Origin of the sequence: Candidatus Leptovillus gracilis (assembly GCA_016716065.1) — a bacterium.
GTDB classification, from domain to species: Bacteria; Chloroflexota; Anaerolineae; order Promineifilales; family Promineifilaceae; genus Leptovillus; species Leptovillus gracilis.
On the sequence record JADJXA010000016.1, the window covers coordinates 1 to 57,671 of the forward strand.

At 56.9% G+C, this 57,671-nt stretch carries 55 protein-coding genes and 2 pseudogenes (1 of these 57 running past the window's edge); 36 read left to right on the forward strand and 21 right to left on the reverse strand.

What is annotated here, in order from left to right:
• The 13 genes and pseudogenes from IPM39_24385 to IPM39_24445 form a co-directional block, all read left to right on the forward strand.
• Positions 1-1,228: hypothetical protein (locus IPM39_24385; protein ID MBK8989163.1), on the forward strand; the 1,228-nt coding region annotated here is incomplete at its 5' end.
• 103 nt (positions 1,229-1,331) lie between these two features.
• Positions 1,332-1,496: a hypothetical protein gene (locus IPM39_24390; protein ID MBK8989164.1), complete on the forward strand. Its 165-nt coding sequence runs from the start codon at positions 1,332-1,334 to the stop codon at positions 1,494-1,496.
• Entirely contained in the window at positions 1,496-1,786 is a 291-nt protein-coding gene (locus IPM39_24395) for a GIY-YIG nuclease family protein (protein ID MBK8989165.1), read from the forward strand. Before IPM39_24390 ends, IPM39_24395 begins: the two co-directional genes overlap by 1 nt.
• A gap of 339 nt (positions 1,787-2,125) precedes the next feature.
• Positions 2,126-5,188: pseudogene (locus tag IPM39_24400) on the forward strand (type I restriction endonuclease subunit R).
• Positions 5,189-5,372: 184 nt separating this feature from the next.
• Positions 5,373-5,951, forward strand: a complete 579-nt coding sequence (locus IPM39_24405) for an IS66 family transposase zinc-finger binding domain-containing protein (protein MBK8989166.1) — start codon at positions 5,373-5,375, stop codon at positions 5,949-5,951.
• Complete coding sequence (locus IPM39_24410) at positions 5,914-6,294, forward strand: transposase (protein MBK8989167.1); 381 nt, start codon at positions 5,914-5,916, stop codon at positions 6,292-6,294. The genes IPM39_24405 and IPM39_24410 overlap by 38 nt, the downstream gene beginning before the upstream one ends.
• Positions 6,180-6,815, forward strand: coding sequence for a transposase (locus IPM39_24415; GenBank protein MBK8989168.1), 636 nt, complete (start codon positions 6,180-6,182; stop codon positions 6,813-6,815). The genes IPM39_24410 and IPM39_24415 overlap by 115 nt, the downstream gene beginning before the upstream one ends.
• Before the next feature lie 31 nt (positions 6,816-6,846).
• The gene (locus IPM39_24420; protein ID MBK8989169.1) at positions 6,847-7,062 is read left to right on the forward strand and encodes a hypothetical protein; all 216 of its coding nucleotides are present in this window, start codon (positions 6,847-6,849) and stop codon (positions 7,060-7,062) included.
• Positions 7,052-7,471, forward strand: coding sequence for a PIN domain-containing protein (locus IPM39_24425; protein ID MBK8989170.1), 420 nt, complete (start codon positions 7,052-7,054; stop codon positions 7,469-7,471). The genes IPM39_24420 and IPM39_24425 overlap by 11 nt, the downstream gene beginning before the upstream one ends.
• Before the next feature lie 120 nt (positions 7,472-7,591).
• Positions 7,592-7,744: a hypothetical protein gene (locus IPM39_24430; protein ID MBK8989171.1), complete on the forward strand. Its 153-nt coding sequence runs from the start codon at positions 7,592-7,594 to the stop codon at positions 7,742-7,744.
• 31 nt (positions 7,745-7,775) lie between these two features.
• Positions 7,776-8,060 (forward strand): BrnT family toxin, encoded by a 285-nt coding sequence (locus IPM39_24435; protein MBK8989172.1) that lies wholly within the window; start codon positions 7,776-7,778, stop codon positions 8,058-8,060.
• A gap of 5 nt (positions 8,061-8,065) precedes the next feature.
• Positions 8,066-8,290 carry a BrnA antitoxin family protein gene (locus IPM39_24440; protein MBK8989173.1) on the forward strand — a complete coding sequence of 75 codons (225 nt, stop codon included), beginning with the start codon at positions 8,066-8,068 and terminating at the stop codon, positions 8,288-8,290.
• A 24-nt stretch (positions 8,291-8,314) separates the two neighbouring features.
• Positions 8,315-8,491, forward strand: coding sequence for a hypothetical protein (locus tag IPM39_24445; GenBank protein MBK8989174.1), 177 nt, complete (start codon positions 8,315-8,317; stop codon positions 8,489-8,491).
• 323 nt (positions 8,492-8,814) lie between these two features.
• Here the strand turns inward: IPM39_24445 and alaS are convergent, their stop codons facing one another.
• Positions 8,815-11,514, reverse strand: coding sequence for an alanine--tRNA ligase (alaS, locus tag IPM39_24450; protein MBK8989175.1), 2,700 nt, complete (start codon positions 11,512-11,514; stop codon positions 8,815-8,817).
• 783 nt (positions 11,515-12,297) lie between these two features.
• Here alaS and msrB point away from each other — a divergent pair.
• Positions 12,298-12,693 (forward strand): peptide-methionine (R)-S-oxide reductase MsrB, encoded by a 396-nt coding sequence (msrB, locus tag IPM39_24455; protein ID MBK8989176.1) that lies wholly within the window; start codon positions 12,298-12,300, stop codon positions 12,691-12,693.
• Positions 12,694-12,731: 38 nt separating this feature from the next.
• Here the strand turns inward: msrB and IPM39_24460 are convergent, their stop codons facing one another.
• The 12 genes from IPM39_24460 to IPM39_24515 form a co-directional block, all read right to left on the reverse strand.
• Positions 12,732-13,910 carry a glycosyltransferase family 4 protein gene (locus IPM39_24460; protein MBK8989177.1) on the reverse strand — a complete coding sequence of 393 codons (1,179 nt, stop codon included), beginning with the start codon at positions 13,908-13,910 and terminating at the stop codon, positions 12,732-12,734.
• A 63-nt stretch (positions 13,911-13,973) separates the two neighbouring features.
• Positions 13,974-14,330 (reverse strand): hypothetical protein, encoded by a 357-nt coding sequence (locus IPM39_24465; GenBank protein MBK8989178.1) that lies wholly within the window; start codon positions 14,328-14,330, stop codon positions 13,974-13,976.
• Positions 14,331-14,401: 71 nt separating this feature from the next.
• A complete protein-coding gene (locus tag IPM39_24470; protein MBK8989179.1) occupies positions 14,402-15,343 on the reverse strand; it encodes a glycosyltransferase family 2 protein in 942 nt (313 codons plus the stop codon).
• Positions 15,340-16,122, reverse strand: a complete 783-nt coding sequence (locus IPM39_24475; GenBank protein MBK8989180.1) for a TatD family hydrolase — start codon at positions 16,120-16,122, stop codon at positions 15,340-15,342. Before IPM39_24475 ends, IPM39_24470 begins: the two co-directional genes overlap by 4 nt.
• A gap of 2 nt (positions 16,123-16,124) precedes the next feature.
• Positions 16,125-16,622 (reverse strand): PaaI family thioesterase, encoded by a 498-nt coding sequence (locus IPM39_24480; GenBank protein MBK8989181.1) that lies wholly within the window; start codon positions 16,620-16,622, stop codon positions 16,125-16,127.
• 163 nt (positions 16,623-16,785) lie between these two features.
• Positions 16,786-18,210: a phosphoglucomutase/phosphomannomutase family protein gene (locus tag IPM39_24485; GenBank protein ID MBK8989182.1), complete on the reverse strand. Its 1,425-nt coding sequence runs from the start codon at positions 18,208-18,210 to the stop codon at positions 16,786-16,788.
• A gap of 87 nt (positions 18,211-18,297) precedes the next feature.
• Positions 18,298-19,272: a GDP-mannose 4,6-dehydratase gene (gene gmd, locus IPM39_24490; protein ID MBK8989183.1), complete on the reverse strand. Its 975-nt coding sequence runs from the start codon at positions 19,270-19,272 to the stop codon at positions 18,298-18,300.
• Between the two features lie 276 nt (positions 19,273-19,548).
• Complete coding sequence (gene murA / locus IPM39_24495; protein MBK8989184.1) at positions 19,549-20,841, reverse strand: UDP-N-acetylglucosamine 1-carboxyvinyltransferase; 1,293 nt, start codon at positions 20,839-20,841, stop codon at positions 19,549-19,551.
• A 2-nt stretch (positions 20,842-20,843) separates the two neighbouring features.
• Positions 20,844-21,026: a hypothetical protein gene (locus IPM39_24500; GenBank protein MBK8989185.1), complete on the reverse strand. Its 183-nt coding sequence runs from the start codon at positions 21,024-21,026 to the stop codon at positions 20,844-20,846.
• Between the two features lie 209 nt (positions 21,027-21,235).
• On the reverse strand, positions 21,236-23,464 hold the full coding sequence (locus tag IPM39_24505) for an excinuclease ABC subunit UvrA (GenBank protein ID MBK8989186.1): 2,229 nt from the start codon (positions 23,462-23,464) through the stop codon (positions 21,236-21,238).
• A gap of 11 nt (positions 23,465-23,475) precedes the next feature.
• Positions 23,476-23,931, reverse strand: a complete 456-nt coding sequence (locus tag IPM39_24510) for an SRPBCC domain-containing protein (GenBank protein MBK8989187.1) — start codon at positions 23,929-23,931, stop codon at positions 23,476-23,478.
• A 43-nt stretch (positions 23,932-23,974) separates the two neighbouring features.
• Positions 23,975-24,304, reverse strand: a complete 330-nt coding sequence (locus IPM39_24515) for a winged helix-turn-helix transcriptional regulator (protein ID MBK8989188.1) — start codon at positions 24,302-24,304, stop codon at positions 23,975-23,977.
• 174 nt (positions 24,305-24,478) lie between these two features.
• Between IPM39_24515 and IPM39_24520 the strand changes: the two genes are divergently transcribed.
• The 5 genes from IPM39_24520 (at position 24,479) to IPM39_24540 (ending at position 27,929) form a co-directional block, all read left to right on the forward strand.
• Complete coding sequence (locus tag IPM39_24520) at positions 24,479-24,925, forward strand: VOC family protein (protein MBK8989189.1); 447 nt, start codon at positions 24,479-24,481, stop codon at positions 24,923-24,925.
• Positions 24,926-24,991: 66 nt separating this feature from the next.
• Positions 24,992-25,564 (forward strand): dihydrofolate reductase family protein, encoded by a 573-nt coding sequence (locus tag IPM39_24525; protein ID MBK8989190.1) that lies wholly within the window; start codon positions 24,992-24,994, stop codon positions 25,562-25,564.
• Between the two features lie 138 nt (positions 25,565-25,702).
• Complete coding sequence (locus tag IPM39_24530) at positions 25,703-26,236, forward strand: DinB family protein (GenBank protein ID MBK8989191.1); 534 nt, start codon at positions 25,703-25,705, stop codon at positions 26,234-26,236.
• Positions 26,237-26,253: 17 nt separating this feature from the next.
• Positions 26,254-27,009 (forward strand): dihydrofolate reductase family protein, encoded by a 756-nt coding sequence (locus IPM39_24535; protein ID MBK8989192.1) that lies wholly within the window; start codon positions 26,254-26,256, stop codon positions 27,007-27,009.
• An 11-nt stretch (positions 27,010-27,020) separates the two neighbouring features.
• Positions 27,021-27,929 carry a VOC family protein gene (locus IPM39_24540; protein MBK8989193.1) on the forward strand — a complete coding sequence of 303 codons (909 nt, stop codon included), beginning with the start codon at positions 27,021-27,023 and terminating at the stop codon, positions 27,927-27,929.
• Positions 27,930-27,954: 25 nt separating this feature from the next.
• Here the strand turns inward: IPM39_24540 and IPM39_24545 are convergent, their stop codons facing one another.
• From IPM39_24545 to IPM39_24555, 3 genes are read right to left on the reverse strand one after another with little or no spacing between them, the layout of a single operon-like run.
• Positions 27,955-28,767, reverse strand: coding sequence for an HAD-IIB family hydrolase (locus IPM39_24545; GenBank protein MBK8989194.1), 813 nt, complete (start codon positions 28,765-28,767; stop codon positions 27,955-27,957).
• A gap of 24 nt (positions 28,768-28,791) precedes the next feature.
• A complete protein-coding gene (locus IPM39_24550) occupies positions 28,792-31,869 on the reverse strand; it encodes a hypothetical protein (protein MBK8989195.1) in 3,078 nt (1,025 codons plus the stop codon).
• A 56-nt stretch (positions 31,870-31,925) separates the two neighbouring features.
• The gene (locus tag IPM39_24555; protein ID MBK8989196.1) at positions 31,926-33,182 is read right to left on the reverse strand and encodes a mannosyl-3-phosphoglycerate synthase; all 1,257 of its coding nucleotides are present in this window, start codon (positions 33,180-33,182) and stop codon (positions 31,926-31,928) included.
• Between the two features lie 172 nt (positions 33,183-33,354).
• Between IPM39_24555 and IPM39_24560 the strand changes: the two genes are divergently transcribed.
• The 4 genes from IPM39_24560 (at position 33,355) to IPM39_24575 (ending at position 35,521) form a co-directional block, all read left to right on the forward strand.
• Positions 33,355-33,498: a hypothetical protein gene (locus IPM39_24560; GenBank protein ID MBK8989197.1), complete on the forward strand. Its 144-nt coding sequence runs from the start codon at positions 33,355-33,357 to the stop codon at positions 33,496-33,498.
• A gap of 191 nt (positions 33,499-33,689) precedes the next feature.
• Positions 33,690-33,845: a hypothetical protein gene (locus IPM39_24565; protein MBK8989198.1), complete on the forward strand. Its 156-nt coding sequence runs from the start codon at positions 33,690-33,692 to the stop codon at positions 33,843-33,845.
• Positions 33,846-33,923: 78 nt separating this feature from the next.
• On the forward strand, positions 33,924-35,120 hold the full coding sequence (locus IPM39_24570; GenBank protein ID MBK8989199.1) for a hypothetical protein: 1,197 nt from the start codon (positions 33,924-33,926) through the stop codon (positions 35,118-35,120).
• Entirely contained in the window at positions 35,075-35,521 is a 447-nt protein-coding gene (locus IPM39_24575) for a hypothetical protein (GenBank protein MBK8989200.1), read from the forward strand. Before IPM39_24570 ends, IPM39_24575 begins: the two co-directional genes overlap by 46 nt.
• Before the next feature lie 223 nt (positions 35,522-35,744).
• Here the strand turns inward: IPM39_24575 and IPM39_24580 are convergent, their stop codons facing one another.
• Both IPM39_24580 and IPM39_24585 read right to left on the reverse strand, forming a co-directional pair.
• Positions 35,745-40,703 (reverse strand): CSLREA domain-containing protein, encoded by a 4,959-nt coding sequence (locus IPM39_24580; protein ID MBK8989201.1) that lies wholly within the window; start codon positions 40,701-40,703, stop codon positions 35,745-35,747.
• Positions 40,700-40,888, reverse strand: coding sequence for a hypothetical protein (locus tag IPM39_24585; protein MBK8989202.1), 189 nt, complete (start codon positions 40,886-40,888; stop codon positions 40,700-40,702). The genes IPM39_24580 and IPM39_24585 overlap by 4 nt, the downstream gene beginning before the upstream one ends.
• Before the next feature lie 136 nt (positions 40,889-41,024).
• On the opposite strand from IPM39_24585, the gene IPM39_24590 reads away from it, so the two are divergent.
• The 5 genes from IPM39_24590 to IPM39_24610 all read left to right on the forward strand — a co-directional run bounded on the left by IPM39_24590 (position 41,025) and on the right by IPM39_24610 (position 47,246).
• Positions 41,025-41,252 (forward strand): hypothetical protein, encoded by a 228-nt coding sequence (locus IPM39_24590; protein ID MBK8989203.1) that lies wholly within the window; start codon positions 41,025-41,027, stop codon positions 41,250-41,252.
• Positions 41,219-41,569, forward strand: a complete 351-nt coding sequence (locus IPM39_24595; protein MBK8989204.1) for a type II toxin-antitoxin system PemK/MazF family toxin — start codon at positions 41,219-41,221, stop codon at positions 41,567-41,569. The genes IPM39_24590 and IPM39_24595 overlap by 34 nt, the downstream gene beginning before the upstream one ends.
• A gap of 22 nt (positions 41,570-41,591) precedes the next feature.
• Entirely contained in the window at positions 41,592-44,981 is a 3,390-nt protein-coding gene (locus IPM39_24600) for a tetratricopeptide repeat protein (protein MBK8989205.1), read from the forward strand.
• Between the two features lie 533 nt (positions 44,982-45,514).
• Entirely contained in the window at positions 45,515-46,423 is a 909-nt protein-coding gene (locus IPM39_24605) for an ABC transporter ATP-binding protein (protein MBK8989206.1), read from the forward strand.
• Positions 46,416-47,246: an ABC transporter permease subunit gene (locus IPM39_24610; GenBank protein MBK8989207.1), complete on the forward strand. Its 831-nt coding sequence runs from the start codon at positions 46,416-46,418 to the stop codon at positions 47,244-47,246. Before IPM39_24605 ends, IPM39_24610 begins: the two co-directional genes overlap by 8 nt.
• Positions 47,247-47,450: 204 nt before the next feature.
• Here IPM39_24610 and IPM39_24615 read toward each other — a convergent pair whose 3' ends face one another.
• Positions 47,451-49,430 carry a DUF389 domain-containing protein gene (locus IPM39_24615; protein ID MBK8989208.1) on the reverse strand — a complete coding sequence of 660 codons (1,980 nt, stop codon included), beginning with the start codon at positions 49,428-49,430 and terminating at the stop codon, positions 47,451-47,453.
• A gap of 169 nt (positions 49,431-49,599) precedes the next feature.
• Between IPM39_24615 and IPM39_24620 the strand changes: the two are divergent.
• From IPM39_24620 to IPM39_24655, 8 genes and pseudogenes are all read left to right on the forward strand, one after another.
• Positions 49,600-50,441: pseudogene (locus IPM39_24620) on the forward strand (1,4-dihydroxy-2-naphthoyl-CoA synthase).
• A 131-nt stretch (positions 50,442-50,572) separates the two neighbouring features.
• On the forward strand, positions 50,573-50,818 hold the full coding sequence (locus IPM39_24625) for a hypothetical protein (protein ID MBK8989209.1): 246 nt from the start codon (positions 50,573-50,575) through the stop codon (positions 50,816-50,818).
• Positions 50,819-50,835: 17 nt separating this feature from the next.
• The gene (locus IPM39_24630; protein MBK8989210.1) at positions 50,836-52,743 is read left to right on the forward strand and encodes an MBL fold metallo-hydrolase; all 1,908 of its coding nucleotides are present in this window, start codon (positions 50,836-50,838) and stop codon (positions 52,741-52,743) included.
• 80 nt (positions 52,744-52,823) lie between these two features.
• Positions 52,824-53,498: a GAP family protein gene (locus tag IPM39_24635; GenBank protein ID MBK8989211.1), complete on the forward strand. Its 675-nt coding sequence runs from the start codon at positions 52,824-52,826 to the stop codon at positions 53,496-53,498.
• Positions 53,495-54,148, forward strand: coding sequence for a hypothetical protein (locus IPM39_24640; protein MBK8989212.1), 654 nt, complete (start codon positions 53,495-53,497; stop codon positions 54,146-54,148). Before IPM39_24635 ends, IPM39_24640 begins: the two co-directional genes overlap by 4 nt.
• Before the next feature lie 33 nt (positions 54,149-54,181).
• Positions 54,182-54,550 carry a DUF1622 domain-containing protein gene (locus IPM39_24645; GenBank protein ID MBK8989213.1) on the forward strand — a complete coding sequence of 123 codons (369 nt, stop codon included), beginning with the start codon at positions 54,182-54,184 and terminating at the stop codon, positions 54,548-54,550.
• Positions 54,551-54,816: 266 nt separating this feature from the next.
• Positions 54,817-55,302: a DUF1269 domain-containing protein gene (locus tag IPM39_24650; GenBank protein MBK8989214.1), complete on the forward strand. Its 486-nt coding sequence runs from the start codon at positions 54,817-54,819 to the stop codon at positions 55,300-55,302.
• 105 nt (positions 55,303-55,407) lie between these two features.
• Positions 55,408-57,093, forward strand: a complete 1,686-nt coding sequence (locus IPM39_24655; GenBank protein ID MBK8989215.1) for a SulP family inorganic anion transporter — start codon at positions 55,408-55,410, stop codon at positions 57,091-57,093.
• Between the two features lie 95 nt (positions 57,094-57,188).
• On the opposite strand, the gene IPM39_24660 is transcribed toward IPM39_24655, so the two are convergent.
• The gene (locus tag IPM39_24660) at positions 57,189-57,530 is read right to left on the reverse strand and encodes a hypothetical protein (protein ID MBK8989216.1); all 342 of its coding nucleotides are present in this window, start codon (positions 57,528-57,530) and stop codon (positions 57,189-57,191) included.
• Positions 57,531-57,532: 2 nt separating this feature from the next.
• Positions 57,533-57,671 carry the 3' portion of a succinate dehydrogenase, cytochrome b556 subunit gene (gene sdhC, locus IPM39_24665; protein ID MBK8989217.1) on the reverse strand. It continues 212 nt past the right edge of the window, so only the last 139 of its 351 coding nucleotides appear in the window; its start codon lies off the right edge, out of view; the stop codon is at positions 57,533-57,535.

Here is a 57,671-nt window from a genome sequence, read left to right on the forward strand (position 1 = left end):
CATCGAAACCGTCACGGAAGTCTTCATTCGCATCAATTCACAAGGGGTGGTTCTCAGCCAGGCCGACTTTGTTATGTCCAAAATCGCCGCCAACGAAACCTACGGCGGTTCCACGCTGCGCAAAACCATTGACTACTTCTGCCATCTGGCTATCGCTCCGGAGTTTTACCAGCACATCGTAGACAACGAACCGGAATTTGCCCAGACCGGCTACTTCAGACAAATGGCCTGGCTGCGCGATCAAAACGACGATCTCTACGACCCGGACTACAACGACATGCTGCGCGTCGCCTTCATCACCGAATTCCAACGCGGCCGTCTGGCCGATCTGGTTAGCCTGCTCTCCGGCCGTAACTTTGAAACGCGCACCTTTGAAGAAACCATCGCCGAAGAATCCTTTGCCAAACTGGAAACCGGCATCGTGCGCTTCATGAACGAAAACGAGTTCAAACGCTTTGTGATGATCATCAAATCGGCTGGCTTTATTGACAGCAAAATGATCCGCTCGCAAAATGCGCTCAACTTTGCCTATGCCCTCTACCTGAAACTGCGCGCCGATAAGATGAATACGGCCGAAATCGAGAAAAATGTGCGCCGCTGGTTTGTGCTGACCCTTCTTACCAGCCGGTATTCCGGTTCAGCCGAGTCACAGCTTGATTTTGATATACGGCAGATAGCGGAACGGCCGTTTGCCGATTATCTGGCTGACACCGAAGCCGCCGAACTGTCCGATGGTTTCTGGGATGTCGGTCTGGGCCAAAGCCTTACCACGTCCAGCACCAACAGCCCGTTCATGCACCTATTCTGGGCGGCGCAGGTCAAGAAAAACGATCTCGGCTTCCTCTCCCGCGACATCAGCATCAACGACTTAATTACCCATCGCGGCGATATTCACCATATCTTCCCGCGTGGCTACCTCAAAGCCAAAGGGCTGACTCGCAGCCAGTACAACCAGGTTGCCAACTATGTGTACATGCAATCAGAAATTAACATCAAAATAGGTAACAAAGCTCCCGTTGCTTACTTCGAGGAATTGAAGCAGCAAACCAACGGCGGCGGCCTCAAATACGGCGGGATTGATAGTTCGGCAATGCTGCTCCACAATCTGGAAATGAACAGCATCCCCACCACCATCTTTGACATGGACATCAGTCACTACGACGAGTTTTTAGAACAACGCCGTCAACTCATGGCTCAAAGAATCCGGGATTATTATTATTCATTGTAACGGCCCATACACCACCCGTCATTCCCGCGCATTTCGTACCGTCATTCCGCGCTTAGACGTCATTCCCGCGCAGGCGGGTCCGGCCGCATGGGGGGACGAGAGCATGATGGAAAAACATGCGTTGAACAGCGTCATTCCCGCGCAGGCGGAGATCGCCATGCGCGAATACGGTAAAGGCATGATGGAAAACCTAGGTGCCATTTCAAACGTCATTCCCGCGCAGGCGGGAATCCATATGCGCGGGAATGACGGTACGAGAGAGGCCTGATGGAAAAACGGCCGTGTGTTTACATTCTAGCCAGCCAACGTAATGGCACCCTCTACACAGGCGTCACCAGTGATCTCGTCAAACGTGTGTGGCAGCATAAAAACGAAGTACATGAAGGGTTTACAAAGAAATACAACGTCCATATGCTCGTCTATTTTGAAGCACACGAAACCATGCCCGCCGCCATCACACGGGAAAAACAAATCAAGAAATGGAACCGCCAGTGGAAGATCAACTTAATCGAAAAAGAAAACCCCCAATGGCGTGATTTGTGGGATGATATTACATGACCACTTCCCTTATACGTATGCGTCATTCCCGCCTTCGCGGGAATCTATCGGCCATGACCGAACGATGTACGAGTCTTGCATCGTCATTCCCGCGAAGGCGGGAATCTATCCCTATTCATGGATTCCCGCCTTCGCGGGAATCTATCGGCCATGACCGAACGATGTACGAGTCTTGCATCGTCATTCCCGCGAAGGCGGGAATCTCTCTTTGGATTCCGCCTTCGCGGGAATGACGGAGCGCAGAAGGAAGGTAGCACGGAATGACGGATAGCGCGAAGACGAATGATTGGCGGAACTGACGGCTGCTGGGAAATTGGATGCGCAGCGAACAGGTGAAAAATGAGCATGAAACCAACAGCCGAACTCAACTTTGAAGAAGCCATCGAAGCCTACCTGCTCGAACATGCCGGTTACACCAAAGCCCCCAACAGCCAGTTTGACACCGCCTTGGGCTTCGACCCCCACACCCTGCTTGCCTTCCTCAAAGCCACCCAGCCCGGCACCTGGAACAAACTCGCCGCCAGTTACGGCCCCAGCGTCGACCACCGAGATCACAACGCGATCGCCAGCGGAATGATACACGGCCTGCTCGACGTGGTGCGCAAGCGGCATGCGCGACCGGGGACACGGCCTCAAGCCGGCCTACTTCCGCCCGCCCACCAGTCTCAGCCCTGAAACCGAAGCGCTGTAATACCAGCAAAACTCCCTCACCGTCTGCGCCAGGTCCGACACGGCCAGTAAAAAAACCATTGATATGCTGCTTTCGCTCAACGGCCTGCCCATCGCCACCGTTGAACTCAAAAACGCCTTCACCGGCCAGCGCAGCATCAACGCCATCCTGCAATACATCAAAGACCGTGTCCCCTCCAACAAAACGCCTCTCATCCAATACAAAAAACGCGCCCTCGTCCACTTCGCCGTAGACACCGATGAAGCGTTCATGACCACGCGCCTGGCTGGCGAACATACCTACTTTTTGCCCTTCAATACCGGCGACCACGGCGGCAAAGGCAACCCGGCCGACCACCTTTACGCCACCGGCTACAAAACCGGCTACTTGTGGGAACAGGTGTGGCAGCGAGATAGCTGGCTGGACGTCATCCACCGTTTCATCCACCTGCAAGTGGACGAAACCCACGACTACATCACCGGCAAAAAGCGCAAAAAAGAGACCCTCATCTTCCCCCGCTACCACCAACTCGACGCCGCCGCCTGTTGGCGGCTACCCTGGCCCACGGCGTCGGCGACAACCATCTCATCCAGCACAGCGCCGGTTCCGGCAAAACCAATACCATCTCCTGGACAGCCCACCAGCTTGCCAGCCTGCACGGAGCCGACAACAAACCCGTTTTCAACACCATCGTCGTTATCTCCGACCGGCGTAACCTGGACAAACAACTGCAAGACAGCATCTACCAGATCGAACACAAAACAGGCGTCGTCGCCAAAATAGACGAGGACAAACACGCCTCCGACCTGGCTAAAGAACTCAACGCCGGTACTAAAATCATCATCACCACCCTGCAAAAGTTCTCCTTCCTGATGGGACAGGTCAAAGATTTGTCCGCCAGAAACTTTGCCGTCATTGTAGACGAAGCCCACAGCAGCCAGGGCGGGCGCAGCGCGGGCAACGTGCGCAGCGTTCTCGGCGGGGCGATGGGCAACAAAGCCCTCAACGAAGCGCAAATTTTAGACGCCGCCGAATCAGAAGATGCCAAAATCCCTGAACCGCAGAGCATGGAAGACCTGATCATTGCCGAAGCCAAAAGTCGCGGCCGCCAGCCCAACATCAGCTTCTACGCCTTCACCGCCACCCCTAAACACAAAACCCTGGAAATGTTTGGCGTCACCGGCCTTGATGGCAAACCGCAGCCGTTCCATCTCTACTCCATGCGCCAGGCCATCGAAGAACGCTTCATCCTCGACGTACTCAAGCATTACACCACTTACAAAACCTACTATGAACTCTCCAAAGCGATAGAAGAAGACCCCGAAGTGGATGAGAAGAAAGCAAAAAGAGCCATCGCCCGCTTCATGAGCCTGCACCCGCACAACATCGCCCAAAAAGTAGAAATCATCGTCGAGCATTACCGCCGCTTCACCAGCCAAAAGATAAACGGCGAAGCCAAAGCAATGGTCGTCACCCGTTCCCGCCTGCACGTTGTCCGCTACAAACAAACCTTCGACGCCTACATCAAGGAAAAAGGGTACACCGACATCAAAGCATTAGTCGCCTTCTCCGGCACGGTTGTTGACCCGGACGTAGCCGACCTTAGCTACACCGAACCGGGCATGAATGGCATCAGTGAAAGAGAACTTCCTCAAGTATTCAACACTCCCGAATATCAACTGCTCCTCGTCGCCGAAAAATACCAGACCGGTTTTGACCAACCGCTGCTGCACACCATGTTCGTTGATAAACGCCTGGCCGACCTGCAAGCGGTACAAACGCTCTCGCGTCTCAACCGCACCACTGCCGGCAAAGAAGACACCTTCATCCTCGACTTTGCCAACGAAATAGACGAGATTCAAGAAGCGTTCAAGCCTTACTACGAACAAGCCGTCATCGATCAACCCACCGATCCCAACCAACTCTATACCCTTGATAACAAGCTGCGCAAAGCGCCAATCCTGCGTCCGCTGGAAATCGATGAATTCGCGGCTGTTTTTTTCAAGCCCCAGGCGCAGCAAAGCAAACGCGATCACGGCCAGCTCAACAAATGGATTGATCCGGCTGTCGCCCGTTTCAATCAGGTATATACCCATCCTCAAGACCCCTCTGCCATTACTGAAGAAGGCGAGGAATTCAAAAGCACGCTGCAAACTTATATCCGTCTCTACGCCTTTCTGAGCCAGGTCATTGATTGGCAAGATGTGGAACTGGAAAAGTTGTATGCCTACGGCCGTTATCTACTCACCAAACTCCCTTACCGCAGTGGCAGCGGCATGATGGTCATCGAAGACGAAGTCGAACTGACGGCGTACCGCAACGAAAAAACCTTCGAGGGCAGCGCCGCCCTAAATGTTGGCGAAACCAAGCCGGTTTACGGCCCCAGCGAAGTAGGAACACGCAGCAACGAAGACAAAAAGGCTCCCCTGTCAGCCATCATCGAGATCATTAACGAACGCTTCGGCACTGACTGGACGGAAGAGGACAGGCTCCTGTTTGAGCAAATTACCGGCGACATGGTGCAGGATGACAAACTCGTCGAGCAAGCTCGCGTCAATTCCAAAGAGCAGTTCCGCCAGGTTTTCACAAACGAGGTGATGCTGGCTTTTATTCGACGCCAGGGTCGCAATGAGAAAATCGTCAGCGAGTTCATGTCTAATGAGGAAGTGCGCACGCTGGTTATCAATGCGTTGTTGGATGACGTGTACGGCCGTGTGCAGGCGCACATTTAGTCATTAAGCCCTGGATAATATCAATGCTATCATGCGGGCGATGGGCTACCAACTCATGCCCCACCGCCTGGAGAACACGGCCGTCTGAGCGATTCATATCTTTGCCCAACATTCATAGGGTATAATGGGATCGAAACGGGTGGGTAACTATACAGGTCTAAAACCTGTGGTATAAATGATAAGCATGGACGAAGTACAACAACTGCGAGCAGAAAACAAGCAACTTAAGCGAGAAGTCCAAGAACTCCGCGAAAAGTTGACCGTTGCTGAGGCTCAAATCAAGCATTTAGCCGAGTTGCTTGGTCAAAATAGCCACAACTCCAGTTGGCCGTCCAGCCACGATAAAGGCCGACAAAGCCTAAGCGCCAAAAGTCTACGGCCACAAACAGAGCGCAAAGCTGGTGGACAGGAAGGACATGAAGGGCATACGCTTGAGTTCAATCCAAAACCAGATCTCATTGAATCGCACCGTCCAGCCCAATGTAGCCATTGCCAAGCCCCATTGCCCGAAGAAATTGCAGCCAGTAAAGTTACCAAACGGCAGGTCTTTGAATTACCGCCTCTGCGCTATGTGACCATCGAACACCAAGCCGAAACCCTCATATGTCCCTGTTGTGGTGAAGCAACAACAGGTGAATTTCCAGCGGATGTGAGCAATCCGGTGCAGTATGGTTCGCAAGTCAAGCGGTTGTCAGTTTATCTGCGCAATGAGCAGTTCATCCCGTATGAACGAGAGCGACAGATGTTGGCCGAACTTGTTTGAATTGCCCATTTCCACTGGTTCATTGCAAAACTTTTTAGAGACCGCCGCAGAAAATGTGAAGCCAGCGACAGAAGCCATTAAAGAAGCCGTCAAAAAGGCCGAAGTCGGTCATGCGGATGAGACAGGCTTCTATATCAATGGCAAACGGTGTTGGCTCCATACGGTCAGCACTTCAGAATTAACCTACTATGAACCGCATCAAAGTCGGGGCAAAAGGCTACTGACGCCATTGGCATTCTGCCTGAATTCACCGGCGCCCTTGTTCACGATAACTGGGCGACCTATTTCCAGTACCAATTGTTGCTTCATGCCTTGTGCAATGCGCATCATTTGCGCGAGTTGACGGCTCTGGTTGAGAATGACCAACAGCAATGGGCAGCCCTCATGATTGTCTGTTTGTTAGCGGCCAAACAATTGGTTGCCGAAGCCTATCAGGCAGGTGAAACCGAATTGTCAGTCGAGCAACTGCAACGAATCCACCAGGTGTATGACACCATTGTTGCCTTCGGTTTAGAGAAAAACCCGTTACCCGATGAACATCCGCCCCCTGTCAAACGAGGGCGGCGCAAAAAAACAAAGGCGCGTAATTTGGTGGAACGATTTGACAAGCAGCAGGAGGCTATCTTACGTTTTGTCCATGATTTTAAGGTGCCGTTTGATAACAACTTGGCTGAACGAGACATCAGAATGATGAAGGTGCAGCAGAAAATCTCAGGCTCTTTTCGCAGTTGGGAAGGCGCTGAACAATTCTGTTCGCTGCGCACCTATATTTCCACGATTCGTAAACAGGGTCTCAATGTATGGGAAGCTTTAGGGTCTCTGTTTGACGATGATGTTCTCATGCCTCAACTCACACCTGTATAGTTACACGGGTGGAACAAACCCTGGAGGAACTATGTATCAAATTTTGCAGGCTACTTATCGAGACGGCCGTCTCATCCTCAAGAAAAAGCTTAACGCCAGCATGGAAGGTAAGCTTCTCAACGTTGTCGTATTTGAAGCAAGTGAGACGGGCAGCCAGAAAGAGCAATTCCTACAGTTTATAGACCAGCATCCCATCCAATTAACGGAAACCTATACCTTTGACCGAGACGAACTCTATGACCGCTAAGGTGGTGCTGGACACCAATTTGTGGGTCTATCTTTACGCCCAAAACGTACCAGACAAACAAACGCCGGTAAAGGCGCCGGTATCTACGCACTTTGATTCCATTGTTTTGACCGCCCAAGTTCTTGGGGAACTTTACCACGTTCTCACCCGTAAGAAGCTGGTGACGACGGCCGTTGCCAGAGAAATCATTCTGGAAATGGTCAAGACATTCCCGGTATTAGAAGTTGACGCGGCTAAAGTTATCATGGCGTTAGACATACACGAGAGATACCATTATTCTTACTGGGACAGCCTGATTCTCGCCACCGCTGCGTTACACGACTGTGAAACAGTCTGCTCGAAAGATATGCAGCACGAACAACTTATCGAAGACAAAGTGCGGATTATCAATCCGTTTCTAATCGCCTAAAGCCTCCCCGCCACACGCGCACCTCAAGAAACCATTCAATCCACGTGGCGCGCCCCTTGCCCCCAACTTCTCTACTTTGCTATCCTGCCTACATAGAACACGCATTCTATGTAGGCAGCAATGACAACCAAATCCTCAACCCAACGGCCGTTTGAACTCGCCTGGATTCCCCCCGGCACGGCCGCGCCTAATCCCGACCAATACGTCGAACACCCCGAATATCAACTAAACGCCCTGCGTGGTATCCTCTACGGCCGTCAACGTCATCATTGACAATGCCCTACAATGTAACTACACTATCATGATGAAATCGTTGCGCTTCGACTGGGACCCGGCCAAAGCCGAAAGCAATTTACGCAAACACGACGTCTCTTTTGCCGAAGCACAAACTATTTTTTATGATGAAAACGCCATCGAATTTTATGATGACGAGCATTCAGAATGGGAAGACCGCTTTTTGCTGCTAGGAATCAGTTCCAGGCTGCGCCTGCTCATCGTCTGTCACTGCTACCGCGCCGATGATGGTGTGATCCGTCTCATTTCAGCGCGCAAAGCGACTCAGCAAGAAGCAGCCTACTACCAAAGGTGATCCTGATGGAAGAAGAACAAGAATGGGACTTGTCCAAAATGAAATCCCGGCCCAATCCTTACGCCAAACAGATCAAAAAGCAGCTGACGTTGCGCGTCAGCCCGGATGTCATCGCCTATTTCAAAGCAATGGCTGAAGAAACCGGCATCCCCTATCAAAGCCTCATCAATCTGTATTTACTGGACTGTGTTAACTCACAGCGCACCTTGCAATTGTCCTGGGAAGCATAAAGTCGCCGAAAAAGGCAAGCCGTCATGTCAAACATCCGCTTTGAAGATTGGGAAGCAGAACAATTGAACGACGCGGAATTCCGTGAAATCGCGGAATCGCTGGAACCCGGCCACCAGGCAGCCTGCTTACGCATCCAAAAAGGTCTTATCCAGGCGGAGTTGGCCGAACTGGAAATCAAAATCTCCTGCAGCGCGATGTAGCCCCTTGCCCCGCCCTCCCCCCATTTGCTATTCTATCTCCATAAAACATTCATTCTGCAGAGATACCCATGACCCCAACCCAACAACGGCCGTTTGAACTCGCCTGGATTCCCCCCGGCACGGCCGCACCCATTGAGACACTGGATTGTCATGCTGAGCGGAGTCTTCGGAGCGAAGCATCCCGCTCCACCAGAAGAAGGAGATGCTTCGGAGGATGCTTCGGCGGCCTCAGCACAGGCTCTCAGCATGACACGCTTTTTTGTTAAATTTGTAAAGCACATAGCGCCTGAATTGAACCATGCCGGCAATCCCCGGTTGGGCGCTTAACCCAGCGCTGCCTGCACCAACCCAGGCACAACGGCTAACGCTTCACCAATTTTGCTGGCGTCATGGCCGCCAGCCTGGGCCAGATTCGGCCGGCCGCCGCCACCGCCGCCGACCACTTTGGCCACTTCACGCACGATGTCGCCCGCCTTCAAACCCCGTTTGATCAAGTCGTCGGTAACGGTGGCGACAAAGATGGGTTTGTCGTTTTGCACGGCGGCAAAAACGGCCGTACCCGTCTTCACCTTATCCCGAAACCAATCAGCCATCTCCCGCAGCAAATCCACGTCGGCCACGTCTACCTGCGCAGTCAGCAAATTGCTGCCGGCCACCGTCTGCATCTGGCCGAGCAGTTCGCCAAACTGATAGCGGGCCAGTTTGCGCTGGGCCTGCTCCGTTGTCTTTTGCAGGTTTTTATAATCAGCCAGCAGCGACTCCAGGCGGCTTTCCAGTTCGCCGACAGGCGCATTTAGCAGGTGGGTCACGCGGTCCAACACGGCCAATCGTTCAGCAACAATCGCCTGCGCGCCGCGCCCCGTCACCGCCTCCACGCGCCGCACGCCGGCGGCCACCGCCCCCTCACTGACAAAACGAAACAGGCCAATATCATTGGTCTCAGAAACGTGCAGACCGCCGCACAACTCCATGCTGTACGGCTGCGCCTCGTCGCCCAGGGTGATGGTGCGCACTATGTCGCCATATTTTTCGCCAAACAGGGCCATCGCCCCCTGACCAATCGCTTCTTGCTGCCCCATGTAACGCACTCTCACCGGGTAGTTGGCTAAAACAGCCCGGTTGATGTCGGCCTCGATTTGCGCCAGGGTCTGGTCATCCACCGCCTTATCGTGCAAAAAGTCGAAGCGCAGCCGGTCCGGGGCGACGAGTGAGCCTTGCTGGGTGACGTGGCTGCCCAGGTGGGCGCGCAGCTCGCGGTGGAGGATGTGGGTGGCGGTGTGGTTGCGGCGAATGTCGGCGCGACGGCCGTCATCCACCACCAGCCGCGCTTCCTGCCCCAGGCCAATCTCACCCTTCACTACCTGTCCCACGTGAACCAACAGGCCGGAGACGGGCTTGATTACACTGTCTACACGAAATTCAGCGCCCGTTTCGGGAATGGTAATCGTGCCGGTGTCGCTGACCTCGCCGCCAGATTCGACATAAAAGGGGGTAACGGCCGTGACAATCTCCGCTGTGTCGCCCTGGACGATTTGCCGCACAATTTCGCCGTCGCGGATCAGGCCAAGCACATCGGAACGCATAACTGGGCTGCTGTAGGGGTCATGCTCCACACCGCCATCCAGCAAACCCGCTTCCTGCAAATCGGCCAGCAGGTCGCCGTAGACGCCGGTTCCGCGCTCATAAGCCTTAAACGCGCCGGAACCGCTGGCCCGCGCATGGGCGGCGCGGGCTTCGTTGTACCCCTTTTCATCAACGGCAATGTCCCGTTCCTTGATCAGGTCACGGGTAATCTCCAGCGGCAGGCCATAGGTAGCGTATAAATTAAAAGCCGTCTGTCCGTCAATCTCTTTCTCGCCCTTTTGGTGCATGTCGGCCAAAATGTCCAAGAGATGGCTCAGGGCGGCGTCTAGGGTGCGGGCAAAGCGGCGCTCTTCCTGGGTGAGGGTGTGGCGGATGTGGTCGGCGCGCTGGCGCAGTTCGGGGTAGGCGCTGCCCATCTGATCAATGAAGACCTGGGCCACATCGGCCAGGAAGGGCTGCTGGAAACCAATCTGGCGGCCAAAGCGGGCGGCGCGGCGGATGATCATGCGCAGGACGTAGCCAGCGCCGGCCGGACCAGGCCGCACCCCATCGGCAATCAGGAAAGTGGCCGCACGGCCGTGATCGGCAATCACCCGGTAGCCGACGTATTTTTCCTGGCGTTGTTCGTCTGTATCACCCAGCAGCGCCTGCACTTTGTCCATTGCGTTGACAAACAGGTCGTTGTCGTAGTTGGCCTGAGTCCCCTGGATGACGCTGGTGATGCGTTCTAACCCCATGCCGGTGTCTACGCCCGGTTTGGGCAGCGGCGTCCGCGTGCCATCTTCCGCCTGGTCATACTGCATGAAGACCAGGTTCCACACTTCCAACCAACGGCCGCAGTCGTTGTCCAGCAGCACGGAGCAGTTGGGCTGGCCGCAGGTGCAGGCTTCTGGTCCCCAATCGTAATGGAGTTCGCTGGTAGGGCCGCAGGGACCCACGTCGCCCATCATCCAGAAGTTGGTTTTGTCGCCCATGCGCAGGATGTGGTCGGCGGGCACGCCTATCTCCCTGGCCCAGATGTCGTAAGCCTGGTCGTCGCTGGTGTGGACGGTGAAATAGAGCTTGTCGGCCGGAATCTGGCACACTTTGGTCATGAAGTCGTAGGCATAGCGGATGGCCCCCTCTTTGAAATAATCGCCAAACGAGAAGTTGCCGAGCATTTCAAAAAAGGTGTGGTGGCGCGGCGACGGGCCGACGTTTTCCAGGTCGTTGTGCTTGCCTTGCACGCGCATACATTTTTGCGAGGTGGTGGCGCGGTTGTACGGCCGTTTCTCCTTGCCCAAAAACAGGTCCACAAACTGGTTCATCCCGGCGTTGGTGAACAACAGCGTGGGATTATCGCGCTGTGGCAGCGGCGCGCTGGCGACAATTTCATGGTTAAATTCGTTGAAAAACTCTAAAAATGCCTGTCGAATTTCGTTGCTGGTTGTTGGTTTCATCTTTTCCTCACTAGAGATTACAGACGGGAGAGCGGAGATTGTGATAAGATCAATCTCGTTTCTCGCAGTGGTAAAATTGTACCTTGACAATAAAAAACCGCCAGACTGATTACTCGGTCTGGCGGTCGTTGGGCCTGTTGGGTGAAACGGGGCGGAAATCAGGCAGCGCAACAATCCAGACCGTAGGTCTGGCCGGCAGCAGCAGCGGCGCTGACAGATGTTGGGTGCAGATTCGGGCGTTTCATGGCTGGCATAGTAACAAAGTCAGTCTGCTTTGTCAATGAACAGCAATTCTCAATTTGGGCATGGTTCATTTAAAGCTAATGGTGCTTTACAAATTTAACAAGAAGAGGTGTCATGCTGAGGTCCCCTGAAGCATCCCCTCCTCTGGCGGGAGCGGGATGCTTCGCTCCGAAGACTCCGCTCAGCATGACAATGCCGCGTAAATTTGTAAAGATGATATTTTGCTCGATGAACCATGCCCTAATTTGCAATCCAGCCGTAGGGGCGGGACAACATTCTTGCCAATCACCAATGCCTGGCCCCTCTTTGGGTCCCATTGGGCGAGACAGCGCGGGAAAATGGCGTTCGCTGCGGCTGCTACCCGTCCGCGCCGTCCCACCCCTACTCGCACACCCGGGTAAATTGAAAACCGCTGGTCAATAAACTGCGAGCATCGGGCCGGATCAGCATGAGTAAGCGCTTAATACATCGCTGATATTTATTAAAATCCAAGATTGGGCGCGTATTGTAGGCGGAAAATGTCATTTGGAGGTAAACAAAATGGAAAAGATTCAGAAGACAGATCAGGAGTGGCGGGCGCAGTTAACGCCAGAACAGTACCGTATTGTCCGGCAAAAGGGGACAGAGCGGGCGTTTACCGGGGCCTATTATCACAACAAGGAAGAAGGGGTTTATAAGTGCGTTGGCTGTGGCGCGGAACTGTTTAGCTCGGAGCATAAATATGATTCTGGTTCTGGCTGGCCCAGCTTCTGGCAGCCGCTGGATGAAGAATTGGTGGGCGAAGAGAAGGACCGCAGTCATTTTATGGTGCGGACGGAAGTGGTATGCCACCGCTGTGGCGCGCATTTGGGCCACGTTTTTGAGGATGGTCCGCAGCCGACCGGTCTGCGTTACTGCATTAATTCGGCGTCGCTGGATTTTGCCAAGAAGGAGTAGGGCATGGAGCGCGGGCGAGAAGCCCGCGCTCCAACGTGTTATAACCCGGCCAGGAAAACGGCCGTCTCCGCCGCAATCTTGTCCCAGGTAAACAGGCTGGCTGCCTGGGCTGCACCCTGACCCAACGTGGCGCGCAAGGCCGGGTTGGCAGCCAGGATACGCACGGCCGCTGCCAGACCGGCCACATCGTCCGGCGAGACCAACCACACGTTGGCCCCATGAACCAGCTCCGGCGTGAAGATGGGGGGCGTGGTGGTGAGTAACGGCCGTCCATGGGCCAACACGGCCATCAACGTCCCCCGCCGCAGCGACACACCATCCCGATAAGGCATCACCAGCAAATCGGCGGCGTGCAGAAAAGTGGACACCCGCTGGTCGGGCACAAAACCGGTCCAATGGACGCGCCTGTCCAGGCCCAATTCGCCAATCAACGCTTTGAGCTGCTCCAGAAAAGATTGGTTGTTGGTCGGGTCGCTGCTGCCGGTTTGCCCGCCGATGAATACCAGGTGGGCGTGTTGGTCCAGGGTGGCCAGGGCGTATAGCAGCGTGTCGGCCCCTTTGCTCTCGTTCAGAAAGCCAAAATAACCCAACAAAAAATCGCCGCCGCCTAGACCCAACAAGCTGCGGGCTTCTTCGATTTCGCTAGGATGGGGGGTGTAGGTGGTGATGTTACTGCCGATGGGGATTTGCCGCACGGGGGTGCGCGTGACGGCCGTCAGCGCGTCGTAATCGGCCTGGTTGGTGACGATGGCGCCGTGGGCCTGTTTTGCCATTGTCGTAACGGCCGTTTGCCGCAGCCGCCCCGCTTTGGGGAACAGGTAAGGGACACGCAAATCGTGGAAGGTAACGGCCGTTTTGGTCAGCCCTTTCAGCCGCCAGGGGAGCAGGCTGATGGCCGGACTGCGCATGTCGTAGGCGGCCGCCTGATACTGCACGTTCACCACGTCCAGGTCGTAGCGCAAGGCCACATCAGCTATTTGGGCTATGGCCGTCCAGCGCCATTTTTTTACGTTGGGATGCAGTTGGGCGAAACCCAGGTCCACCGGCTCCAGCAAATCTTGCCAACGGCGGTGGGCGGCAAACGGCCGTGCCCGCCGGTCGGTGATGATATGCACCGTATGGCCCAATTCAGCCAACGCCTGCGCCAGCGCCTGGGTGAAGGCCCCCACGCCCCCCTCCATTGGCGGATACTCGCCCGTGACCAGACCGATTTTCATGATCAGGTGGTTGGTTGAGCAGTTGATTCGTTTGTTGTGTCAACCATCCAACCCACTTCCCCATCAGGCAATGTATGAATCATATGCGCCGGGCACGGGGTGGCCGCGCCAACGCAGCAGAGACAGGGCATACGTGCGACGCAGCGTGACAAAATCCGCCTTCTGGTGGATCAGGTCTTGCTTTTGCGGTTCCGGCCAATGACCGTCGGCCACACGCATCAGGTCCATATCGCCCAGCCCGTTCAGGGCCAGCAGCTCGGCATGAAACGCCTCTGGCACTTTGCTCAGAGACGGCGGCAGGCCAGCTTTGACAGTTTGCAGCAAAACATCTTCCAGCGACCAGGTAGACGCCTGGGCAATCTGCCGCAAATCGTCATAGATACTTTCGGGGATTTCAACAGTGACTTTTTTTGACTTCATCCGACACCTCATCTCTTCTTTTGCCAGGCTCTGCGGTTTTGGAGACCGCAGAGGTTTCAATGATTCCTGAATCAATAACCAGCCGGGCGCAAACCGGAGCGGAGAACGGCCCAATAGGCCCTAACACGCTGGCGGCGTAACGGCCGTTTATGGCCCAACAATCCCTTCACCGCTTCCACGACAAGCTGCGCCAAATAATTTAACAATAAGAACGAGCGTAACAAACCGGCCGCCAGGCGGCTATGGTACTTTCGGAAATAGCGCAGTTTGGCCCGCTGAAAGTTGATGTGCCGGGCGACCACCGCCTGCTCGCTGCTTTTGCCTTCATAATGAATGATTTGCGCCGTTGGCAGATAAACCACCCGCCAACCGGCGTCCTTAAAACGGCGGCACCAGTCTAGCTCTTCCGAATACATGAAATAGGCTTCATCCAGACCGCCGATGGCCTCTACGGCCGTGCGCGGGGCCATCATGCACGCCCCTGTTACCCAATCCACGTCGGCCGTCTGGTCATCGGGCAGGTCGCGGACGTAGTAGCGCGCCAATAAACGCGGCGGAGCCAACGGCTGCAACCAGGTGCTTTCAAAAAAGGCGGTCGCCAGAGTTGGAAAACGCCGCCGCGACGACTGCACCGACCCATCGCCATTTAATAACTGCGCCCCAACAATGCCCACGTCGGGCTGGCCTTGCAGGTAAGTGAACAAAGTTGTCAGCGCATCATCCACAACGGCCGTATCAGGATTGAGAAGAAGTATATAACGGCCGTTCGCTTTGGCAATGCCCAAATTGTTGCCGCGTGGAAAACCGACGTTCTCGTCGCAGGCGATCAGCGTCACCCAGGGAAAATCGGCCGCCAGCATGGCCGCGCTGCCATCGGACGAGGCGCTGTCTACGACAATCACTTCCAGCGCCATGCCGCCGCGCCGGCTATCAATCGAATTCAGGCAGTCGCGCAGCAGCTCCCGCACATTCCAATTGACAATGATGATGGACAAATCGGGCGGTTGGTTCATGCGGGTGCAGGTAAGCGAAACAGGCGGCCGGCATTGGCGCTGGTCTGTTGGGCGATAACGGCCGTGTCCACCCCCTTCACCTCGGCAATGCGCGCCGCCACCAAAGCCACGTAAGCCGATTCATTGCGCTTACCCCGGTAAGGTTCTGGCGCTAAATAGGGCGCGTCGGTCTCGATGAGAATGCGCTCCAGCGGCGTTTGGCGCACAATCTCGCGCAGGTCGTCGGCCTTTTTAAACGTCACCGGGCCGGTAAAACCAAGATAAAAGCCCATGTCCAGCGCCGCCTGCGCCATCGCCCAATCGCCGGAAAAAGAGTGCAGCACGCCGGGATTTTCTCGTCCGGCCAACGGCGAAGCGGCCAGCAGACGCAGCACGTCGGCGCTGGCTTCGCGGTTGTGGATAATGACCGGCAGGTTCAACGCGGCGGCCAGGGCCAACTGCTGGGCGAAGGCTTCATGCTGCACCGGTTTGGGCGCATCGTCCCAATGATAATCCAGCCCAATTTCCCCGATGGCTACCACTTTGGGCAGCGCGGCGGCGGCGCGAACCGTTTCCAGCCAAACGGCCGTCCACCCGGCGCTGGAATTGGGATGGATGCCAACGGCGGCAAACAGGCTGTGATGGGTTTGAGCCAGGTCGGTAACGGCCGTCACATTCTGCCAATCAATCGCCGGCACAATGATGGCTGCCACCCCCGCGGCCGCCGCCCGTTGTAATACGGCCGTGCGGTCGCCATCAAACTGGCGCATATCCAGGTGGCAGTGAGTATCAATCAGCATAATCAATCGGCCGAGCCTGCGCTGCTCTGGCGATAAACTGTCAAAAACTCGGCCGGAACTTGCACGGCCACCACTTCGCCGCGGGCGCATTCCACGCCATCGGCGCTGAGGGTTGAGGTGACGATCACTTTGCGCCCTTTCACCTCTTTCACCCGGCCGCGAACTTCTAAAACGGCGTCCAGCGGCGTCGGTTTCAGGTAATCCACATGCAGCGATGCGGTGAGGAAACGCAGCGCCGGTTCGGAATCCATCGCCCGCCCTTCGGCGCGATAAGCGGCGGCAGCGGCCGTGCCGGTACCGTGGCAGTCAATTAGCGAAGCAATTAGACCGCCATAGACAAACCCGGGAATCGCCATGTGATACGGCCGTGGCCGGTACAGCGTCACCGACTCGTCCCCTTCCCAATAAGTCTTTATCTGCAACCCATCGGGATTCAACCGGCCGCACCCATAACAGTAGCTTAAATCATCCGGGTAAAAATCCTGAAACGCCTTTTCCATCCTTCTCCTCCTGAACAAAAGCTAGTACACCGATGCTTAAATCTTGATCGGATAAATCCCTCCCCTTAATCCTCTCCCACTGGGAGGGGAAACCCGCTCCCTCTCCCACTGGGAGAGGGCTGGGGAGAGGGAAAAATATGCTAAAGACTTACGTCAAGTTGTACTAGCTTTTTAATCCGGCCAGCCGCAGGCCATCTTGCAAAATATCCGGCACACGCTCCTGGTGGGTGGTCTCGCAGTAGACGCGCAGCACCGGTTCCGTGCCGCTAAAGCGCACCAGCAGCCAGCCGCCGTCTTCCATGATGAATTGGTGGCCGTCCACCGTCACAATATCCGTCACCTTTAGCCCGCCGATGGTCGCCGGGCGGGCGGCGTCTACGCGAGCCAGGATTTCTGCCCGACGCTCGGCGGCGAAGGTGCTGTCTATACGGTCGTAATAATGTGGCCCCACCAGACCAAACAGCGTGTCCAGCAGTTCAGACGGTTTTTTGCCCGTGCGCACCATCATGTCCAAGAAGTACAGCGCCGCCAGAATGCCATCACGCTCCGGCACGTGGCCGCGAAAGGCGTAGCCGCCGCTCTCCTCGCCGCCGATCATGGCGTCTACTTCGATCATTTTGGGGGCGATGTATTTGAAGCCGACGCCGGTTTCATGCACCGGCACGCCATAGAGATGGGCCAGTTTGTTCAGCATTTTGGTGGTGGAAATGGTTTTGACGATGGGGCCACGCTCACCGCGCAGTTCCAGGAAGTAATAGCCCATCAGCCCATAAACGCGCAGTTGGTCCATAAACGCGCCGTTTTCGTCGCCAAAGCCCACCCGGTCGGCGTCGCCGTCGTTGATGACGGTGACATCGGCGAGGATGTCGCGGGCGTAGGCCAGGCCGTGATCCACGTTAGGCGGGATGGGTTCGGGGCGGGTCATGTGGGGGTAGATGGGGTTGCGCTGGTTGTGAATTTCGTGGATTTGCGTGTCGCCGGGGGAAAGCAGGCGGGGCAGCCAGCCGGCGCCGTTGCCCCACATGGCGTCGTAGGCCACGTTGAAGCCAGCCCGTTTGATGGGTTCTACGTCTATCAGGCGGTGCAGTTGGGCCTCGTAGGCCAGACCGGCGTCGAACAGGGTGATGAGGCCATCACTGACCGCGTCGTCGAATTTTGGATTGGAAACGGCCGTACTCGGCGGTATCAGCCCCTCAATCTTCTTCAGGTCCGCCGGAGCAATCGCCCCACCTTGCGGGTCGCGCACCTTAAAGCCGCAGTCCCAAAACGGATTGTGGCTGGCGGTGATGTTCACCGCGCCACCCGCCTGTTTATCCACCACAGCGTAAGAGATGGCCGGGGTCGGCGTCGGCCCATCCGTCAGCCAGACATGAATGCCATTGGCGGCAATCACTTCGGCCGCCGCCTGAGCGAAATATTCCGCCTGAAACCGTTTGTCGTGGCCGATGACGATGCCCTGGGGGGCACGGCCGTTTTGCTGCAAAAAAGTGGCAAACCCCTGCGCGCAGCGGCGCACATTGGCAAATGTATAGTCATCACCAATACGCGCCCGCCAACCATCCGTGCCAAATTGAATCGTCATAAACACCCTCCTGAAATTGCGGATTGCGGATTACAGATTACAGAACCAGGAGCGATTTCCCTGTCTCCCTCTCTCCCTGTCTCCCTGTCTCCCCTACATCGCCGTCTGTCCATCACGAATCATGTCCAGGTCGGCCTTAACCATCATACGGACCAGCTCGGAGAAGGTCACGGTGGGTTCCCAACCCAACTTGCGCCCCGCCTTGTCTGGATCACCCACCAGCAAATCTACCTCGGCCGGCCGCATAAAACGCTCGTCTTGCACCACATACCTACGCCAATCCAGGTCCACATAACCAAAGGCTTCCTGCAAGAATTCTTCCACCGAGTGGGTTTCGCCGGTAGCCACCACATAATCATCTGGTTTGTCCTGCTGCAACATCAGCCACATCGCCTGCACATAATCGCCGGCGAAGCCCCAATCGCGGCGGGCATCCAGATTGCCCAGGCGCAGCTCATGGGCCAACCCCAATTTGATCTGGGCGACATGGTTGGTGATTTTGCGAGTGACAAATTCCAGGCCGCGGCGCGGCGATTCGTGGTTAAACAAAATGCCGGAGGTGGCGTGTAAATCATAACTTTCGCGGTAGTTGATGGTGATCCAGTGGCCGTACACCTTGGCCACGCCATATGGACTGCGCGGATAAAAGGGCGTCGTCTCGCGCTGCGGCACTTCAACGACTTTGCCGAACATTTCGCTGGAACTGGCCTGGTAAAAACGAATTTGGGGGTTCACGATGCGGATGGCGTCTAACACCCGCGTCACGCCCAGACCGGTCACATCACCGGTAAAGACGGGTTGGTTCCAGGAGGTCTGCACAAAAGATTGCGCCGCCAGGTTGTACACCTCGTCCGGCTTGTATTCTTCCAAAATGTGAATGAGGGAAATCTGGTCCCCCAGATCACCGGGGACCAGGGTGATTTTGTCCTGAATGTGCTGAACACGGTGGAAATTAACGGTGCTGGTACGGCGCACCATGCCGACGACGGTATAGCCTTTGTTTAATAATAATTCGGCCAGGTATGAACCATCCTGACCGGTAATGCCTGTGATGAGCGCTGTGGGCATCTTCTTTCTCCTTTCTAAGTAACTGCCAGGGTTGGCTGGTGGATTGGTCTAATCTCTAGACTGGGTCACGTATTCGGTAATCCGTATTCCGTATTCGGTAATCCGCAGGTGGGGTTTCTGGCAAATGCCAACGAGAAACGGCTTGCGGACTTCGGTTTACGGCTGTTAGATCAATCTTAAACTCCAGTTAGGGGATTATAGCCCAGGGAGGAGGATGGGTAAAACGGCCGTACCACAGCGTCAGCCAATGGCATAACAAACGTAGGCGTTCAGTGGCTACTCGACCCGCTGAATATGCGCGCCGAGCGTCTTCAATTTTTGCTCAATGCGCTCATAGCCGCGATCAATTTGGCCGATGTTGTGGATGACGCTGGTTCCTTCGGCGCACAAAGCGGCCAACACCAGCGCCATGCCGGCGCGAATGTCTGGGCTGGGCACACCTTGCGGGCTGGCGTGCAGTTGGCTTGGCCCCTCAATAATCACGCGATGCGGATCACAAATCACCACGCGCGCGCCCATAAAAGTCAGGTTATCCACAAAGAAGAAGCGGCTCTCATACATCCAATCGTGCAGCAGCACCGAACCCTGCGCCTGGGTAGCGATGACGACGGCGATACTCATCAGGTCGGCCGGGAAGCCAGGCCAGGGCAGTGGTTTAATCTGCAAAATACGCCCGCCCAGCGCCGAGGCGATGCGTAAAGGCTGGTCGGCGGGCACAAACACGTCTTGCCCGTCCACTTCCCAAACGACGCCCAGCTTTTCATACACCAGCCGGATCATGCCCAGGACCTGGGGGTCGGCGTTTTTGATGCGGATTTCGCCGCCGGTGACGGCCGCTGCGCCAATAAAACTGCCCACTTCCATAAAATCCGCGCCGATGGTGTATTCCGTGCCGCTTAAGCGTTCCACACCTTCAATGGTCAACCGGTTGGTGCCGATGCCTTCAATGTGCGCCCCCATCTGGTTAAGAAAGTGGCACAGGTCGCGCACGTGGGGTTCGCAAGCGGCGTTGTCTATGATGGTTTGGCCGGGGGAGACAACGGCCGTCATCACCGTATTCTCTGTCGCCGTCACGCTCGCTTCGGCTTGCAGGTAATAGCCGGCGCCGGCCAGCCTGTCCGCCTTCATACGAAAGATGCCCCGGTCTACCAGCTCCACCCGCGTGCCCAGCGCTTCCAGGCCACAAATCAGGGTGTCTAACGGCCGTCCGCCAATCACGTCCCCGCCCGGCAGCGGCAGCACCACCTCGCCCATACGCGCCACCATCGGCCCAGAAAACACAAACGACGCCCGTGTGCGGCCGGCCAGCAAACTGTCCAGTTCTGTCTTGTGGATGCGCTGCGCGTGAACCCGCCAGCTTCCCGGCGACAATTCTGTCACCTCCACGCCCAGGTCACGCAAGATCAGAATCGTATTGCGCACATCCTGAATATCCGGGATATTGTGCAGCACTACTGGCTCATCCGTTAAAATGCAAGCGGGCAGCAGCTTCAGCGCCGCGTTTTTATTGCCGCTAACGGTGATGGTTCCTTGCAGGGGAAATCCGCCCTCGATGACAAATTTGTTCATGATTATTTCCCAATTTTGGGGACCAGTTGCTCCACCGCCAACTCACCCATGTCCGGCGCGACGCACTCTTGGGAGTGAGTCACATCACTGCGCTGCCGGGCAGCAGCCAGGTCCAGGTTTTTAAGCTCGCCGACTACTGCTGGCGATTGTAACCAGCGGCGGCGCGCCGGGCAAACAATGAACACCCTACGCCAGCTTATTCTCCTTTGTGGCACATTGAAGACGCCCACGAGCAGGCAACAGCGACAAGGAAGCGTGGCTGGCGCAACCTGCGTTAAACGCCAGCAGATGGCTGCGACGAACATAGTCGTGCGGTTTCGTGGCGCGTTTAAGTCGTCCGGCAAAACGGTAGGAAAACGGCAGTTTCCCCCCCACTATCTCTCCCTCCCAATCATCATACATACTGGCTTGTGAGCGACTGTGTGGCCGTCTTCAAGTCAGTCGGCGTGCCTTCAAACATCACCTGTCCACCCTTGCTGCCGCCTTCCGGCCCCAGGTCAATGATCCAATCGGCATTGCGTACCACGTCCATGTTATGCTCAATCACAATCACCGTGTTGCCGTCGTCCACCAGCTTGTTCATGACCGCCAGCAAGTGGGCCGTGTCCGACTTGTGCAAGCCGGTAGTCGGCTCGTCCATCACGTAGATGCTGCCTTCCTTATGCAGTTGGCTGGCCAGCTTGATGCGCTGGCACTCGCCGCCGGAGAGTGTGTTGAGCGGCTGGCCGAGGGTCAGGTAGTCCAGGCCGACGTCGCTCATCGTTTGCAGCTTACGGATAATCTCCGGGATGGTGAAAAATTCCAGCGCCTGCCTGACGGTCATCTCCAACACATCAACGATAGATTTGCCGTCCAGCTTGTAATCCAGCACCTCGTCTTTGAAGCGCTTGCCGCCGCACACCTCGCAAGGGGATTTCACGCTTTCAAAGAAGGAGAGATCGGTGTACACCACGCCCAGGCCATTACAATTCTCGCACGCTCCCTTCGAGTTGAAACTGAACAAGCCGGCGTTCACCTTATTGGCCTGGGCGAAGGCCTGGCGCATATCGTCCATGATGCCGGTGTAAGTGGCCGGGTTGGAGCGTGGATTCGTACCTACCGCCGATTGGTCAACCACGATGGCATCGGGGAACTGCGCCACAAATGCCTCGCCAATCAGCGAACTCTTGCCGGAACCGGCGACGCCAGTCACCAGCGTCAGCACACCCACCGGGATGTTCACGCTCACGTTCTTCAGGTTGTTGATGCTCACCTGGCTCAACTGCAAATGCTCTTTGGCCTGGCGGCACGTATCCTTGATGGGCATCGCCTCTTTCATGGAATTGCCGGTCAGCGTATCGGCCTTCAGCAAACCGTCATAGCTGCCTTCATAGACGATCTCGCCGCCCCCCGCGCCGGCGTGCGGGCCGAGGTCTACAATGTGGTCGGCCACCTTGATCACATCCGGGTCGTGCTCGACAACCAACACCGTGTTGCCCATGTCACGCAGTTTTTGCAGCATTTCATTGAGTTGGTGGATGTCGCGCGGGTGCAAGCCCACGCTAGGCTCGTCGAAGATGTACATCACATCAATCAGGCTGCTGCCCAGGTGTTTGACCAACTTGACGCGCTGCCCTTCGCCGCCGGAGAGGGTATCGGTCTCGCGGTTGAGCGTCAAATAATCCAGGCCGATATCAATCAGGTTTTGCAGCCGGCGCACCAGGTCTTCCACAATCTCCTTGGCCCGTTCATCTTTGATCTCTTTGATCACCGCGATCAGATCACCCACTTCCATTGAAGAAAGCTCGGCGATGTTACGGCCGTTGATCTGGCAGCTCAGCACAGCCTTGTTTAGACGTGCGCCCTTGCAGGCAGGGCAAGGGCCTTCGGTGAGGTATTGCCTGATCTTCTCTTGCGTTTTCTCGGAGCGCGTTTTCAGGTCGCGCTCGATGTAGGCGCGGGTGAAATTGGCGATCACGCCGCGGTAGGTGCGGTTCATGCCGTCATAGTCGAACTTTTGCTCCCCGCCGTAGAGAAGCAGCGCCATTTCTTCCTCGGTGAACTCAGCCAGCTTCTTGTCGTTGTCGAAGAAGCCGCTGGTTGGGTATATGGTGTCGTCGAAGATCGGCCCCTGGAGCGCCCCTCCGTTTAACGATTTGGATGGATCGTAGAATTTTGCCACGATGGGTTGCAGCTTGCGGCCCAGTCCATTGCATTCCGGGCACATGCCGATGGGTTCGTTGAAAGAGAAGACATTGGCATAGCCGACGAAGGGGTCGCCCATCAGTGCGAACAACTGGCGCAGCAGGGTATAGGTATCGGTAATGGTACCCATGGTGGAATGCGAACCGCCGCCCAGTCGCTTTTGGTCCACGACGATGGCCATGCCCAGATTTCGGATCGAATCGGCGTCTGGCCGGGAGTAGCGAGGCAGGAAGGTGCGCACCATCATGCTGAAGTTCTCGTACAGCTGGCGCTGCGCTTCGGCAGCAATGGTGTCGAAGATGAGGGATGATTTGCCGGAGCCGGACACGCCGGTGAAGATGGTGATCTGGCGTTTGGGAATACGCAGCGTGACGTTTTTGAGATTGTTTTCGCGCGCGCCGCGGATCTCGATAAATTCTTGCTTTGGGTCTTCAGCCATTGTTGCCTCACTCATATCGTGGCCAGATAATCGGCGAGGGTTTCCAGGGCCTGCATGGCCCCGACAATGGCGCCGTACTTCACTGCCTGTTTGCGCTCAACGGCCGTTGCAAACAGCAGCTGCAAGGTGATTTTGGTTTTCCCATCCTCTTCCGCAAAGGTAATGGTGGTGCGCACAGGCTCAGGGACGTTGGCCCCGTCAGCGCCATACTCGTAGACAAGCCGCGTTGGCTTGTCTAGCTCGATGAACCTGACTTTGAAGGGCATTGAGGAGCCATTGTGAACAGGCTGGCTATAACGCCAGACGCCGCCGGGTTTCACATCCATCTCGTGTGTGGCAGCGCCTTTTGGCGCCCACCATTGTTCAATATGCTCTTGCTCCGTAAACGCCGCGAAGACGAGTTCGCGTGGGGCGTCAATCAGTCGCGTGACGACAATTTCCCGATCGGCCACTGTTTTTGATGTCATCTCATTTTCCTTTTGCGGTGAGAGTCACTTGCGGAAGTGACTCTCACCGCAGGTCTTCTTGAAGCTGGCGCAAATAAGCTTCCAGGCGGTCGAAGTTTTCTTCCCAATTCTCGCGATAATGCTCCAGCCATTCGGAAGCGTCTTTCAACGGCTTGGCTTTCAATTGGGCGGGCCGCCACTGGGCTTCACGCCCGCGTTCGATCAATCCGGCATGTTCCAGCACTTTCAGGTGTTTGGAGATGGCCGGCATACTGAGCGCAAACGGCTCGGCAAGCTCCTTCACTGTTGCCGGCCCCTGCGCAAGCCGCGCCAGCATAGCCCGGCGGGTTGGGTCTGCCAGAGCGGCAAAGGTCAGGCTAAGTGGATCGTTCACAGTCCGAACACCTCGTGATTAACTAATTAGCTAAATAGTAAATAAAATTTGACGAAATGTCAAGCCGAATTTTTGATAGGCTGGGCTGGCTTTTTGTTTTTTGACGCAAAGGGAGTTATAGTTTAGAACAAAAGTTCTTTCTTGGGCTGCAAGCGTGTCTTTTAGGAGGCAAAAATGGCTGTTATAGACCTGTATTTAAGTTTCTCCGGCAACTGTGAAGAGGCGTTTAATTTCTACAAAGCGGTATTTGGCGGCGGCTTTTCCGCGCTAAGCCGCTACAGCGACATGCCCGGGGGTGAAAACGGGACTGAGGATTCCAACCACGCCTTCGCCGCAACCGACGCCAACAAGATCATGCACATTCGTCTGCCCATTGGCCAGGGAGCTACCTTAATGGGCAGCGATAGACCGGCCGGAGCGGAAACGGCCGTTGTCGGTGACGTGTTCTCCATTTCCATCGCTCCCGCCAGCGAAGAAGAAGCGCTCAGGATATTCAACGAGTTATCAGCCGGCGGCGAAGTGACCATGCCCCTGGAAAAGACTTTTTGGAACGCCCTTTTTGGCACGCTGACCGACAAATTTGGCATCCAATGGATGGTCAATTACGAATATGGGCAATAGCCAGACGGCTTCAGCGCTGTAGATCAGCAATGAATAGACAAGTTCATAAGGAAGGCAAACAAAAGCATGAGAAAATTAAAACTTCAAGTACAAATGACCGCTGACGGCTACATTGGCGGCCCCAATGGTGAAATGGATTGGGTGACTTTACCCTGGACAGACGACATCAATAACCATGTTGACGCCATTTTAGAGTCTGTGGACACCATTGTGTTGGGCCGAAAGCTGGCCGAAGGCTTTATTCCTTATTGGGCAGACGTAGCCGCCGATCCCGGTAATCCCGAAGTTGAATCAGGCAAGAAATTTACCGATACGCCCAAAGTTGTTTTTTCCAAAACAGTTGAGCAGTCTAAGTGGGAAAACACGGCCGTAGCCAACGGCGACCTGGTTGAAGAAATCACCAGGCTGAAACAACAAGAGGGCCAGGACATCTGCGCCTTTGGCGGGGCGACTTTTGTTTCGGCTCTCATCAAACATGGGCTGATTGACGAGTATCATCTATTTGTAAACCCGGCGGCCATTGGCAATGGATTGCCCATTTTCCAGCAGCTTGACAGCAGGCAAAATCTGAAATTAGTAAAATCCGTGGCCTTTGACTGCGGAATTGTTGTCCTCAATTATGAGTTGAAACGCGATTAAAGGAGGCATAATCGTACAGCGGAAATCACCCCAGACAATCTCCCAAACTCCTCCGCAAATCCCCGTTAATTCGACTCATTGCAACTGCAAAATCTTTGACAACCCCTTTCAATTTCGGCTTATCCAAGCGAGGAAAAGATGCCCCACCCATTAGTAGTACAACTACGTTTCACTCGCGGCGAATTTCAACGCGCCCTGAAAAATGTTACCCCCGAGGAAGCCATACGCCGCTTTGAGCCAATCAACTGCATTAGTTGGATCATTGGTCATTTGGCCTGGCAGGAGCAGCTATACTGGCTCACCCATGCGCAAGGTATAACGCCGGCGCCCGAAGTGAACGCCTGCGCCAGCGGCCAACCGGCCAGCGCCCCGCCGCTGGATGAGATGTGGGCCGCCTGGCGGCTGGTGACACAAACGGCCGATACCTGGCTGGACACCCTCGACACGGCCCAATTGGAAACCCACACCCTCAAGCGCATCAAACCCTATGAACCTTATAAAGAGAGCATCGGCACGCGCCTACGCCGGACGACCTACCATTACTGGTATCACACAGGCGAATCCCAGGCCATTCGCCAACTGTTGGGTCACACCGGTCTGCCCTCTTTCGTAGGCGATATTGGCGGCAAAGCGCCCTACATTCCGGAAACAGAAGATGAGACCGATATTTAGAGTAGGAGAGGAATAAGATGGGTACACTGATTTACGCAATGATGGTATCGCTGGATGGTTTTATATCAGGACCGGATGGCGAATTGGATTGGCACGTTATTGACGAGGAATTACACCGGCACTTCAACGACCTGGAAAGCGAGATGGAGATGCTGCTGTACGGCCGTCACCTCTACGAGACTATGGCCGCTTACTGGCCTACAGTGGAGCAGAATCCATCAGCCTCGGATGCTGAGGTGGCATACGGCCGTATCTGGAACGCTAAACCCAAGATCGTGTTTTCCAAAACTCTGGATAAGGTCGAATGGAACAGCCAACTGAGCAGGGAAGTCGTTCCCCATGAAATCAGGCGGTTGAAAACCCAATCAAGACAAAACCTCTCCGTGGGCGGGGCAGAGCTGGCCGCCACTTTCCACCGGCTTGGCCTGATTGACGAGTATTGGCTGTACGTCAATCCGGTTGTGGCGGGCAGGGGCAAGCCGATGTTTTTAGGTGTGGATAGTGTGGCGCGTTTGCGGTTGGTGGAAACACGGCCGTTTCACAGCGGCGTCGTATTGCTGCGCTACGAAGCGGTCAATGAAGCGGAAAATGAACTGCCGACCGGCATAGGCAAACCGGCCGAACAAGCGCTGGCCGTCACTGGCTACAATCGGCTTGAGCAGCTCGCCCAGGTCAGCGAGACAGAAATTCTGAAGCTGCACGGCGTCGGTCCCAAAGCGGTCGGTCTGCTTCGTCAGGCTCTAGCCGCCAAAGGTTTATCATTTGCTAAATAATGGAGGAAAAAATGAACAATTATAAGCAAAAAATCACCCCTTATCTCTGGTTTGACAGTCAGGCTGAAGAAGCCATGAACCTGTACACCTCCCTCTTCAATGACGGCCGGATCGCGGCGATCAACCGTTACCCGGAAGGGTTTGCAGAAGGGCCACTGGCCGGCATGGAGGGCAAGGTAATTCACGCCGTTTTTGAGCTGGCCGGTTATCAGTTCATGGCTATTGACGGCGGCCCCCTATTCAAATTCACCCCGGCCATTTCTTTCTTCGTCAATTGTGATACCGAAACCGAAATTGATACCCTGTGGGGCGCTTTGTCGGCGGGCGGAACAGCGCTCATGCCCCTGCAAACTTATCCATTCAGCTCCAAGTTTGGCTGGGTCCAAGATAAATACGGCCTGTCGTGGCAGTTGAATCTGGGCCAAAGCGAACCCAAACTCACCCCATTTTTGCTATTTGTCGGCGAGCAGAACGGGCGGGCGGAAACGGCCGTTAACGACTACACCACTCTCTTTGAAAACGCCGGAATCAGCCATCTCGTCCGCTTTGAGGCTGGCGAACCGGGCAGCGTCGAAGGCGCTGTCAAGCAAGCCGCCTTTACCCTGCACAGCCAACCCTTCCTGGCCATGGACGGCGGCCAGGCTCACCCGTTTACCTTCAACGAGGCCATATCCTTTTACGTGGATTGCGACACGCAAGAAGAGGTTGACCATTTCTGGTACGCCCTCTCCGCCCATCCCGAAGCCGAACAATGCGGCTGGCTTAAAGACAAGTATGGCGTCTCCTGGCAAATTGTCCCCGCCGCCCTGGGTGAATTGATGAACGACCCCGATCCGGAAAAATCACGCCGGGTTATGGAAGCCATGCTGCAAATGAAAAAAATAGAGATCGAAGGATTACAACGGGCATATGAGGGGTAAACACGTTATACACCAATACGGCCGTTTACCTGAACGCCTGCCCGCTGCCCTCAACGACCAGCCGCCAACCCCGTGGCCCTACGGCCGTTACCCGCTCCAATCCCGGCACATCCATCTCTTGCCATAAGCCGCCCGGTTTTTGCACCAGGTAGGGTCGGTCTACGGCCGTTAACAATGGCCGGTCGTTGGCGCTGTCTCCCAGGCCGATGGTCGTGACGTGGCCGAACTTCTGCCGATAGAGGGCGGTCAGATGGGTAACGGCCGTGCCCTTATCACTGCCTGCCCCGGTTACAGTGTGGAACTTGCCCCCGGAAACGATGGTCAGCCCTTTGGCCGCCAGGGCCGTTACCAACTGCGCCAGCTCTGGCGCAGCCAGCGGCGTGACAATGGTCTCGCTGTACTCGCGCTGTTGGGCGCGGAGTGCGGCGGCTTCGTCCAATCCGGTGATGGTGGCGACCTCAGCGCCGCTGAGGTCGGCGAAGCCCTGGAAGACCAGCCCGGTTTCGTGGCGCACGGCCGTTAACGCCGCCTGAATGGTAACGGCCGTAACACCCAACTCAATCACCTGCCAGTCGCCTATCAGCCGATGGGCAAATTCAAAGGGCAGCAGCTCCGGTGGGATAAAGATGGCGCTGCCATTTTCGACAATAAACGGATCGTCAATGCCCAGGGCGCGCCGCAGGTGTACCTGCTCGGCGCGGGTTTTGGAGGAACAGAGGATGAGGGGGATGTGCCGGGCGAGAACGGCCGTAACTGCCGGCGCGGCCTCGGCAAACGAATAGGTCGTCAGATCAATGAGTGTGCCGTCAATGTCCGTAAAGATGATCAGTTGAGACATAGCTGTGCGTGCGGTCAACACTCCCTACGCCAACCCTTCGTAGTAATGGATCAGGAATTCGCTTACCCGCTTGCGCGTGCGCGCCCAGTTGAGCGATTCGCCAATGCGCGTCAGCCCCTTTTCCACCTGGCGCGTTACCAGCAGTTGCCGGTTCAGCAGAGCCGAGATTTGCGCCTCGTCGTAGTGGCGGGCCAGTGTCGCCTCCCGCCCTTTCAGCCGGTGCAGCAGCGTCAGTTGCGGCACATCGGGGGCGCGCTGCGCCAGTTGTTCTTGCAAAATGTAGGCTTCGCTGCGGATGGCTTGCAGCGCCAACCCCAACTGTTCGGCCCGCCGTTCCTCGGCGGCGACTTCTTCTTCGGTGAGCAAGGGGGGGAGTTTGCGCGTTGGCCCGCTTTCCAACCCGGTCAAGGGGGTCAGCAGGGGCAGCACGCGGGTGACATGATGGCTGAAATCGCCAATCAGGCGGTCGGCCACCAGCCGGGCGCGAATGGTGACAATCTCTTTGCCCCGCGCCTGCACGGGAATGGCGCCCTCGTGCAGCGGCAGTATGGTTTCGTTTTCTTCGTTGAGATTGGTGCGCCAGACGGCCGTTACCGCGGCGCCCAGTTTTAATATGCCAGAGGCGGGTTGGTCCAAAATATTATAGAAACGAATGATGAGATCACGGCCGTCTTCCGATTGCTTGAGCGCCGTCAACTTAAACGCGCCAAACGGCTCCTCCGCCAGCCAACTAAAAAAGGAGAACGCCTCCGGCAGCAGGCCGGGATGACGATCACTCTGTACGGCGCGAAATTTCAACGTGTGCCGGTCCGATTCAAAGTAGGGATTGGCCGCAGCCAGGTCCGCGCCGTGCGGATAGATGGCATATTCAAATGTTTGCGTGCCCAGACATTGCGCCTCTGGCGTGAAGATGTGCGGCCCCACGTCGCCTTCGCGGGTGAGCAGATCGGGCCGCGCCAGCCAACCAACGCCGCGCAGCAGGGTCAGGGCAATGCCGTTTTGCTCTGGAATGATTTCATATTCGCTCAGGCCACGGCTGAAAATGCTCAGGCTGCGCCTCTCGCCGGCCAGGGTAATGAAATTCTGGAAGGGACGGGTCTGCACAGGAGTTGTGTAGCGCCCGGCCAACATCAGGCCGTGTAAAGCGGCTGGTACGTCGTGGTTTGTTTGCTCCAGGATGGGGAAGCGGGCCACGTCGAAGGGCATGCCTGACAGCGAGTGATCGGTCTGGATGCCGCTGGGGAAGATGACGCGCAGGCGGTGGTCTTTGACGCAGTTGTGAACGGCCGTTTTGATTTCCACATGCCCGGCGTTCGCTGCCAGCTCCACAAAGGAGATAATGGTCAGAGGGCTGGTCTTGCTGCTGCGCATTTGGCGGTCGGCTGTCAGGCCGCGGGGCAGCTTCAACTGGAGTTCGATGCGAAAACGGACCAGCAGCGGCCCGGCCAGTTCCAGGCTAATGGTCGCTTTTTTGTTGCGACTGGTGAGGAGCTGGTCTTGCGCCGGATGGGAATAATCGTAGGTATCGCCGCTGTCGCCGCCATCTTCAAAGTAAGCCAGGTTTTCATACCGGTCGTCGTGAACTTTTTCATGGATGGTGAGCGTGCCGTCGGGGTTGATCCAGACGCGCAAATAGTCATTTTCCAGACTGTTGTCGGCGGTGGAGGCGCCGGCGTGGAGGTGGGCGGTGGCTTCGCGCCCGCCAGGCACCACATAATACGTGCGGTAGCCAACGGCCGGAATTGCGGTGGGCGTCCACAAATACAGATCCACTTTGCGGCCGATGCGGCTGACAAGCTGATAAGGGATGACCTGGCCCTGGCTGTCGCGGATGTGGAAGCTGTCTAGCTCCTCAGGCAGTTCCAGCGTCAGGCCAACGATTTCGCGGCGGGGGCGGGAGGAGGGGTTGAAGATGGTAACGGCCGTTTCCCCTTCCCCCGCCGACGTATCCACCGCCTGCACAATCGCCCGCAAACTTTCGGACGACATCACCTGCGCCATGCGGTTGACTTCGGTAAAGCGTGCCTGCATGTCCTGGGCAATCGGGTCAATACAGCAGCCGCACAGGTCGTCGTGGGTGTGATTGAGCAGCAGCATCTTCCACGCCTGCTCAAAGCGCTCTTGAGGATAGTCGAAGCCGTAGGCCCAGGCAAAGGCGTTAAACTTTTCCGCCCAGCGCTCTAATTCCCGCTGGCAGTTGTTGTTTTGTTGGTTAAGATAGCTGCGACTGGAGTAGACGCCTTTGAGAATGGGGGCATAACGGCCGCTGTAGAAATAACCCCGCAGGGTGGGCAAATCGGGATGGTGCTGGCGAATGGTTTGCAGATAGTCGGGTGGGGTGGTTTGCACGGCCGTCATCTCTGGCCCAATCTTCGTATTCACCTCCGCCAGAATAGGCAGCACGTCATCAGGCTCCGGCACTTGTTCATAACCATTCATCAGCAACACATTGGGCGTGGTGGCAAAATGACGCAGCAGCTTCGCATGGCTCACAATACGCTCTCCGGCAATCTCCCGCGTCAGCCCCAGCGCCATCGCATTGCGGTAACTATCCAGCAGATACACCCCTAAAATGCGCGATCCATCCGGCGCTTCCCACCAGAATTCCGTCTTCAGCTCGTCGGCCGGCATCTCCACCCCGCGCCAGACAAACGCCCCCTCAATGCCAAAGCCGCGAAAAATCTGCGGCGCCTGGGCAATCTGGCCGAAGTTGTCGAGCAGCCAGCCCGCCTTCATCACCGGGCCAAAACTGCGCGCCATTTTGTCGCCGATGAGCAGATTGCGCACCAACGCTTCACCGCTCACCAGGCTCCAATCGGGCTGTAAATAAGCCGGGCCAATTTGCAGTTGTCCCCGTTGGGCAAAGTGGCGAATATCGCGCGCGCGAACCGCCGCCTCGTCGGGCGGTAGCTGCGCCAAGTAATCTTCAATGATCAGCGTTTGCCCATCCAGCACAAAACGATAGTCTGGTTCGGCTTCTAGCCTGGCCAGCAAGTTGTGGAAAAAGGCGGGCAGCCAGCGATTGGCATAACGCGCGGTAAAAATCCACTCCCGATCCCAATGGTTATGGGTGATCAAATGGATGGTCGTTGGTTCAGCCATAGGTACTCCTTTAAGTGAGGATAGACGCTTGAAAACTCGTCCGGTCCGGTCGGAACTCAGTGATTTTCTGCTAAAGCGGGCCTGATCTTGGGCAGCGATTTATGCTCTCTGACGGGGACGAGCATGGCGGCATAACGCCGTTCGGCCAGGGCCTTGTGGAAGGTAGCCAGGTCTATCTGCCACAGCGGTGGATAATAGGTTGTATCGGTCGGCTCTTCAGCTTCGCCCAATAATTTGTAGGCTCGCATCTTGTCCAGCAGCTCTTTCTTCAGCTTTTGCGGGCAGATAGGCGAATGGTAGATCACCTGCATGGCGGCATAGGTCATATCCTCGATATGCTCCTCACCCTTGTCGCTGTCGTGCATGTGTGGATTACGCGAAGCAATCTGGAAGATTTCGACGTGTTCCTGTATGAGATTTTTGCGTAGGGTGGTGCCCTGAAGGCCGCCAAACTGCTCAAACAGATTGATAAAGTGATAAGGCTCAATGGAGTAACCGGCGGAATAACGTAACTGCATTGCCAGATCCATCGTCAGAGCGTGTTCACCCGCATTGCCGGTGCGGATGATTTCTGTCTCAAAGCCGGTGTATTCGGCCAGCAAATTGTTCAGCAATTGATTGGTATTGCGTGACGTGCGGCCCCATTTGGCAAAAAACAGGGCGTCGGCGACGATTTTGGGCTTGCTGTGCCAGGCGATGCGCGTCATGGCGTAGCGGGATTTGCTCATGACAAAACCAGCGGCATATTCATGCACATATTCCAACACGGCGCCGGGGAAGTAATTATCAGCGTCTACAAAGCCGATATATTTACGGCCGGCCAGCCGGGCCAGCATCGTCGCCATAATCATGCCTTCCGCTTTGCCGCTGCGCACCAGGCCGGTGTCTGGGTCTAAAATGGCGTCATAGCCGACGCAGCGAAAGGCTTCGGCAACGGCCCGGTCTTTCTGATGGACGACGATGATTTGCTTGTTGGTGAATTGGGAAAAGCGGGCAAAGGCTTCTTGCTCCAAAGCGAAACGATCAACCGGGTGGCGGGGGCTGTTGGAGGCGATGATCACCAGGCAGTGGTTGGGGATGCCGCACAAAACGCCTTCCACCAGTTTGATCCGCTCGCCCTGCATCGGCACAACGATAGCCATTTGCTGTTCAATGTCGTGAAGCTCTTCGTAGGAAATGCGGCGAATAAGGTCTGACTCAGTGTGGATTGCCTTTTTTTGTTTGAGGCTGGCATCCAGTTCCCATACCTGCTGGACGCTGTGAATGAGAACAGCGCCAAAACGCTCGCTGTCTTGGGGTATGGCAATACGCATGTTTACTTGCTCCTGTAGTGTAACGGGTAGTCTGTTGCTGGTTTGTTAGCTGGTGGACCGATCGGTTGAATAATGAACAAACGAACCCGACAAGACTTGCACGGAGTCTTGTACTCTTGGATAGGATGTTGTTGATCTTAATAGTAGTAAACTTTGGCTATTTGTGCCACCTGTGCAAAGAGCCTGTCGTGTCTGGCTCACCCTGGTCTGGCTGACCGACGGCGATCTGTTCGTCTCCCTGGCGCGGGACGGCCGTTTCCTGGGCACAACTGGGGGCGCTAACCTGGCCCGAACAGGCGGCGGTGATTGGTTTTGATGGGGCAGTTAAATTGTGGGACGTGGCCGCGGGCATAGAGGCAGACTCTTAATTGCACCGGGAATCTGCGTATTTGCGCGCCTTTTTTGCCAACGCATCGTTTATAATGTCTCCTGACAAGTCGTAACGCACCTGCACGGCCCTGGCCTACTACCTTCATCGCCCAATCCAACAGCGACCACTATGCCGCTATGTTCGACTATCTGCGGATGCCGCTGACTCCCCATGCCGGTTTTGTGATGGACGGGCAGTCGTTTGGCGTTTTTACTCACGATTGGCTGGCGGCCTTGGGCGTGGATAACTCTCTCTGGGTCTGGCCTGTGACGTTGCCCGAACCAGGGCAATGATCGCGGAGGATCCAATGAAGGCTTTTCCCCTATGGTTGACTTTTGCGCCTTGAACGCGCTCTTTTGTGGAGGAAACAGATGATGCCCAGATTTCTGTCAGGATTCATCTTGTGGCTGGCGGCTGCTCTGGTTGCCTGCGCGCAAAGCAATGAGCCAACTGCAATCGGCACAACGGCCGTTCCCCCCATCATCGAAGTGCCCGTTGAGATTATCACCCCGGAACCAACGCCGACAACGGCCGTTTGCACCCCGCTGCCCGACGAGATGCGCATCCACATCCGCCGCGCTGGCGACCTGCACGGCGCGTTTGAAGTAGCAGGATTGCAACCCGGCGAACGGCCGTTACTCCTGCTCACGGCCCAAGCAGCGACGGGAAGCTGGCGGCAGGAAACCCAGCCTGACACAGCCGTTGGGGCAGACGGCCGTTTCCAGGCCCGATTGGATTTCCGGAATTGGCCCTCGGTTGAAGGCTATCAATTTGCCGGGCGGCTGATTCACGACCGCGGCGTGGCCTGCTTTGAATTTTCCTTACCCCTGACTGAGGCGGGAGAAAGCGGCAGAGTGGAAAACGGCCGTTTCCTGACCGCCCCCGTCTCGTCCATGCTCTTGTCCCTGGCCGACTATCCCCCTGGCGAAACGCCCTATTTCATAACCGAGGGAGATTTTTGGTTGGTCCATACTCCGGCCGGCCAACTGATAGCCTTTGCCGCGACGTCGCCTGATTACCGCCCCGATATTGGCCTGGATGCCTGCCGCTTCACCTGGGCGGAAAGCGTCGGCCGGTTTGTAGACCCGTGTTCCGGCGATGAGTGGACGTTAGACGGCCGTTTCAGCCTGGCGCATTCATCGGAGCGATGGAGCGACCGCGACCTGGACCAGTACAGGATTTTGCGCATTTTGGAGGAGGAAGGCGCGGTCAACGTGCAATGGGATCGTCGATTGAGAGGGCTGTCTTACACGGAACGGCCGTTGGCCGCAGACGCGCAGTTGGGGGTGATGGTGACAGTCGTCGCGGCGATCTTCACCCCATCCGGCGCGACCATCGGCACGTTGGCGCAGGTATCGCCAACATGGGGCATGGACCCCAGCGCCTTTCCGCCGCAGCAGGCTCTGACCTACGCCACGTTTCCCGATTCGCTCATAGATGACCAGGGACGCGCGATACCGTCCGTTGGCCACCAGGAGGATTCGCTGTTTTTGATTCGCAATCCGGCGGTTTGCGACAAACGATGTATAACCAATGGGAACCAGTCGCGCCCGACGCCGAGGTTGTGACCGCCACGCTAACCATTGACCTCTCCAATCTCTATCGCCAGATTATTTTGCCACTAGAGTGGGCATCCCATCAGCCAGGCGATGCGTGGGAGGTAGACCTGCCGTTGACCATAGGCCACGCCGCCGCCCGGATTCAGCAGGTGGAATGGCTGGCGACGCTGGCCGATGGCCGCGCCCGCCTGCGTCTTACCGTCGCCGACGAAAGCCCCGACGACATCCGTCTTTACTGCTTGCACCTGGACAGCGAAGACCCCTGGCAGCGGGCTTGCGCTAACTTCGACGGTGCGTTAACGGCCGTTGTCCTCACCCAGCCAGGCGAACCAGTGACCCTCCACCTCCGCGCGTCGCTGGCGTTACAACGGCCGTTTTCACTGGTTCTCAGCGTGACCGGGCAAGAGTAAACCCGCTTCCTGTCCTCACCCTCCGTTGCCGCTGCAGTTTTTGGCAAAGCTACATGTTCGGAAATGCAGAAATGGAAAAGCGGTAGTATAGTGGGTTTTCGCTCATTCATACCCAATATGTACGGGGATTGAGAAGGGAAAATGAGGTGGGAAACGGCCGTTTTCCCGCAAATAATAAGCAAGCAAGAAAACGGCCGTTTCCCACCCCACATCACTGATCTTCCTAACGGACCAACACCGGCAAATACAGTTGCAGCGGCTCAAACTCATACGCGCCGATGTCGCAGCGAGCTTGCCCGTTCAGATCCCCATCCACCGGCCGGGCCACGCCCCGCTGATCGGCTGCCGTCTGGCAGGTTCCGGCGTCAATGGCCGGACTGCCGCCGCGCAGAGCGGCCGTGGGCGGCGCGCCTTTGTCGGACAGCAAGGGCAGCAGGCGCGGATTCTGGCCGATGATGTTGCCCACCGTGTTGCCGCTAATGGCGCAGCCGCTGATGTTGTCAATCAGGTTGTAGCCCTGGGAGGTAAAGCCGTAACCACAATTGGGGCCGGCCGCGGCGGCGCTGTTTCCGGCCAGAATGGTGTTGCGCAAGGTAAAGTTAGCCGGACCGCCATTGAGTCCGCCGCCGCTGCCGGTGGCCTGGTTGCTGCTAATCGTCACGTTGGTCAATGTGTTCGTACCACCGCCGCCAATGCCACCGCCGCTGGCCGCCCGGTTGCCGCTGATGGTGACGTTGGTCAGGGCGGCTGTTCCCTGGTTGTGCAGGCCACCGCCTGACTCATCACTGCGGTTGCCCACAATGGCGCTGTGGCTCACGATCAGGTCGCCCTGGTTCCAGATGCCGCCGCCTGTGGCCGCGTCGTTGTGGCTGATGGTGACGCCGTTAAGGGTCAGCGTCCCGTTGTTCAGCACGCCGCCGCCAAAGCCGTCCGGCTCGCTGCCGCGGGTGAGGGTGAGGTTGTTGAGGCTGACGTTGACGCCGCTGTTGATGGTCAGGATACGGCCGTTACCCTGCCCGGCCAGAATCGTCTCCCCCTGCCCCAAGCCGGTAATCGTCACGTCGCCGGTAATGACCAGGGGCGCATCCAGCAGATAGGTCTGGTGGTCAAGGGCGATGGTCTGATGGCCGGGCGTGGCGTTGGCCTGCTCGATGGCTGCCCGCAGGCTGCACACATTGTCGGCCGTGCGGCATTGGCCGTCGCCGGGATTGGCGTCTGGCGCGTCGGTGATGGTGGTGACGATGAAATTGGCCGGGGCGACGACGGTGGTCAGGGCAAAGCCACCCTGCGTCTCCGCCTGGTTGGCCTGGGCCAGTTGGAAGGAGGCCTCGGTTTCCAGCCGCGCCCCTGGGGTTAGCTGACTGCTGAGGGTGGTGTTGATCTGGATGACGGCCGTTTCTCCCACCGGCAGCGCATTCATCTGGCAGGTCACTACCTGTGCCGCCCGGGTGCAGCTTCCGGCGCTGCTGCTGGCCGACACGTAGGTCAGCCGCGCATCTAGCGTGGCGCTGACTACCAGGTTGGTGGCAGTTAGCCCTGCGCCCGCTGTCGGTGGGTTGTTGTGCAGCGATAGGGCGTAGGCCAGCGGTTGGCCGATGGCTGCCGGGCTGGAGGCGGCGGCTACGTCGAGCAGCACGTCTACCATGGTGGAAACGGTGACGGGGATGGGGTGGCAGGTGGTTTGGGATACGGCCGTTGGCGCTTTGTTGCCATCATCGTCCACCGTTACCTGGTCGGTGACGCAAATTTGCACAGTGAAGCCGCCGTTTTGCGTGAAAACGTGTTCGGCCGTGACTGAACCGTAGCCGCCTACGCCCTGGTTGAGCAGGGGACCGGTCACGGTACCATCCTCCAAAATGCGCCCTTCCGGCTCTACCGGGCTGCCGTCGCCCCAGTTCACCGTCACCATATGCTGGTCGGGAATGTCGGGGTCGAAAAAGTCTACTTTGAACATCGTCTTGAAGCCGCGACCAATCTGCATATTATCCAGCGCTGCCAGGCGGGTGAGGTCAAAGCCGCCACCCAGCCGGTAGGCGAAGTTCTGGTTTTCCTCCGGGAAACGGGGCGCGTCGTGGACGGCGGCGATGGTCATGGTGATTGTTTCTGGCGTGGAGTGGGTACGGCCATCGTAAGCGACAAAGGTGAAAGTGTCCACGCCGTTGTAATCTGGATTGGGCGTGTAGGTGCGGCTGGCCCCACTGCCGCTGATGATACCATTCGTCGGCGGCGTGGCAATCTGGAAGGTCAGCGTATCCAGCGGCTCGTCGGGATCGTAACCGCTCAGGGTAACGGCGACCGGTACGTCCTCGTTCGTGGCAAAGGTCAACTCCCGGTCGGCCTGCGGCGGGCGGAAGTTGCGGCTGACGGCAATTTGCACCGTCGCCGGGTTGCTGCTGGCCAGCCCATCGGTCACGCCAAAGGTGAAGCTGTCCGTGCCCACAAAGTTGTTGTCCGACTGGTAGACAACGCGGGCGCTGGTGGGCGAAAGGGGCGTCAGCGGCGTGGTCTCGAAGACGTGCAGCAGATCGGTATTGTCGTCCAGTACGTAGAAATGGGTGGAGTTGACAGTCACCTGCTTGGGCTGGCCAAAATCGCCCAGGACAAAGCAGGAGCCGTCGCATTCGGAAATGGCCTGCCCGGCGAAGTGGCCTTCGGGGGTAAAACGCTGCACTCGCTGGTTAAAGTAATCGGTGACGTAGAGGATGTCGTTGCCGTCCAGGGCAATACCGCGCGGGCTGTGGAACTGGCCGGGGCCGCTGCCGTAATTTTGGCCGCCGCTGTTGATGCCGCAGGTGGTATCGGTACAGCTAAAACCAAAGCTGCGCTGGTGGGCGATGTCACAGCCGGGGCCAAAGTCACATTTGCCCAGCCAGCCGATCAAATCGCCCGGGGTGAAATTGCCCTGAGCATCCAGGGCAGCCGAGCCCCATTTGTAAATGCGGTTGATGCCGCTGTTACCCGTTCCTTTACCGGCCGCGGCGTACAGGTTGCCAGCGGAATCAAGGGCCAGGTTGGTAAAGACCACGTTGGGGATGGCGTAATTAGCCAGCAGCGTCGGATTACTGGGGCCAGTGGTATCGTACAGGTATAACTGGGCCGAGCCGGAAAGGATGGAGCCGTTGGTGACGTAGAGAATGCCTTGCTCGTCTATCAGCGCATGTTTCGGCGAGTAGAATTGCGGCGTGGCGTTGTCCATGCGATATTGAGCGATCAAATTCAAGTCCATGTCGTATTGACGCACCCAGCTCGCTTCGCCAACGCTAGGGCTGTGGCTGGCGGCTATGAGGGTGCCCAGACGCCAATCCAGGTAAATACCCTTCGTGTCAAAGCTGGACTGGACCTGGTCCCAGGTACCATCAGGCCGAAAAACGGCCAGGCGGTAACTCTGACTGATGTCTCCAGATTGTAGACAGTAGATCATGCCCTGATCGTGGACGTAGACGACGCCCTCATCGTTGACGGCCATGAAGGTGGCGTTTACCGGCCAGTTGGTGGGTACGTACTGCTGCCGGTGATCGGGGTTCTGGCAGTATTCGGTGAAGGAGATCTCCTGGAAATTAGCCAGGCGGTAATCCTGAATGAAGTAGGGGTAGAGCGGGGCGTGGAAGAAGCCGTTCTCCGGCTGGGTTTCCAGGCGGAACCAGAGCGGGTCCTGATCGGGGTCTTGGGCGGCGAGGGTGAGGGTGATCGGTTCGTAGGCGATGGCTTGCGGGGCGTTGCCGCCGGTCTGGTTATGGGCGGTGGGCGTATTATTGGTCCCTGGCGCTTTGATGTTGATGGTTTGCACGGCCGTATCGCTGTTACCAGCGCTGTCGGTGGCGGTCCAGGTAACGGCCGTTACCCCCGCCGGAAAACGAATCTCATCCCCGGCACAAACGACGCCCGGCCGGCTGCACCCATTATGGCTGACCGCTGGGTTCAAATCGGCCAGGTCAAAAACGGCCGGGTGGCCCAGATTGAGGGGGGCAGGAATGGTCGCCGTTTCGGTGACAATCGGCGGCGGGGCCAGAATCGTGGGGGCGAGGGTGTCCACCACCGTCACCGTTTGCTGCAAAGTGGCCGCGTTAAAGCCGCCAGACAGCCCATGCGGGCCGCTGTCGCGCACTTCCCAGGTGATGGTGTAGCTCTCGTTGACGCGGGCAAATTCCGGGGCGTCTGACCACCTCAGCCGGGGGTAGGGGTCGCAGTTGTCGCTGGTGGTGATGGTCCGCTCCAAAACCGGCAGATAGGTGAGGCGGGAGACGCCCCCCGGCTCAGTCGCCTCAATGGTGACGTTGGCCATGGATGTGCCAATGGTGGGGGCCACAAAATCGGTAACGACCACGTACTGCAATTCCTCGTTATAGATGCCGTGGGGGTTTGGATTGGCGGCAACCAGGAAACGAACTGTTTGGTCGCCAAAAAACTTGGTCACCGAGAGGGCTGTTCTGAGCCTTTTGTGATCTTGCCCCAGGCCGGGGATATAGATGAAGACGTAATCCATAAAGTGGATCAGCGTTTCCCCACGCCAAACGACGTGGTTGATGCCGGTAGGGAAGGTGATTTGCGAGCCGGTAAACTGGCCGCCATGCCTCGCAGAGACATCCACGCTGGTACTCCAATGGAGCAGTTCCGGCGTGCCCAACTGACCCCAATCGGTCCAGGGGGTGAGTTCGCTGAACGGGGAGGGGAAGCCAAAGAGGTTGCTGTATTTGCCGCCCATGGCGGTTTGGGCAAACGTAGCCTGGCAGTTAGAAACGTTGGTGACGGTACGTGTGGGTGGGGGACTGAGATAGGGGGCGCAATGCTTTAAACCCAGGTTGGTCAGGTAGGTCGCGGCCGAGGGCGGGAAATCGAAAGGAGGGGGCAGAAAGGTGAAAGGGAATGAGTAGTTGTAGGCAGCGCCCTGCGGCAGAATGCAAATTAGGGCGGCGGTGTTGCTCCAGTCGCCCAGGTCGTTGATGGCGGTGGGGGCGAGGAGGGCCACGGCCGTTTCTCCCCCATTCTGCACCGGTTCCATGCGCCACAAATCAAACCCCGCCTCCCGTTCGCTGACGTGGATGATGGGCGCTTCGGCCGGCTCAGGGGGCGCTTCGGCCGGCTCAGCGGTCGGTACCGGCGTGCCGTTTTGCCCGTGCAGATGGGCGGGCAGCACTGAGAGCATGAGGATCAATATAATAAGTAGAAGGCCAATGCGTTTCATTCGTTTTCTCCATTAAAAATATCTGCCAGCAAAGCCAGCAAGGTTTCCACGTCGGCGAAGCTCTGCCGCTCCTGGGTGTCCAGCCATTGCAGGTGGAAGCGCCAGAAGCGCCGGGACTCAGCGTCATCCTGCTCTGACCAGCAGCGCAGGATTAAGGTGCGATGGTTAAGAGGGTGATTGTTCATCTGCCGTGTCTCTTTTCCGGTCATGTTTGCTATAATGACCAGATAAGCAGCAGCATACACGGCTATTCTCAATTCAGTATCAATTAGGGGTCATACCTGAAAATGGTATCTAATTTGCTAAAAAGGAGCGGGAACAATGCTTCAGGCAATTGAAGGAATGATTGACCAAGAAGGCAAGGTGCGTGTCCTAAGGAAGATCAACCTACCAAAATCACGTCGGGTGATTATTACCATACTCGATGAAGAGCCGTCAGAAGAAGTCTTTAATCTGGCTTTGCTCAGCGAATCGGCTCTAGCGCGGGATTGGGAACAACCGGAGGAGGATGAGGCATGGTCGCACTTAGCCCAGCTTCCATCGTTATAATTCCATTTCCCTTTTCAGACCTTTCTGGCACAAAACTTCGCCCCGCTCTGGTTTTAGCAGAAACTGGGCATGATGATTGGCTTCTGTGCCAGATTACGAGTAAAGCGTATATTGATCCGGTTGCTATTCGCTTGTCTCATGTTGATTTGGATAAAGGCGAGCTAAGCGCTGTCAGCTATGCTCGGCCTTTGAAGCTGTTTACTGCAAATGCAGGTTTGATAGTTAAGCGCGTAGCCTTGCTAAAAGATGACACCTTCCGCGATATTTTGACGGCTACGATTGAAGCCCTTCAGAAAAACTTACCTTCTACTTCATGACTACTCCTGAGGGGCCTCCCTGATGCTCAAGTTCCATCTGTTGGGACGCCCACAAATTAGCCTGGACGACCAGCCGGTAATGGGCTTTGCATCCGAGAAAGAACTTCTCCTGCTTTGTTACCTGCTTCTCAACCCTGGTGAACACAGCCGGCCGCAGCTCGCCGGGCTGTTGTGGGGGGAGATGAGCGAGGAACGGGCGCGGGCGAATCTGAGCACGGCCGTTTACAACCTGCGCCAACTCCTGCCCAACGCCATTGAGGCTACCCGCAAAACGGCCGTTCTCAACCCCGACCAACCCGTCTGGCTGGATACGGCCGTTCTCCAGCAAGCTCTCGACAAAAACGACGCCACCCTGGACGCCGCCGTCGCCCACTATCGCGGCCCCTTCCTCGATGGCCTCTACCCCCAGGACGCGCCCGAATTGGAAAGCTGGCTGCAACAAGAGCGGGAACGGTGGCGGCTGCTGGCCCTCACTGCTCTGGACCATCTGGCCCAACAGCACAGCCAGACCGGGGAGTGGGACAAAGCCATCGCCAGCCTGCGCCGCCTGCTGGCTATCGAGCCGTGGCGCGAACAATCCCACCGGGCGCTCATGCGGCTGCTGGCGCGCACCGATCAGTTCAACGCTGCCCTGAGGCAGTATGAAACCTGCCGTACCCTGCTGCAAGAAGAGTTGGGCGTAGAACCAATGGCCGAGACAACGGCCGTTTACCAAAGCATCCAGGCCGCCCGCCAACGCCCCCACCCGCACAACTTGCCCCCGCAGCCCACGCCGCTGGTTGGCCGCGCCGCCGAATTGGGGCAGCTTTTCACCTGGTTCAACGACCCGGCGCGGCGGCTGATTACCCTGGCTGGGCCGGGCGGCAGCGGTAAAACGCGGCTGGCCCTGGCCGCCGCCAGCGACCAGGCTTACGCTTTTCTTGATGGCGTCGTTTTTGCGCCGCTGGCGGAAGCGACCAATCGCGCCGGACTGGTGCAGGCCATCGCCGCGGCCCTGGGGCTGACCCTGGTCGTGGGCGCGGAGCAGGCGGAACTGCTGGCCTACCTGCGCGACAAGGAGATGCTCCTGCTGCTTGACAACGTAGAGCAGGCGCTAGAACCGGCCGCCGATCTGGTCGTAGCCTTGCTAGAAGACGCGCCCCGGCTGCACCTGCTGGTCACGTCACGGGAATATCTGCAACTGCGCTGGGAGACGCGCCTGCCGGTGGCGGGACTGCCCACGCCGCCCATTGCGGCAGTGGACGTGGCCGCTTTCGACGCGGTGCAGCTTTTTGTGCAGATGGGGCAGCGGGTGCGGCCTGATTTTACGTTGGCGGGAGAAGAAACGGCCGTAGCCGACCTCTGCCGTATGGTGGAAGGCGCGCCGCTGGCGCTGGAACTGGCCGCTTCCCTGCTGGACGCCGAAGCGCCGCCGCAACTGCTGGTGCAAATCCGGGGCAGTTTCGACCGGCTGGCGACGACGATGCGCGACGTGCCCACCCGCCATCGCAGTTTGCGGGCTGTGTTCGACCATTCCTGGGCGCTGCTGACGGCGGCGCAGCAGGCGGCTTTGCCCCGGCTGGCGTTGTTTCATGGTGGCTTTACGCCTCCGGCGGCGCTGGCTGTCGCCGCTGCGTCACCGGCGCTGCTGGCAAGTCTGGCGGCCAAAACGCTCATCCGCGCCACGGGAAACGGCCGTTATGCCCTGCACGAACTCATCCGCCAATACGCTCTGGAGCGGCTGGGTGATCAGCGCCAAGCTGCTGCCGACCACGCTGCCTATTTTACCGCCCAGCTAGAACAGGCCACAGGTGCTTTGCGCGGTCCGCAGCAAACGGCCGTTGCCCGCCAACTGCTGGCCGATTTAGCCAATATTGAAGTGGCCTGGCAGGAGGGAATTAGCGCCGGAAACACGGCGCTGCTGCTGGCGATGGCCCCCGGATTGGCCCGCTTTTATGAGGTAGCCGGATTATTCCAGGCGGGCGAGGCCGCATTTGGCGCGGCTCTGGATGGCCTCGCGGCGGCCAACCCGACGCTGAAACTTTATCTTGCGGCTTTTTTGTTGGAACGGCAGGAGTACGCGGCGGCGGCAACGGCCGTTGCCGCTGCATTTGCTGCTGGACTGCCAAGCCCTGCCCTGTTGGCCCAGGCGCATCTCATCAAGGCTGCCGTTTCTTTGCGCCAGGGAAATGCAGCCGCAGCCCAGGAGACTATTGCTCAGGCGCTGGTTGAAGCTGAAGCGGCCCAAAACCCCTGGCTTCAGGCGCAGGCGTGGCGTTTGCTGGGGCAGTTGGGTGAACGAACGGGCGATTATGATCAGGCGGAACAGGCGATCCGCCAGGCGTTGACCATCTATGAGGCAAGCGGCGACCCGCTGGGGCTGGCGCGAACTTACCAGGCATTGGGGTCTGTCTATTTTCGGCGCGGGGATTATGCAGCCGCCAAGGAACTTCTGGAAAAAGCGCTGGCGATGCAGCGGCAGGTGGACCCCACTGGCCTGAGCAGCGCCCGTGTGTTGGTGGCGCTGGGCACTGTCGCCAGCAATCTGGGGCAAGAAAAGCAGGGAGAGGCGTATTTTCAGGAATCCCTGGCTGTTTTTCAGCAGATGGGCGACCGTGCCAATGCGGCGCTGGCGGCCAATATGTTGGGGCGCGGGGCGGCCTGGGACTACGATTTTAGCCGGGCGCGAACTTATTACGCGCAGGCTTTGGCCTGGTATCAGGAGATTGGACAGCGCAAGGGAATCGCGGACACCCAGCGGTATCTGGCTGACCTGGCGCTGACCTTGGGGCAATATGAAGAGGCGGAACGGTGGTTGACGGCCGTTTTAGAGACCTACCGCGCCATTCAAGACAAACGCAGCGTTGGCACAACGTTGACCCGGCTGGCTCTCGTCTCTCACTATCGGGGCGACCGGCAAACAGCGGAACAACAGGCCGAAGCGGCGCTGGCTATCGCTGCCGAAATCGGTAATCCGCTGCTGCGGGCGTATGGGTTGACCAGTTTGGGTCATGCGCTGCGGGGACAGAAACAGTGGGAACGGGCAACGGCCGTTTACCATGACGCCATTATCATCTGGCAAGCGTTAGACATGACGGGGCTGTTGGCCGAAACACAGGCCGCTCTGTCCGCTGTCTACCATGCCGCCGGACGGCCGTCCGACGCCTGGCCCCTGCTGGAAGCGGCTCTGACGTATCTGGCCAACAATCCCCAACCCGATTGCGACGCGCCTGGCGAGATGTATTTGCATTGTGTGATACTGCTGCAAGCGAAAGGCGATAAACGCGCAGAGCAAGTGCTGGCCCACGGGATAGAGATGCTGCGCCAGCAGGCGGTCGGCATTACTGACGCCGCCGACAGGACTGTGTTTCTTGATGGGATTGAGTCTCACCGAGGCCTGTTTGCTTTGCCCATAATGACCCCCAAAAATTAAACTGCATACTCAGTTCAGGCATGGTTCATTTCAAGCGTGTCATGCTGAGAGCCTGTGCTGAGCGAAGCCGAAGCATCCTCCGAAGGATCCCGTTCCTCTGGCGGCAGCGGGATGCTTCGCTCCGAAGACTCCGCTCAGCATGACAATGCAGCGCGAATTTGTAAAAAAGATGTTTCGCTTGATGAACCATGCCCATAATCGCGTTTCATACACCACGCGAGAACGCGAAAAGAATTTCGCGGCTGCATCATTGGGATGACCGACCACTGAAAAGCCCTGGACTTACCGGTGGAGTTGTTGGTAAAAACGGCCGTTCTCGGCTATCTTTACTCCCAACAACAGCATCCTACCAGCCTGTCGGAGAACTCAGGATAGGTACACGGATTGAACGGATTCGACGGATTTTTACGGATACATCACCAGAAAATCGGTGTAAATCCGTTAAATCCGTGTCATCCGTGTATCCATTTCTACTTTTCCGACAACCTGCTAGAGGCGACAAACTCCTTGGCAGATGCAAAGCAGGGACGACAATTATGGACCATGTAATAGAAACCAGAGACCTGACCGTCTATTACAACCGACATCGTGGAATTATTGATGTCAATCTGACGGTCGAAAAAGGAGAAGTGTTTGGCTTCTTAGGGCCAAACGGCGCGGGCAAGACCACCACCCAACGGGTCTTGCTCGACGTGATTCGCCCCACTAAAGGGCAGGCATTCATCTTTGGCAAAGATTGCCAAAAAGAAGGCGTCGCCATCCGCCAACGGGTAGGCTATCTGCCCGGTGAGTTGAGCCTGTACGCCAACATGAAGGCGCAAGAATTTTTCGAGATGATAGATGCGCTGTGGGGCAACCAGGGTGATAAGGCGTATCGGGATTTATTATGTGAACGGCTTAATCTGGACGCCGACCGGAAAATCCGTGAATTCTCCCGGGGAAACAAGCAAAAAGTGGGTGTTGTGGCCGCTTTCATGCACAAGCCCGATTTGCTAATTCTCGATGAGCCGACCAGTGGGCTGGACCCATTGGTGCAGCAAAGTGTGTTGGAAATAGTGCGCGAGGCGAAAGCCGACGGCCGTACCGTCTTTTTCTCGTCTCACATTTTGCCGGAAGTACAAGCTGTCTGTGACCGCGTGGGCATTATCCGTGAAGGAGAATTGGTGGCAACGCAGCGCATCGAGGATTTGGTGCGGCAGCACTTCAAGCGGGTACGGCTCGATTTTGTCACAATGCCGCCGGCTGACGCCTTTGCTTTCGACGGGGTGACAGAAATTTCCCGCGACGAGCAGGGGGTGTCTTTGGAAATCAAGGCTAATTTAAATGCGGTCATGGCAACGGCCGTTACTTACCACATCACCAACATCAAAACCGAGTCTGTCTCCCTGGAAGACATCTTCCTGGCCTATTACAGCCGGCAAAATGGAGGCGACCATGTTTAGACTGTTACGACAAGAACTCTATTTTCGGCGTAATGCCATGATCGGCTGGGGACTGGCCCTCTGCTTTTTCCCCGTGGTGTACGTCGGTTTATACCCCTCCTTTGCCGAGCAGATGGTCAATTTTCAAGCAATGATGGACCTGGCTATCTATCAGGCGATGGGTATCAGCATGGGCAGCTTCGAGGATTATATGGCTTCCACCGTCACCAATTTGGTTCCGGTGATTATTTCCATTTATGCCGTTGTCAGCGGCACCGGAACCTTAGCCGGTGAAGAGGATGACGGCCGTTTAGAGATGATCATTACGTCCCCCCTACCCCGCTGGCAAATTATCGCCACCAAAGCAATCGCCACCGGCTTTGCCCTGCTGGTCATCCTGTCCACCGTTGGACTGGCAGCCGCCTTAACCCTGGCCAATATCTCCAGCCAGATAACCACCGAAGTGCTGCCGATGAATGTCTTTGCCAGTTTGCTGGCGGCCTGGCCCCTGACGATGGGCTTTGCCATGATCAGCCTCTTCCTCGGCGCATTCACGCCCAACCGTCGCGCCGCCTCGGCCATCGCCACCGCTGTCGTACTCATTAGCTACCTGGGCAACAATCTGACTGGCATGATCGAGTCGCTGGAAAATCTCAAATGGATTTTCTTGTTCCACTACTTTGATGCTTCGGCCAATGCACTGCTCAATGGGCAAGTGGGCAGCAATGTCGTTGCGCTCCTGCTGTTCAGTCTGGCGGCGTTTGGGCTGGCGGCGTTCTTTTTCCAGCGGCGCGATATTACCGTTGGCGTCTGGCCCTGGCAAAAAGGGAAGCTGCCCGCTTAGCGATCATCGAGAAATTACATGGCCCAGATTGGACCAATCTTCAACTGGCCTGGACGCGGATGACGTGGGCTTTTACCCTGCGCCCAGGACTGGCGAGTTCGGCGGTTCGATGGCGACGCGCAGCATGGGCACGATGCTCTCCACTCTTGCAAGATGACGCCGGGCATTTGCCGCGCTTTTAGCTCCCGAAGGACAAAACTTAATTCATTCAGCGCTTCCGTCGGCCGTCTCTGGATCAGGTGTGGGGGCCACGGTTGGCGTCGCCGCTGGTGGAACCAGCGGGTCCAGTTTTGTTACTTCAATCACTTCCATCGTCAAGCCAATTTTGTCAAGAATCCCTTCATTGGATAAGGTGGCGCCAATGTTTTCTTGCAAGCTTTCTACGGCAAAAAGTGGGATAGCGCTGGTAGAGCGCACCACCAACTCCATTTGCAGCGCGCCATTTTGAAAAGAAACGATCTGCAAATCCACCAATTCCGCGCCGACCACTTCTTGTACAAGTTGGTCTGTTACCTGGTAGATGCGCGCTTCTGCTTGCCGGCTTTTCAGCAGTTCAAACGTAAAAAAGGCCAACAAGGCCGTTACCAAAACCAGTGAGAACAAAGAGACCCGGAAGGCGCGCGTTTGAATGCGCTTGCGATCCTTGCGCGTGGTGGTTGGCCGGAACCCCAATACCAGAAACATAAATGAGGAAGCCGAAGCAATGGCCACAAAGTTGGTCATAAACAGCAACAACGCGCCCAACGGTAGACGGAAGGCGTCATTGGCTAACACGGCCGTCAGACTAAGCACTGGCATTTGGAAAAGGGAAACAACGGCGGCCATCAACGTTAAGCCCACAGCTGTCAGGGGCGGAACAAGCGCCGCGGCAATCGCCACTCCCGGCAGCGCCCCGGCAGCGTCGGAACGGCACAGGGCATAGGCGGCCGCCAGACCAGAAAATAAGGCGATGCCCAGATCAATCAGGCTGGGCTGGGTGCGCGCCAATATTTCGTTGGAAAGCGGCTGGTTAAAGGTGATTAATCCGGCTATCGCCCCCACCATAATCGTCAGAATGACGCCTTGCAGTACGGCCGTAATCGATCGCTTCAAGAACCGGGCGTCGCCTAACACGGTGGCCAGCCCCACGCCGATGATCGGGGACATGAGTGGGGCTACCAGCATGGCGCCAATCACCACCGCCGGGCTGTTTACCACAAGCCCCAGCGACGCAATCATGGCGGCTAGAGAGATGAGCATATAATAATCTACGTCTGGCCGGGCATTGCGGCGAATACGCACGTAGGCATCGGCACGGTCGGTTACGCTCAGGCGGGGGATGAGCATTTGCAGACGCCAGGAAAGGCGTTCGCCGAGATTGGCAAACAGACGACGTGGTTCGCGCGCGACAGCAACTGGGCGCTTGCTCATGCGCACCACTGCGCCGGGAATATCGCCAAAAAGCGCCTTGTCTATGGAACTCTCCCGGCTGGAACCGATGATAACCAGGTCATATCCGGTGGCAGCTTCCCGAACAATGGCTTCGGATACCGAGTCTGCCTGGACCAGTTTACTTTCGATACGGCCGTTGGCATCCACAAATTCTAACAACTGCCGCAAGCGCGCATAGCCCAGGGCTTCCGCGCCAGATACCTGGTGGACCGACGCCACATACAAGACAGTTATTTGTGTGTCTGGCGTAAGCGGCAGCAAGAAGGTAAGCGCATGGGCTGTGTTTGGACCACCGGCAGTGGGCACGAGGATTTTCTTGAGACCGGACTGTCTGGGGACGGCCGTTGTTCCCACCACTTCCTCGCGGTCGCCGCGCAAGGCAATGACCGCGCAAGGAACGCGGTTTAGATCGTATCGCATTTGGCTGTCGGCATGGGCCAGCAGTAAGTCAATTCCCGCTTTGCGCGTGAGATCTACCAGGGTTTGCGTGGCGTCTGGGCCGCTAACCAATAGGGCAGTCGTGTCACAATCTGGTGGACAAACGCCTTGCGCCGCTGTTAACGTGGATTGACAGGCCGCCACCGTTTCAGCATTTTCTCCGGCAGCCAGCGCCGCAACAATCAATTGCCCATTGTTGGCGCGGGCCAACGCCAGACCCAACTGCCAGGCGCGCCCCAATTCACCCGACGGATTCAGCAAAATCAGGACGCGCCATTTTTTTTCTTGAGGAAGGACACCTGAGAGAAGTTTCATGGAGCAGAAGTATAGCCGAGATTCCAGGCTGCCGGGAGTCTTTGTCCAGATGTTCCTTAGATTTAATCGAAAACAACTTTATGTCGCGCAAAAACAGGGATTACGGCCGTGCTGCGGAACAATCAGGCGAAAGATTTTGTGACGGCCGTTTTTTCGTTAAAATACCCTTATGAACAAACCAAACTGGATAACCGTCAAAGAATATCAAGACATCACCTATAAAAAGTCCGATGGCGTAGCGCGCATCGCCTTTAACCGGCCCAACGTGCGCAACGCCTTCCGCCCGAAAACGGTCGCCGAACTATTCGAGGCTTTTGTAGACGCCCGCGAAGACACCTCCATTGGCGTGGTGCTGTTTTCCGCCGAAGGTCCGTCTGGCAAAGATGGCGTTTACGCCTTTGCAGCGGTGGCGACCAGAACACGCGCGGCCAGCAAGGCTATGTGGACGACGATGGGATGCCCCGGCTGAACATCCTGGAAGTACAGCGGCTGATTCGCTTTATGCCCAAGGTGGTCATCGCTGTCGTCCCCGGTTGGGCGGTAGGCGGCGGCCACAGCCTGCACGTCGTCTGCGACCTGACCCTGGCCAGCCAGGAACACGCCATCTTCAAACAGACCGACGCCGACGTCACCAGCTTTGATGGGGGCTACGGTTCGGCTTATCTGGCAAAAATGGTGGGGCAAAAACGAGCGCGCGAGATATTCTTCCTCGGCCGCAATTACTCGGCGCAGGAAGCCTACGAGATGGGCATGGTCAACGCCGTTATCCCCCACGAGGAACTGGAAGAGACAGCCTACCAATGGGCGCAAGAAATCCTGGCCAAGTCACCCACCTCCATCAAAATGATCAAGTTCGCCATGAACCTGACGGACGATGGTCTGGTGGGGCAACAAATTTTTGCCGGAGAGGCCACCCGTCTGGCCTACATGACCGAAGAGGCCAAAGAGGGCCGCAACGCCTTTTTGGAAAAACGCAAACCAGATTTTAAAGACATCAAGTGGATTCCGTAGCGAATATGGATACTGTCAGGTCTCCGGTGGGGCTGAACGCTTACCCCTGAAATACTCCTATAATACTTCTTCTGGCACTTCATGATGCCGTCGTTATCCGGTATGATTCAAGCATGACAGGGAAGTTAACCATGCACGAAACGGCCGTTTACCGAATTTGTATCCAGGGGGCGCTAGATGAAACCTGGACCAGATGGTTGGGCGCCGATTTGCGTGTACAAGTCCATCACGACGACCCCGAATCAACCACCACCACCCTCACTGGCAAAATAAGCGACCAGGCGGCGCTGATAGGCTTGCTCAGCAGTCTGTACAACGTGAATTTACCGCTGTTAGCGGTTGAACGGCTGGAAGCGGCCGAGACAATGAGATCATAACAAAAAGGAAGGATTTTATGGCACAGCAAAAAGATGCAACCAGGTTTACCAAGTCAGTCAACGACGCCCTACTCAGTACACTGAACTGGGACGACGTTCGGGACTTTGAGGCGTCCGGTCGAGGCTTTATCGCCAGTCTGGATGACCCGGTGATTCGGGATGAAAACGGCCGTGCCGTCTGGGATCTCAACGCCTACCTCTTCCTCGAAGAAGAGACCGCTCCACCCAGCGTCAACCCCAGCCTGTGGCGGCAGTCCCGCCTGAATGCCAACGACCACGGCCTTTTCAAAGTCACCGACGGCGTCTACCAGATTCGCGGCTTCGACCTATCCGTCATGAGCATCATCGAAACCGACAGCGGTTATCTGGTGATAGACCCGCTGATTACACCGCGGACCGCCGAAGCGGGCATGGGACTGGTCTACCAACACCTCGGCCGCAAACCCATTGTCGCCGTCATCTACACCCACAGCCACATTGACCATTGGGGCGGCGTGAAAGGGGTGATATCCCAGGCTGATGTGCAGTCCGGCCAGGTGAAGGTGATTGCCCCGGACCATTTCATGGAATACGCCATCAGTGAAAACGTCATCGCCGGGAATGTGATGAGCCGCCGCGCCAGCTATATGTATGGCAACCTGCTGCCCAAAGACCCCAAGGGACAGGTGGGCGCCGGTCTGGGGCAAACCACCTCAGCCGATGTCCCCACGCTCATCGGGCCAACCGACACCGTTACCCACACCGGCCAAACAATGGTCATAGATGGCCTGGAAATCGAGTTCCAACTGACCCCCGGCACGGAAGCCCCGGCCGAAATGAATTTCCTCTTCCCCCAACACCGCGTCTTGTGCATGGCGGAAAATGTCTCGCATAACATGCACAATCTCTACACCTTGCGCGGGGCGCAGGTGCGCAACCCCAAAGTGTGGGCGCATTATATTGACGAGGCGATTGAGCTGTTTGACGGCCGTTACGACACCATCTTTTCCTCCCACCATTGGCCCACCTGGGGGGCGGAAGCCGGCGTCGAATACTTGAAGAAACAGCGCGACATGTACAAATATCTGCACGATGAAACCATGCGCCTGGCCAATCAGGGCTACACCCTGCTGGAAATCCCGGAAATCGTCGAAAGCCAACTTCCGGCCGACTTGTTCCACGCCTGGTACAACCGCGGCTACTACGGCACTGTCAGCCACAACGTCAAAGCGGTCTACCAGCATTATCTGGGCTTCTTCGATGGGAATCCGGCCACCCTCCAACCCCTGCCGCCGGAAGCGGCCGGCAAAAAATACGTCGAATTCATGGGCGGGGCGGACAACCTATTGGCGAAAGCGCGGGAATCGTTTGACAAAGGCGAGTACCGTTGGGTCGCCCAGGTGGTCAATCACCTCGTCTTTGCCGACCCGAACAACAAAGCGGCCCACGACCTGCAAGCCGACACTCTGGAACAATTGGGCTACCAGGCAGAGTCCGGCCCGTGGCGCAACTTCTACCTCAGCGCCGCCAAAGAGCTGCGCGATGGCGTGCTTGACCTGGCCGCACCCAAAACGGCCAGCCCCGACGTGATCAAGGCGATGTCGCTGGAGATGTTCTTCGACCTGCTGGCGGTGCGCCTCATCGGCCCCAAAGCGGCCGGGCGGGTGATCACCCTCAACGCTCACTTCACCGACATCCAGGCGCAGTATGTGCTGACGGTGGAGAACGGGGTATTGCACTACGCCAAAGATAAACAAGCCGCCCAGGCCGACGCCACCCTCATCACTACCCGCACCGCCCTGGATGAAATCCTTCTGGGAGAAGCGACGCTGGCTGAAAAGGCAGCCGCCGGCCAGGCCCGGGTCGAAGGCAGCCAGGAAAAGTTGATCGAGTTCCTGTCCCTGCTCGACAACTTTGAATTCTGGTTTAACATCGTCACACCGTAGGGAAGAAGGGGAGACAAGGAGACAAGGAGAACGGGAGACGAGGAGACGTTCTCCCGTTCTCACCAGCAAAAAGGAATCCTATGGGTGATGTACTGCTAGAACTTCTGCCGGTGATAATCGGCGCGGCCGTTGTGCCGTTGTATCCCATCATTGTGCTGCTTTTGCTGCAAAGCAAAGGTGGGCTGAACAAATCGTTGGCTTTTGTCTTTGGCGGCATAGCCATGCGCCTGGCGCAGGGTGTACTGTTTGGCCTGGTTCTAGGTGCGGCCATGTCCGCCAACGGCGAAGATGGGCAACAGTTGATAGCCTCGACGCTGCTGCTGGTGGTGGGCGTTCTGCTGCTGGTGACCGCCTTCAAGAAGTGGCGCAAAGAAGAAGACCCGGATGCGCCACCGCCGCAGTGGATGACCGGCATCACCAACCTGTCGGCGCTGAAGGCTGTCGGCGCGGGAGCGTTGTTTGTGACCATTGCTGTGAAGCAGTGGGTCTTTACCCTGTCGGCCATCAGCATCATCAGCGAGGCGGTGTTGAGCAGATCAACCGGTATTGGTCTCTATCTGTTCTACATCCTGACCACCCAACTATTGGTGCTGCCACCCATTCTGTTTTACGCCATTGCACCGGGGCGGGCAGCCAAACCACTGCAAGCAGCGCAGAGCTGGCTGGAACACAACAATCGTGTCATCGTCATGACGGTGTCGTTCATTTTTGGGCTGTGGTTCTCGTATAAGGGTATCACCGGGCTGCTTGGATGATAGCGGGTGCTGGAAAACGACGTCTGACAGCGCCACGGGCAACGGCCGTTGCTGGTATCCTCTTTGCCCTGTTATTTACAAGCAGCGTTGTCCTTGTGCGCACGGCCATGCCCGGCGATCTATCCGGCGGAATAGATTGGGTAGAGCAGGGCGAGAGACAAATCGCCACGGCATTGTCGCTCATGCCCTTCGCCGGCATTGCGTTTCTTTGGTTCATCGGCGTCATACGTGACCGGCTCAGCGAAGTTGAGGAGCACTTTTTCTCCACGGTGTTCTTAGGCAGCGGCCTGCTGTTTCTGGCGATGGTGTTTGTCTCTATGGCAATTGTCGGTGGCATTTTGTCTAGTGTCAACGCCAAAAGCGACGAGCTTCTCCAACCAGACATCATCATCTTTGGCCGCGCCATCATGCTGCAAATCAGCAACGTCTACGCCTTGCGCATGGCGGGCGTCTTGATGACTTCCCTCGGCACAGTCTGGCTGCGCGGCCATTTGATGCCGCGCTGGTTGGTCGTTGTGACCTACCTGTTGGCGCTGCTGCTGCTGTTGATCACGAGTCTGAGTGTGTGGGTAGCTCTCATTTTCCCCGGCTGGGTCTTGTTCATCAGTATTTTTATACTGGTTGTTGACCTGCGCAAACCAACCGGATAAACGACCTGTCAGAGGTTTTTTATGCTGCCTTCTATGATTTCCCAGAGCGAAGTAGGGGACACCTTCTTGTTGTGGGTGGAATATGCCACCCTATTTATTGAAGCCATCGCTGTACTCATCATTGTGGTCGCCATTGTGGTGGCGCTAACGCGCTATCTGCTGCGCTACGCCAGCCAACAAACTGGCAGAGGGGAACTTTATCATGAACTCAAGGTCAGTCTGGGCAAAGCGCTTCTGCTTGGTCTGGAGGTCTTGGTGGCGGCCGACATCATTCACACCGTCGCCCTGGAAGCAACGCTGGAAAGCGTTCTGGTATTAGGGCTGCTGGTGATAATTCGTACTTTCCTAAGCTGGGCGCTGCTGGTTGAAATTGAAGGGCGCTGGCCCTGGCAGCCTACTTAACTAATTTCGGCATGGTTCATTTAAAGCTAATAGTGCTTTACAAATTTAACAAGAAGAGGTGTCATGCTGAGGTCCCCCGAAGCATCCCCCCTCTGACGGGAGCGGGATGCTTCGCTCCGAAGACTCCGCTCAGCATGACAATGCCGCGTAAATTTGTAAAGATGATATTTTGCTCGATGAACCATGCCCTAATTTCGTTTGCAACAACCCGACCTGCAAAGTGGGTTGAATTTTATCTACCAAATAAGAACAAGGAGACTATTCGTATGGCAGCATTAACCGTGTGGAAATTTGATACCGTTATGGGCGCGCAAGAAGCGCTGGACAAACTGGTTGAATTATCCAAGCAGCATCTGATTCAGATCAACGATGCGGCGATTGTTTCATGGTCGGCGGGCGCGAAAAAGCCCAAGACCCATAATTATGGCAGTATGACTGGTCAGGGCGCTGTTTCTGGCGCGTTCTGGGGCATGTTGTTCGGTTTGATTTTCTTCGTGCCCTTCTTTGGCATGGCCGTAGGCGCAGCCATGGGAGCGCTGTCTGGCAAGTTCGCGGACTATGGCATCAATGATCAATTCATCAAAGAAGTGCGCGACCAGGTGACGGAGGGCACGTCGGCGCTCTTTTTACTCACCAGCGGCGCAGTCCAAGACCGTGTGGCGGAGGCATTCCAGGGTGTTTCAGCTGCGTTGATTCAATCCAACCTGAGCAACGAGCAAGAAGCCCAGTTGATGGAAGATTTTGGCGGGTAATGTGTTTGAAAGGCTCCGGCGCTTTTCAAGCGCCGGAGCTTCTGTTGGCAATAGACCGCGAAGGTTTGGGCCTGCTAAAACGCTGCCTCTCATGAGGTCGGGCACATTGGAGGACATGGTTTTGTGAAACGACAGTTCATCAACCGCCACACCATCACCGAAGACCTGACGGCCGGGCTGGTTCTGGGCATTCAAAGCATCCCAGACGGTCTGGCGAACGGTCTGCTGGCGCTGATTAACCCTATTTATGGGCTGTATGGCTACATGATGGGCACATTTAGCGGCGCGTTTTTCACCAGTTCCGCATTCATGTCCATTCAGGCCACCAGCGCCATGGCCCTGGTGGTGGCCAGCGTACCGCAAGTGACTGAGGGGCGCAGCCCCAACGCCCCTTTATTCACCCTGGCGATTCTGACCGGGCTGCTGATGCTGTTGGCCGGGTTGTTCAAACTTGGCTCACTGGTGCGGTTTGTACCCAATGCGGTGATGACTGGCTTTGTCAATGCCGTGGCTTTACTCATCATTTTGGGGCAGTTGGACGACTTCACCGGTTACAGCAGTGTGGGGGCCAACCGCATTGTCCGCACGCTGGACCTCTTGGGCCATCTGGACCAGGCTCATTTGCCGACGTTGATGGTGGGCATCCTGACCATCATTCTGATTTTGACGCTGGAGAAGACCAGTTTGAAGTCGTTGGGCATGGTGGTGGCGATGATTGTGGCTTCGTTGGTGGTGCCGCTGGTGGGCGCGGATGAGGTGGCCCTGGTACGGGATGTGGCCGATATACCGGGGTCGCTACCCCGGCCGTTGCTGCCATCCTTAACGGCCGTTCCCGGCCTGATCATCCCGGCCATCTCGCTGGCCTTTGTCGGGCTGATGCAGGGAACCGGCATCACCCAATCCATCCCCAACCCAGACGGCCGTTACCCAGACGCTTCGGGTGATTTTGTCGGGCAGGGGGTGGCAAATCTGGTGTCGGGGCTGTTTCAGGGCACGGCCGTTGGCGGTTCCCTGTCGGCCACATCCCTGGTAATGAGCGCCGGAGCGCGCTCCCGCTTTGCCAACATTTCCGCCGGGTTGGTGATGGCCCTGGCTATTTTGCTCTTTGGCCGATTTGTGGGCGCCATTGCTATGCCGGTCCTGGCCGGGCTGCTCATTGTGGTCGGCTTCCGCACCCTGAAACCAGAGCAGATCGGCATGGTCTGGAAGACGGGTCCGGTGCAGCAAACCGTCATGGCCCTGACCTTCTTGGCCGCGCTGTTCATTCCGCTGCAATACGCCGTCTTGCTGGGCGTGTCCCTGGCCGTGCTGTTGTTCGTCTTCCAGCAGTCTAACAAAGTGACGGTGAAAGCATGGGCGATTGGGCCAGGGCAATATCCGGTGGAGAGCGAGCCGCCAACGGCAGTTCCCGCCCAACAACTCACTATCCTCATGCCCTACGGCAGCCTGTTTTACGCCGCCGCGCCGGTATTTAACGAACAACTGCCGAAAGTGACCGAAGCCACACGCCATGCCGTCGTCATTTTGGCGCTGCGCGGCAAAAAGGACGTGGGCAGCACCTTCCTGAAAGTGCTGGTTCGTTACGCCGATGAACTGCGGCGGCAGGAGAGCCGATTGATGCTGACCGGCGTGGAACCATATGTGTTGGAGCAGATGGAACGGACCAGCGTCCTGCGCACCATTGGCCGCGAGAACGTTTTTCCGGCGTCTGAAGGGGTGGGGGCAGCGCTGCTGCAGGCGGTGGATGTGGCTGAGGCCTGGATCGCCGCCCAACCATCGCCTGATGTATAAAACAATTTGACCCATCTACCGCTGGCCGAGCCAGGCGGCGCGATTCGTGTATAGGCCGATGGGCGCGGGCTGAATCCCCTACTGTGTGCAGATGTTCAGTTGACCGCCAGGGCGGCTGTGGGACTGAACGCCAGGATGGTGATGGTCCCGTACACAAAGGCGATGACACCCAGCACAACGGCCGCGCCTGCCAGGGCGCGCTTGTATGGGGTAATGCGCTCCACATCCATCAGCACGGCATACGCGCCGGTGAGGGCATGGATTAACACGGCAAACAGGAAGAGAATGTCTATGACTTTCCAGACTGGATTCTCCAGCCGTACCATCACCCGGTTAAAATCCAGATGACCGGGCGGATAGTGGACCACAACCATGTGCAGGGTTAAAAAGAGGACGAGGGCAACGGCCGTTAGCCGCTGCATCACAAACACGCGCATAATCAATGACCCTCCAGGGCGAAGAGCAGCAACGGCACGCCGCCGACAATTGAAACCAGGATGAACAGCACAAACATAGCGTAAAACATGCTCTGGCGATATTCCGTCACATTAAACCAGTGGACGATGAGCAGCCGGATG

What these genes read in the sequence shown, in the direction of transcription:
- IPM39_24390 (MBK8989164.1), top strand. Translation starts at nt 1,332, where the DNA reads ATGATGGAAAAACATGCGTTGAACAGCGTCATTCCCGCGCAGGCGGAG.
- IPM39_24395 (MBK8989165.1), top strand. Translation starts at nt 1,496, where the DNA reads ATGGAAAAACGGCCGTGTGTTTACATTCTAGCCAGCCAACGTAATGGC.
- IPM39_24405 (MBK8989166.1), top strand. Translation starts at nt 5,373, where the DNA reads ATGGACGAAGTACAACAACTGCGAGCAGAAAACAAGCAACTTAAGCGA.
- IPM39_24410 (MBK8989167.1), top strand. Translation starts at nt 5,914, where the DNA reads ATGAACGAGAGCGACAGATGTTGGCCGAACTTGTTTGAATTGCCCATT.
- IPM39_24420 (MBK8989169.1), top strand. Translation starts at nt 6,847, where the DNA reads ATGTATCAAATTTTGCAGGCTACTTATCGAGACGGCCGTCTCATCCTC.
- IPM39_24425 (MBK8989170.1), top strand. Translation starts at nt 7,052, where the DNA reads ATGACCGCTAAGGTGGTGCTGGACACCAATTTGTGGGTCTATCTTTAC.
- IPM39_24430 (MBK8989171.1), top strand. Translation starts at nt 7,592, where the DNA reads ATGACAACCAAATCCTCAACCCAACGGCCGTTTGAACTCGCCTGGATT.
- IPM39_24435 (MBK8989172.1), top strand. Translation starts at nt 7,776, where the DNA reads ATGAAATCGTTGCGCTTCGACTGGGACCCGGCCAAAGCCGAAAGCAAT.
- IPM39_24440 (MBK8989173.1), top strand. Translation starts at nt 8,066, where the DNA reads ATGGAAGAAGAACAAGAATGGGACTTGTCCAAAATGAAATCCCGGCCC.
- IPM39_24445 (MBK8989174.1), top strand. Translation starts at nt 8,315, where the DNA reads ATGTCAAACATCCGCTTTGAAGATTGGGAAGCAGAACAATTGAACGAC.
- alaS (MBK8989175.1), bottom strand. Translation starts at nt 11,514, where the DNA reads ATGAAACCAACAACCAGCAACGAAATTCGACAGGCATTTTTAGAGTTT.
- msrB (MBK8989176.1), top strand. Translation starts at nt 12,298, where the DNA reads ATGGAAAAGATTCAGAAGACAGATCAGGAGTGGCGGGCGCAGTTAACG.
- IPM39_24460 (MBK8989177.1), bottom strand. Translation starts at nt 13,910, where the DNA reads ATGAAAATCGGTCTGGTCACGGGCGAGTATCCGCCAATGGAGGGGGGC.
- IPM39_24465 (MBK8989178.1), bottom strand. Translation starts at nt 14,330, where the DNA reads ATGAAGTCAAAAAAAGTCACTGTTGAAATCCCCGAAAGTATCTATGAC.
- IPM39_24470 (MBK8989179.1), bottom strand. Translation starts at nt 15,343, where the DNA reads ATGAACCAACCGCCCGATTTGTCCATCATCATTGTCAATTGGAATGTG.
- IPM39_24475 (MBK8989180.1), bottom strand. Translation starts at nt 16,122, where the DNA reads ATGCTGATTGATACTCACTGCCACCTGGATATGCGCCAGTTTGATGGC.
- IPM39_24480 (MBK8989181.1), bottom strand. Translation starts at nt 16,622, where the DNA reads ATGGAAAAGGCGTTTCAGGATTTTTACCCGGATGATTTAAGCTACTGT.
- gmd (MBK8989183.1), bottom strand. Translation starts at nt 19,272, where the DNA reads ATGCCCACAGCGCTCATCACAGGCATTACCGGTCAGGATGGTTCATAC.
- murA (MBK8989184.1), bottom strand. Translation starts at nt 20,841, where the DNA reads ATGAACAAATTTGTCATCGAGGGCGGATTTCCCCTGCAAGGAACCATC.
- IPM39_24505 (MBK8989186.1), bottom strand. Translation starts at nt 23,464, where the DNA reads ATGGCTGAAGACCCAAAGCAAGAATTTATCGAGATCCGCGGCGCGCGC.
- IPM39_24510 (MBK8989187.1), bottom strand. Translation starts at nt 23,931, where the DNA reads ATGACATCAAAAACAGTGGCCGATCGGGAAATTGTCGTCACGCGACTG.
- IPM39_24520 (MBK8989189.1), top strand. Translation starts at nt 24,479, where the DNA reads ATGGCTGTTATAGACCTGTATTTAAGTTTCTCCGGCAACTGTGAAGAG.
- IPM39_24525 (MBK8989190.1), top strand. Translation starts at nt 24,992, where the DNA reads ATGAGAAAATTAAAACTTCAAGTACAAATGACCGCTGACGGCTACATT.
- IPM39_24530 (MBK8989191.1), top strand. Translation starts at nt 25,703, where the DNA reads ATGCCCCACCCATTAGTAGTACAACTACGTTTCACTCGCGGCGAATTT.
- IPM39_24535 (MBK8989192.1), top strand. Translation starts at nt 26,254, where the DNA reads ATGGGTACACTGATTTACGCAATGATGGTATCGCTGGATGGTTTTATA.
- IPM39_24540 (MBK8989193.1), top strand. Translation starts at nt 27,021, where the DNA reads ATGAACAATTATAAGCAAAAAATCACCCCTTATCTCTGGTTTGACAGT.
- IPM39_24545 (MBK8989194.1), bottom strand. Translation starts at nt 28,767, where the DNA reads ATGTCTCAACTGATCATCTTTACGGACATTGACGGCACACTCATTGAT.
- IPM39_24550 (MBK8989195.1), bottom strand. Translation starts at nt 31,869, where the DNA reads ATGGCTGAACCAACGACCATCCATTTGATCACCCATAACCATTGGGAT.
- IPM39_24555 (MBK8989196.1), bottom strand. Translation starts at nt 33,182, where the DNA reads ATGCGTATTGCCATACCCCAAGACAGCGAGCGTTTTGGCGCTGTTCTC.
- IPM39_24565 (MBK8989198.1), top strand. Translation starts at nt 33,690, where the DNA reads ATGTTCGACTATCTGCGGATGCCGCTGACTCCCCATGCCGGTTTTGTG.
- IPM39_24570 (MBK8989199.1), top strand. Translation starts at nt 33,924, where the DNA reads ATGATGCCCAGATTTCTGTCAGGATTCATCTTGTGGCTGGCGGCTGCT.
- IPM39_24575 (MBK8989200.1), top strand. Translation starts at nt 35,075, where the DNA reads ATGTATAACCAATGGGAACCAGTCGCGCCCGACGCCGAGGTTGTGACC.
- IPM39_24580 (MBK8989201.1), bottom strand. Translation starts at nt 40,703, where the DNA reads ATGAAACGCATTGGCCTTCTACTTATTATATTGATCCTCATGCTCTCA.
- IPM39_24585 (MBK8989202.1), bottom strand. Translation starts at nt 40,888, where the DNA reads ATGAACAATCACCCTCTTAACCATCGCACCTTAATCCTGCGCTGCTGG.
- IPM39_24590 (MBK8989203.1), top strand. Translation starts at nt 41,025, where the DNA reads ATGCTTCAGGCAATTGAAGGAATGATTGACCAAGAAGGCAAGGTGCGT.
- IPM39_24595 (MBK8989204.1), top strand. Translation starts at nt 41,219, where the DNA reads ATGGTCGCACTTAGCCCAGCTTCCATCGTTATAATTCCATTTCCCTTT.
- IPM39_24600 (MBK8989205.1), top strand. Translation starts at nt 41,592, where the DNA reads ATGCTCAAGTTCCATCTGTTGGGACGCCCACAAATTAGCCTGGACGAC.
- IPM39_24610 (MBK8989207.1), top strand. Translation starts at nt 46,416, where the DNA reads ATGTTTAGACTGTTACGACAAGAACTCTATTTTCGGCGTAATGCCATG.
- IPM39_24615 (MBK8989208.1), bottom strand. Translation starts at nt 49,430, where the DNA reads ATGAAACTTCTCTCAGGTGTCCTTCCTCAAGAAAAAAAATGGCGCGTC.
- IPM39_24625 (MBK8989209.1), top strand. Translation starts at nt 50,573, where the DNA reads ATGCACGAAACGGCCGTTTACCGAATTTGTATCCAGGGGGCGCTAGAT.
- IPM39_24630 (MBK8989210.1), top strand. Translation starts at nt 50,836, where the DNA reads ATGGCACAGCAAAAAGATGCAACCAGGTTTACCAAGTCAGTCAACGAC.
- IPM39_24635 (MBK8989211.1), top strand. Translation starts at nt 52,824, where the DNA reads ATGGGTGATGTACTGCTAGAACTTCTGCCGGTGATAATCGGCGCGGCC.
- IPM39_24640 (MBK8989212.1), top strand. Translation starts at nt 53,495, where the DNA reads ATGATAGCGGGTGCTGGAAAACGACGTCTGACAGCGCCACGGGCAACG.
- IPM39_24645 (MBK8989213.1), top strand. Translation starts at nt 54,182, where the DNA reads ATGATTTCCCAGAGCGAAGTAGGGGACACCTTCTTGTTGTGGGTGGAA.
- IPM39_24650 (MBK8989214.1), top strand. Translation starts at nt 54,817, where the DNA reads ATGGCAGCATTAACCGTGTGGAAATTTGATACCGTTATGGGCGCGCAA.
- IPM39_24660 (MBK8989216.1), bottom strand. Translation starts at nt 57,530, where the DNA reads ATGCGCGTGTTTGTGATGCAGCGGCTAACGGCCGTTGCCCTCGTCCTC.